General features: G+C 37.4%; 56 protein-coding genes (1 of these 56 running past the window's edge). 42 read left to right on the forward strand and 14 right to left on the reverse strand.

All coding sequences use genetic code 11. The annotated features are described in order from the left end of the window. The first annotated feature begins 334 nt into the window (after positions 1–334). The 4 genes from ACN6NE_RS20505 to ACN6NE_RS20520 all read left to right on the forward strand — a co-directional run bounded on the left by ACN6NE_RS20505 (position 335) and on the right by ACN6NE_RS20520 (position 4732). The gene (locus tag ACN6NE_RS20505) at positions 335–604 is read left to right on the forward strand and encodes a WGxxGxxG family protein (protein ID WP_034651735.1); all 270 of its coding nucleotides are present in this window, start codon (positions 335–337) and stop codon (positions 602–604) included. A gap of 297 nt (positions 605–901) precedes the next feature. Then, on the forward strand, positions 902–1414 hold the full coding sequence (locus ACN6NE_RS20510) for a DUF3231 family protein (protein ID WP_474326955.1): 513 nt from the start codon (positions 902–904) through the stop codon (positions 1412–1414). Positions 1415–2605: 1191 nt separating this feature from the next. After that, positions 2606–4291: a NucA/NucB deoxyribonuclease domain-containing protein gene (locus ACN6NE_RS20515; protein ID WP_129708122.1), complete on the forward strand. Its 1686-nt coding sequence runs from the start codon at positions 2606–2608 to the stop codon at positions 4289–4291. A 294-nt stretch (positions 4292–4585) separates the two neighbouring features. After that, positions 4586–4732, forward strand: a complete 147-nt coding sequence (locus ACN6NE_RS20520) for a hypothetical protein (protein WP_474326957.1) — start codon at positions 4586–4588, stop codon at positions 4730–4732. A 248-nt stretch (positions 4733–4980) separates the two neighbouring features. Here the strand turns inward: ACN6NE_RS20520 and ACN6NE_RS20525 are convergent, their stop codons facing one another. Both ACN6NE_RS20525 and ACN6NE_RS20530 read right to left on the reverse strand, forming a co-directional pair. Beyond that, the gene (locus tag ACN6NE_RS20525) at positions 4981–5520 is read right to left on the reverse strand and encodes a DUF1697 domain-containing protein (protein WP_474327728.1); all 540 of its coding nucleotides are present in this window, start codon (positions 5518–5520) and stop codon (positions 4981–4983) included. A gap of 40 nt (positions 5521–5560) precedes the next feature. Further along, positions 5561–6079: a DinB family protein gene (locus tag ACN6NE_RS20530; RefSeq protein WP_474326959.1), complete on the reverse strand. Its 519-nt coding sequence runs from the start codon at positions 6077–6079 to the stop codon at positions 5561–5563. Positions 6080–6276: 197 nt separating this feature from the next. On the opposite strand from ACN6NE_RS20530, the gene ACN6NE_RS20535 reads away from it, so the two are divergent. Continuing rightward, complete coding sequence (locus tag ACN6NE_RS20535; RefSeq protein WP_165351725.1) at positions 6277–6417, forward strand: hypothetical protein; 141 nt, start codon at positions 6277–6279, stop codon at positions 6415–6417. Positions 6418–6527: 110 nt separating this feature from the next. Here the strand turns inward: ACN6NE_RS20535 and ACN6NE_RS20540 are convergent, their stop codons facing one another. After that, positions 6528–6932 carry a GNAT family N-acetyltransferase gene (locus ACN6NE_RS20540; protein ID WP_129708128.1) on the reverse strand — a complete coding sequence of 135 codons (405 nt, stop codon included), beginning with the start codon at positions 6930–6932 and terminating at the stop codon, positions 6528–6530. Positions 6933–7371: 439 nt separating this feature from the next. On the opposite strand from ACN6NE_RS20540, the gene ACN6NE_RS20545 reads away from it, so the two are divergent. From ACN6NE_RS20545 to ppsA, 3 genes are all read left to right on the forward strand, one after another. After that, a complete protein-coding gene (locus ACN6NE_RS20545; RefSeq protein WP_474326962.1) occupies positions 7372–7596 on the forward strand; it encodes a hypothetical protein in 225 nt (74 codons plus the stop codon). 249 nt (positions 7597–7845) lie between these two features. Further along, the gene (locus tag ACN6NE_RS20550) at positions 7846–8229 is read left to right on the forward strand and encodes a hypothetical protein (protein ID WP_474326964.1); all 384 of its coding nucleotides are present in this window, start codon (positions 7846–7848) and stop codon (positions 8227–8229) included. A 346-nt stretch (positions 8230–8575) separates the two neighbouring features. Beyond that, positions 8576–11182: a phosphoenolpyruvate synthase gene (gene ppsA, locus ACN6NE_RS20555; protein WP_129708177.1), complete on the forward strand. Its 2607-nt coding sequence runs from the start codon at positions 8576–8578 to the stop codon at positions 11180–11182. Between the two features lie 161 nt (positions 11183–11343). Here ppsA and ACN6NE_RS20560 read toward each other — a convergent pair whose 3' ends face one another. Further along, a complete protein-coding gene (locus tag ACN6NE_RS20560; RefSeq protein ID WP_129708180.1) occupies positions 11344–12090 on the reverse strand; it encodes a gamma-glutamyl-gamma-aminobutyrate hydrolase family protein in 747 nt (248 codons plus the stop codon). Positions 12091–12380: 290 nt separating this feature from the next. Here ACN6NE_RS20560 and ACN6NE_RS20565 point away from each other — a divergent pair, with 290 nt between their 5' ends. The 10 genes from ACN6NE_RS20565 (at position 12381) to ACN6NE_RS20610 (ending at position 22974) form a co-directional block, all read left to right on the forward strand. Beyond that, entirely contained in the window at positions 12381–13919 is a 1539-nt protein-coding gene (locus ACN6NE_RS20565; protein ID WP_129708183.1) for an ABC transporter substrate-binding protein, read from the forward strand. A gap of 59 nt (positions 13920–13978) precedes the next feature. Further along, positions 13979–14932, forward strand: a complete 954-nt coding sequence (locus ACN6NE_RS20570; protein ID WP_129708186.1) for an ABC transporter permease — start codon at positions 13979–13981, stop codon at positions 14930–14932. Between the two features lie 9 nt (positions 14933–14941). Then, complete coding sequence (locus ACN6NE_RS20575) at positions 14942–15850, forward strand: ABC transporter permease (protein WP_129708189.1); 909 nt, start codon at positions 14942–14944, stop codon at positions 15848–15850. Next, on the forward strand, positions 15847–16845 hold the full coding sequence (locus ACN6NE_RS20580) for an ABC transporter ATP-binding protein (RefSeq protein ID WP_129708192.1): 999 nt from the start codon (positions 15847–15849) through the stop codon (positions 16843–16845). The genes ACN6NE_RS20575 and ACN6NE_RS20580 overlap by 4 nt, the downstream gene beginning before the upstream one ends. After that, on the forward strand, positions 16838–17827 hold the full coding sequence (locus tag ACN6NE_RS20585; protein WP_129708195.1) for an ABC transporter ATP-binding protein: 990 nt from the start codon (positions 16838–16840) through the stop codon (positions 17825–17827). The genes ACN6NE_RS20580 and ACN6NE_RS20585 overlap by 8 nt, the downstream gene beginning before the upstream one ends. A 259-nt stretch (positions 17828–18086) precedes the next feature. After that, complete coding sequence (gene ybaK, locus ACN6NE_RS20590; protein WP_474326968.1) at positions 18087–18569, forward strand: Cys-tRNA(Pro) deacylase; 483 nt, start codon at positions 18087–18089, stop codon at positions 18567–18569. A gap of 178 nt (positions 18570–18747) precedes the next feature. Next, positions 18748–19032, forward strand: coding sequence for a DUF5316 family protein (locus tag ACN6NE_RS20595; protein ID WP_129708201.1), 285 nt, complete (start codon positions 18748–18750; stop codon positions 19030–19032). An 88-nt stretch (positions 19033–19120) separates the two neighbouring features. Then, on the forward strand, positions 19121–19531 hold the full coding sequence (locus tag ACN6NE_RS20600; RefSeq protein ID WP_129708204.1) for a GNAT family N-acetyltransferase: 411 nt from the start codon (positions 19121–19123) through the stop codon (positions 19529–19531). Between the two features lie 577 nt (positions 19532–20108). Next, positions 20109–21446, forward strand: a complete 1338-nt coding sequence (locus tag ACN6NE_RS20605) for an MFS transporter (RefSeq protein ID WP_129708207.1) — start codon at positions 20109–20111, stop codon at positions 21444–21446. Between the two features lie 559 nt (positions 21447–22005). After that, the gene (locus tag ACN6NE_RS20610) at positions 22006–22974 is read left to right on the forward strand and encodes an extracellular catalytic domain type 1 short-chain-length polyhydroxyalkanoate depolymerase (protein ID WP_474326971.1); all 969 of its coding nucleotides are present in this window, start codon (positions 22006–22008) and stop codon (positions 22972–22974) included. Between the two features lie 135 nt (positions 22975–23109). Here the strand turns inward: ACN6NE_RS20610 and ACN6NE_RS20615 are convergent, their stop codons facing one another. Both ACN6NE_RS20615 and ACN6NE_RS20620 read right to left on the reverse strand, forming a co-directional pair. Next, positions 23110–23265, reverse strand: coding sequence for an aspartyl-phosphate phosphatase Spo0E family protein (locus ACN6NE_RS20615; protein WP_016763750.1), 156 nt, complete (start codon positions 23263–23265; stop codon positions 23110–23112). Positions 23266–24109: 844 nt separating this feature from the next. Beyond that, positions 24110–24250, reverse strand: coding sequence for a hypothetical protein (locus tag ACN6NE_RS20620; RefSeq protein WP_474326974.1), 141 nt, complete (start codon positions 24248–24250; stop codon positions 24110–24112). A 520-nt stretch (positions 24251–24770) separates the two neighbouring features. Here ACN6NE_RS20620 and ACN6NE_RS20625 point away from each other — a divergent pair. Further along, positions 24771–26222 (forward strand): NADP-dependent glyceraldehyde-3-phosphate dehydrogenase, encoded by a 1452-nt coding sequence (locus ACN6NE_RS20625; RefSeq protein ID WP_129708213.1) that lies wholly within the window; start codon positions 24771–24773, stop codon positions 26220–26222. 104 nt (positions 26223–26326) lie between these two features. On the opposite strand, the gene ACN6NE_RS20630 is transcribed toward ACN6NE_RS20625, so the two are convergent. Further along, the gene (locus ACN6NE_RS20630; RefSeq protein WP_129708216.1) at positions 26327–26623 is read right to left on the reverse strand and encodes a hypothetical protein; all 297 of its coding nucleotides are present in this window, start codon (positions 26621–26623) and stop codon (positions 26327–26329) included. A 497-nt stretch (positions 26624–27120) separates the two neighbouring features. Here ACN6NE_RS20630 and ACN6NE_RS20635 point away from each other — a divergent pair, with 497 nt between their 5' ends. Then, positions 27121–27630, forward strand: coding sequence for a hypothetical protein (locus ACN6NE_RS20635; RefSeq protein ID WP_129708219.1), 510 nt, complete (start codon positions 27121–27123; stop codon positions 27628–27630). A gap of 60 nt (positions 27631–27690) precedes the next feature. Continuing rightward, positions 27691–28359 (forward strand): fructose-6-phosphate aldolase, encoded by a 669-nt coding sequence (gene fsa, locus ACN6NE_RS20640; RefSeq protein WP_013082751.1) that lies wholly within the window; start codon positions 27691–27693, stop codon positions 28357–28359. Positions 28360–28422: 63 nt separating this feature from the next. Here fsa and ACN6NE_RS20645 read toward each other — a convergent pair whose 3' ends face one another. Next, complete coding sequence (locus tag ACN6NE_RS20645; RefSeq protein WP_474326977.1) at positions 28423–29316, reverse strand: sigma-70 family RNA polymerase sigma factor; 894 nt, start codon at positions 29314–29316, stop codon at positions 28423–28425. 301 nt (positions 29317–29617) lie between these two features. Here ACN6NE_RS20645 and ACN6NE_RS20650 point away from each other — a divergent pair, with 301 nt between their 5' ends. Both ACN6NE_RS20650 and ACN6NE_RS20655 read left to right on the forward strand, forming a co-directional pair. Beyond that, positions 29618–30142, forward strand: a complete 525-nt coding sequence (locus ACN6NE_RS20650) for a DinB family protein (protein WP_129708225.1) — start codon at positions 29618–29620, stop codon at positions 30140–30142. A gap of 189 nt (positions 30143–30331) precedes the next feature. Further along, complete coding sequence (locus ACN6NE_RS20655) at positions 30332–31387, forward strand: aldose epimerase family protein (RefSeq protein ID WP_129708228.1); 1056 nt, start codon at positions 30332–30334, stop codon at positions 31385–31387. Between the two features lie 62 nt (positions 31388–31449). Here ACN6NE_RS20655 and ACN6NE_RS20660 read toward each other — a convergent pair whose 3' ends face one another. Together ACN6NE_RS20660 and ACN6NE_RS20665 are read right to left on the reverse strand one after the other, a co-directional pair. After that, positions 31450–31575 carry a hypothetical protein gene (locus ACN6NE_RS20660; RefSeq protein WP_013056562.1) on the reverse strand — a complete coding sequence of 42 codons (126 nt, stop codon included), beginning with the start codon at positions 31573–31575 and terminating at the stop codon, positions 31450–31452. 65 nt (positions 31576–31640) lie between these two features. Next, positions 31641–32063: a CBS domain-containing protein gene (locus ACN6NE_RS20665; RefSeq protein WP_474326980.1), complete on the reverse strand. Its 423-nt coding sequence runs from the start codon at positions 32061–32063 to the stop codon at positions 31641–31643. A 216-nt stretch (positions 32064–32279) separates the two neighbouring features. Here ACN6NE_RS20665 and ACN6NE_RS20670 point away from each other — a divergent pair, with 216 nt between their 5' ends. Beyond that, the gene (locus ACN6NE_RS20670; protein ID WP_129708234.1) at positions 32280–32744 is read left to right on the forward strand and encodes a hypothetical protein; all 465 of its coding nucleotides are present in this window, start codon (positions 32280–32282) and stop codon (positions 32742–32744) included. Positions 32745–32932: 188 nt separating this feature from the next. Here the strand turns inward: ACN6NE_RS20670 and ACN6NE_RS20675 are convergent, their stop codons facing one another. Next, the gene (locus tag ACN6NE_RS20675) at positions 32933–34165 is read right to left on the reverse strand and encodes a cytochrome P450 (protein ID WP_129708237.1); all 1233 of its coding nucleotides are present in this window, start codon (positions 34163–34165) and stop codon (positions 32933–32935) included. 267 nt (positions 34166–34432) lie between these two features. Between ACN6NE_RS20675 and ACN6NE_RS20680 the strand changes: the two genes are divergently transcribed. Together ACN6NE_RS20680 and ACN6NE_RS20685 are read left to right on the forward strand one after the other, a co-directional pair. Continuing rightward, complete coding sequence (locus ACN6NE_RS20680) at positions 34433–34681, forward strand: TetR/AcrR family transcriptional regulator (protein ID WP_474326983.1); 249 nt, start codon at positions 34433–34435, stop codon at positions 34679–34681. Between the two features lie 12 nt (positions 34682–34693). After that, complete coding sequence (locus tag ACN6NE_RS20685) at positions 34694–35329, forward strand: TetR/AcrR family transcriptional regulator (RefSeq protein WP_474326984.1); 636 nt, start codon at positions 34694–34696, stop codon at positions 35327–35329. A 264-nt stretch (positions 35330–35593) separates the two neighbouring features. Here ACN6NE_RS20685 and xylR read toward each other — a convergent pair whose 3' ends face one another. Beyond that, on the reverse strand, positions 35594–36751 hold the full coding sequence (xylR, locus tag ACN6NE_RS20690) for a transcriptional repressor XylR (RefSeq protein WP_240702687.1): 1158 nt from the start codon (positions 36749–36751) through the stop codon (positions 35594–35596). Positions 36752–36985: 234 nt separating this feature from the next. Between xylR and xylA the strand changes: the two genes are divergently transcribed. The 9 genes from xylA to ACN6NE_RS20735 all read left to right on the forward strand — a co-directional run bounded on the left by xylA (position 36986) and on the right by ACN6NE_RS20735 (position 48022). Continuing rightward, complete coding sequence (gene xylA, locus ACN6NE_RS20695; protein ID WP_129708247.1) at positions 36986–38323, forward strand: xylose isomerase; 1338 nt, start codon at positions 36986–36988, stop codon at positions 38321–38323. A gap of 58 nt (positions 38324–38381) precedes the next feature. After that, entirely contained in the window at positions 38382–39884 is a 1503-nt protein-coding gene (gene xylB / locus ACN6NE_RS20700) for a xylulokinase (protein ID WP_474326986.1), read from the forward strand. A 297-nt stretch (positions 39885–40181) separates the two neighbouring features. Further along, on the forward strand, positions 40182–41603 hold the full coding sequence (gene xylE / locus ACN6NE_RS20705; RefSeq protein ID WP_474326988.1) for a D-xylose transporter XylE: 1422 nt from the start codon (positions 40182–40184) through the stop codon (positions 41601–41603). Between the two features lie 737 nt (positions 41604–42340). Next, positions 42341–43279: a cytochrome c oxidase subunit II gene (locus ACN6NE_RS20710; RefSeq protein ID WP_474327730.1), complete on the forward strand. Its 939-nt coding sequence runs from the start codon at positions 42341–42343 to the stop codon at positions 43277–43279. A gap of 1 nt (position 43280) precedes the next feature. Beyond that, positions 43281–45248: a cytochrome aa3 quinol oxidase subunit I gene (qoxB, locus tag ACN6NE_RS20715; RefSeq protein WP_129708256.1), complete on the forward strand. Its 1968-nt coding sequence runs from the start codon at positions 43281–43283 to the stop codon at positions 45246–45248. Between the two features lies 1 nt (position 45249). Beyond that, positions 45250–45849 carry a cytochrome o ubiquinol oxidase subunit III gene (gene cyoC, locus ACN6NE_RS20720; protein WP_129708259.1) on the forward strand — a complete coding sequence of 200 codons (600 nt, stop codon included), beginning with the start codon at positions 45250–45252 and terminating at the stop codon, positions 45847–45849. After that, a complete protein-coding gene (cyoD, locus tag ACN6NE_RS20725; RefSeq protein WP_474326990.1) occupies positions 45850–46146 on the forward strand; it encodes a cytochrome o ubiquinol oxidase subunit IV in 297 nt (98 codons plus the stop codon). 148 nt (positions 46147–46294) lie between these two features. Further along, the gene (locus ACN6NE_RS20730) at positions 46295–46789 is read left to right on the forward strand and encodes a universal stress protein (RefSeq protein WP_205654947.1); all 495 of its coding nucleotides are present in this window, start codon (positions 46295–46297) and stop codon (positions 46787–46789) included. Between the two features lie 348 nt (positions 46790–47137). Further along, positions 47138–48022: an SDR family oxidoreductase gene (locus ACN6NE_RS20735; RefSeq protein WP_129708266.1), complete on the forward strand. Its 885-nt coding sequence runs from the start codon at positions 47138–47140 to the stop codon at positions 48020–48022. A gap of 45 nt (positions 48023–48067) precedes the next feature. Here ACN6NE_RS20735 and ACN6NE_RS20740 read toward each other — a convergent pair whose 3' ends face one another. After that, complete coding sequence (locus tag ACN6NE_RS20740; RefSeq protein ID WP_129708269.1) at positions 48068–48970, reverse strand: COX15/CtaA family protein; 903 nt, start codon at positions 48968–48970, stop codon at positions 48068–48070. A 392-nt stretch (positions 48971–49362) separates the two neighbouring features. Here ACN6NE_RS20740 and ACN6NE_RS20745 point away from each other — a divergent pair, with 392 nt between their 5' ends. The 4 genes from ACN6NE_RS20745 (at position 49363) to ACN6NE_RS20760 (ending at position 53010) form a co-directional block, all read left to right on the forward strand. Further along, positions 49363–50799, forward strand: coding sequence for an NAD(P)-binding domain-containing protein (locus ACN6NE_RS20745; protein WP_129708272.1), 1437 nt, complete (start codon positions 49363–49365; stop codon positions 50797–50799). A 35-nt stretch (positions 50800–50834) separates the two neighbouring features. After that, complete coding sequence (locus ACN6NE_RS20750; RefSeq protein WP_013056580.1) at positions 50835–51161, forward strand: Na-translocating system protein MpsC family protein; 327 nt, start codon at positions 50835–50837, stop codon at positions 51159–51161. A gap of 185 nt (positions 51162–51346) precedes the next feature. Next, positions 51347–51595, forward strand: coding sequence for a ferredoxin (locus tag ACN6NE_RS20755; protein ID WP_129708275.1), 249 nt, complete (start codon positions 51347–51349; stop codon positions 51593–51595). Between the two features lie 38 nt (positions 51596–51633). Next, positions 51634–53010, forward strand: a complete 1377-nt coding sequence (locus ACN6NE_RS20760; protein ID WP_474326995.1) for an NCS2 family permease — start codon at positions 51634–51636, stop codon at positions 53008–53010. Between the two features lie 80 nt (positions 53011–53090). On the opposite strand, the gene ACN6NE_RS20765 is transcribed toward ACN6NE_RS20760, so the two are convergent. After that, entirely contained in the window at positions 53091–54425 is a 1335-nt protein-coding gene (locus ACN6NE_RS20765; protein WP_129709669.1) for an ArsB/NhaD family transporter, read from the reverse strand. A 472-nt stretch (positions 54426–54897) separates the two neighbouring features. Here ACN6NE_RS20765 and ACN6NE_RS20770 point away from each other — a divergent pair, with 472 nt between their 5' ends. The 3 genes in view from ACN6NE_RS20770 to ACN6NE_RS20780 are tightly spaced (at most 24 nt apart) and all read left to right on the forward strand, a layout consistent with a single transcriptional unit that may run on beyond the window. After that, on the forward strand, positions 54898–55890 hold the full coding sequence (locus ACN6NE_RS20770) for a thiamine pyrophosphate-dependent dehydrogenase E1 component subunit alpha (RefSeq protein ID WP_474326997.1): 993 nt from the start codon (positions 54898–54900) through the stop codon (positions 55888–55890). Between the two features lie 18 nt (positions 55891–55908). Next, positions 55909–56943 (forward strand): alpha-ketoacid dehydrogenase subunit beta, encoded by a 1035-nt coding sequence (locus ACN6NE_RS20775; protein ID WP_474326999.1) that lies wholly within the window; start codon positions 55909–55911, stop codon positions 56941–56943. 24 nt (positions 56944–56967) lie between these two features. Next, on the forward strand, positions 56968–57671 hold the 5' portion of the coding sequence (locus ACN6NE_RS20780) for a dihydrolipoamide acetyltransferase family protein (protein WP_129708285.1). It continues 526 nt past the right edge of the window; only the first 704 of its 1230 coding nucleotides appear in the window; it begins with the start codon at positions 56968–56970; its stop codon lies beyond the right edge, outside the window.

A 57671-nucleotide genomic window follows, 5' to 3' on the forward strand; every position in this document is an offset into this window, starting at 1 on the left:
TCCCTATATGAGTTGCGCTTATTTAGGTACAAATCAATAGCCTTCAACTTATCTTCAAATGTATGTCTAGACATACAAGCACCCCAATCATTAGAGTTTCTTTGTCTAACAATTGGGGTGCAGTTCACAAAAGGTAGTTTTTTCTGTTACGTAATTGGGTTTCATGAGTGATGCCTCATTGCATCTTGAGTAGTTTACTTAAAATATGAAATTTTACTCATTACTGTACTCTTGTAGCATGAAATTTTTAGATACAGTCTATAAGCTTTATGTCATTAAAGAATAGGATTTCGTGATGCGGGGACTTTATTTAATAAAGAAAGGAGGGAATACAATGAAAAAGAAATGTTCTGTTTTATTATGTACGTTAGCTTTAGCTATGATGACTTTTGGCTTACCTGTTAATGCTGAAAATAATAACGTAGATAGAGCAAATTATAATGATGACTTAAATTATAATAATGACGTAAACACTCGAAATGTCACTACAGCAACTGATACGGATGATAATAATGATTCACCTTGGGAATTGCTTGGATTATTAGGACTAGTTGGTCTTTTTGGTCTTAAAAGAAGAGATGATCGTGAAGAAAAAGTTCGTTAATATCTATTTTGTATGAGTAGAGATAATTAGCTGTGATGAGAGCCACAATTTATAATCTCTCCAACGATCCCAAAAAAACTACCTATAGGGTAGTTTTTTTGGTTTAATAACAAGGGTATAGTGGACGATGCTCTTTTAAACATCTTGGTTAGTTTGCTTAAAATATGGAATTATATTCTTTGATAAATTAATTTTTTGATAGAAGTAGAAGAATAATAAAACAAGATTTGGAGACGTTAAACATGTGCATAGCAAGAAAGGTGGCACACTATCCTGAATTTTGTAAGGAGGATAACAATGGGTATTTTAAGTGGAAATCCTACAGGTGAACCGATGCATTATGGTGAGGTATTTGGAACGTGGTCGTATGTTTCTACCTCAAAAGGGTTAGTGTCTGGCTATCAAACATTTCTAAATCATGTAGGAGACAAGGATCTACATAAGTTGGTACAAGAGACAATCGAACAGTGCCAGCAAGAAATGAAAAGCATCGAAACATTGTTAAAAGAAAATGGAGTAGGCTTACCGCCAACCCCACCTGAACGACCTGAAGCTTGTTTAGATGATATCCCAGTGGGTGCACGTGTTCAAGATCCAGAAGTAGCTGCAGCAATTTCATTGGATATAGCTGCTGGTCTAGTTGCTTGTAGTCAACTAATTGGCCAATCTATTCGTGAGGATATTGCAGCCATGTTTGCACAAATTCACATGCAAAAAGTAGCTCTTGGTGGAAAGTTCTTAAGACTTAATAAAGAAAAAGGTTGGTTAATTCCACCTCCTCTTCATAAATCTAAAAAAACTGATTGTTAATGATTAGCTTTCTATAGAAATAAACAAGGTGTCTCTTAGCAAATAGAGACACCTTGTTTATTTCCGATAATACGTTTTATGGTGCGACAAGAAGTCGCTTTTATATAGTGTGGCTTACGCCACTGGTTTAGACGCAAAAACTATCCCCGTCCAAAACTGCGGGCCTGGTAACTGGCTCGTGGGTTGCATGCGGAAATGCGGAAACAGAGAGTTAGTACACGACTCGGAACACTGCTAGGGGAAGATGAGTATGGTGAACATTAGTGAAGGTTTGTAAGCTTCGTAAGTGTTAGCTCAGGATAGTGGACAGCTTTGCCTGGGTATTGGCAAGAGGAAAAGCAGATTCATAAAGCTGCTGTGACGCGTCCCGTATCTTGCCCGGAGTAAAGAACCCACCTAACCTCGTCGTATCTATAAGATGCGGAACTTGGTAAGCCCTTTGTCATCTGTTTAAACAGTAGGATGACTGCAAAGTCAAACGATGCGGCAGAGGGTAAAGAATATGAGAGAAAGCAAATGCCATTACCTCGAAAGAGAACAGGAAAGCAGGAAACTGTATAACTGAATGGATACTATCGTCCTTACGGACAAGCCCATGATAGGCCCGAAAGGGAGCTGACTTCTCATTGGTCTCTCGTAGGAACATAAGGTTGTGGCTATCTTCTGACGAAAGAAACGTACTGTTATGTATACCTCCAATTGGAGCGTCGGCGTACGTTTTACTTACCGATATGGTGTGTGATGAGGATACGACAGCAAATGGACCTGCAATGGGAGGCTTGAGCCGTATGAGTTGAAAGGCTCACGTACGGTTCTTAGGGGAGTCAGGGGCAGTGATGCCCCTCGCTTACCCGACTTAAGTAAATCGTAAATTATTTTATAAAAATCCATAGTTTAACTATTTACACTTAGTGACGACAAATGGCACCCGATCGTGGAGGATCTTTATAAATAAAAGGATTCTTTATATGACCCATTTTTCCTAGCACGCTAATCAATATGGGAATTATTGTAGGTTTTTGGTTTCATTTTCCTTAGAGTATATTGTGGGAAAATTTTTTTTGTAGTATTCTATCATCGATTTGGATGCCATCGAAGTAATGAATCTAGTTTATTGTCTGCAAGAAAAATTCCTCTATATGTTTCTAAGACAACATTTTATTCCAAATCAAAAAATAAGGGAGGGATAGGATGTCCAGATTTTATAGACGTATCGTTTTATCTGTACTTTTTTTGTTTTTTGTCACAGGAATGATTTCACCGGCACAAGCGCAATCTGATTCAAATGGCGGAGGTTATTGGCTCCCAAACAACAAGGAGAAGATTGAACAGGCAACTAAACTTATGAAGCAAGGCAAGTCAGTTGAAGAGCTTGGGATCAAGCAAGATCAGATCCAGAAAAAAGAAGGCATCCAGACATTAGATAAATTGATGGAAGAAGACCAGCAAAGTGACACAACATACAGAGCAAACATGGCTCCTCCGATCAAGACGGCAGCCGGATGGACACCCCCTGACTTCGACTATGATCATATCCTGACTACAGAAGAATGCCAGGGAAGTCCAGACAGCAGTTCAGAAACAGGGTATATTAAAAACCGGTATTCCTTCTGTTGGTCCCACGTCGCAACATATCAAGTCCCAGTAAAATGCATTGGTGGATTCTGTTTTTACGAAGGCGTTCAATTTCAATTCACTGAAATAGGTTATGGCTCCAACCAAAGCCGGAAAATGAGGGTCTATTATACACTTGATGATATCCTCGTAACCCATCCATCCTTGAATGGAGCCAAGTTGAAAATTGATATGGTATGTGAATCCAAGGTGAATGCAGGTGACTGTAAAGAAGATCCTGATTTTCCGCCGACGGAACGAACAATCGCTCAATGGAAAAACACGAACTTCAGTACAGAAATTTTCACATCAGAAGCACCCCCACCAACTGACACAAACCCTGACCAGTTAGGGTACATGGAATTTTGGCCAAAACTTACCCTTACACATGCACCAAGGAAATTCAAAAAGAGCATTGATGGTATTAAACAGACCGTTCGTTACGATTCTGCAAAATATATGTTTGCCTTCCCTAATCAATATTTCTGGCAAGGAGCCGTATTCAGTAAAGCCACACCAATCTTCAATGTTCCAGTCACGAAGCCTGAATTTTCGATGTTAGCCGAAGCTGGACAGCATTGGAAGTTTGCGATGGATCATCCAGATCAGACGAAGCCTCAAATGGTTGGAAAGAAAATACCGGGGGCTGTGGGAGACAGCACACTGACACGAATGTATCCGAAACGTCATCAGGATGAATATAATCGCAATAGGAACAAGACAAGAAGGACTTGTGACAGGGAATTCGGAGATGAGGATCGGACCGGCAAGCAGTGTGACGAATATCCGTTTGCTTCCACCTGGGAAGGTTCGGCGACCAATGGATCGGATAATTTTTCAGTAAAAATGATTTCAAGCGAATCGAACGGCGCTGCAGGGACATGGCTCGGTGCCTGGTACGCCTATGATAGGATTTTGGATGGGGATACTTTCAATGTGCAGGTCGAAGCCCCTGAGAAAATAGCGACGATCCGATCCGAAGGCCAGCCTCAGGACGGACAGGATAACCGATCAAGTGATAACTTCACGATCGGAAATATCCCTTCTTACGCGACCAAGTTACAATGGAAAATCGTCGATGGTCCTACTAATGCGAAATTCGATGTAATGAAAGACATCAGCTTCGGCATTGACGAAACGATCTTTAATGACCTTACAGACGGATCCGAAACAGAAATCAAAACAAGCGAAGATTTCTACGTCGCCAGACCGGAAAACACCGATGGAGAAAGCTTCACTGTCGAGGTCTATGCCATCCCATAACAATAACTTAGAGATAGAAGACATGATTTATCGCTACTGTATGGAAAGTCGTTAATGAACATAGCAAATTTTGTTCAGGATGCATCAAATGTTCTGATGAAAAACGGGTGAATGGAAATCCCACCCGAAGCTGTAGATACAGAAAATATAGCTTCAAAATAAAATTTCATTTGAATATATGTTTTAAGACGTAAAAGAAAGGGTAAAGTAATTTAGTTTTATTCCAGACGAACTTTTTTTAAAAAAATGATTAATATGTTGAACAAATTATAATAATGAATCTGGAGGGAAGGTATGTCAATTAATAAAGAAGTTTTCTATCTCGGTAAACGATTTAAGATTATTCATATTTATAGTTCTGGTTATTGTGAGCTTAGAAAAGTTAACAATCCTTTTAAAATAGAACTAGCTTTATTAAATGATATCCTACTAATAGGATGATAATCACTGCATATTCTTATTTAACTAATCAGGATGACTACCTTTGATTTTTGTTGTTAAATAAACATATTAATCATTTTTTGATATAACAGAAGCCAAGTTCTTTATACATAAAGAACTTGGCTTCTTATAAACTCCATTATGTTAAGTAGAAAAATTGCCTATTTTTCCGCAAGATACATAATAAATAACTAACAGCCTCTTCGTATTAGTTGAACAACGAAATTATATAGATTTTTTCAAACTACTTATTGTATTTCATTTAACATAGTTCCGAGCTTGTTAATGGTTTTCCAATTGCGAGATGTTCCTGGAACACCTACCTTCTGAAGTTGAGCAGAAATCTTAGAATGCCGAATACTTTGTTGCAAATATAAATAAATCTCTCTGCCCCTTATGCAACATTGCTCCATCTCGTTTTTATAGTCGAGTAAATGATTTATGCATTCCTTAGAAGGTTCTTTAGCTAACAACGATATATGTACACTCTCCCCTTCCGATAACGAGTTAACTGGATAAGGGCAATTGTTAATAATTTGTTCCCATTCTGAAGCTGTTCTTAAGATAATAATGACAGAAAAACCGAAAGCACTTCTAATCTCTTGCTCCATTTGTTCTTCTAATTGTTCTGCATTTCTTTCAGAATGAAATATTACATTTCCACTTTGAATATAGGTTTTGACTTTATCTAATCCCATGTTTGTTAATACGTTCTTTAATTCTTGCATCTTTATTAATTTGTGTCCACCTACGTTAATGCCCCGTAATAAAGCAATATAAATAGTTATTTTTGGCACCTCTTTTGTTTTATTTCATTACTTTAACATCTTAATTGTTTCTTAATTCTCTAAGTAGTTGGAAAATTTGACCTCTATGATGAGATTCATGTTCAATCAAATGGTAAACAACCCACTCAGGTGTAACGTCGTAATGTTCAAGTACCCTTGGTTTACGCCAGTCTGTTAAGTCCATTGAACGAAAGTGGGAAAGAAATGCTTCTCGTACCTTATGAAGGCGGTAAAAATGCTCTTCTAAGCTTTGTCCCTCAATGTGGGCTAAAGAGCCATCTTCAGAACGAGCTACTAATGAAAACAAAGAACGTATTTCGGGATCCCATTCGGTAACAAGGACCTCTTCATATAACCAATCTGCCTCGATCAATGCAATATGATACAATAGTGTACTAATCGTTTGTCTTTCATCAATTTTTGTATCGAGCATACGCTGGCTGATTCCATTTAATTGTGTTAGAAGCGTACGGCGAACATCTTCTAAACACCACACCCATCGGCCAATTTCTTCTTTATATTCTGGTAATGAAAATACCATTAAAGCTCTTTTTTTCAACGGAATCCCCCTCCTCTTAAATATAATGAATATTAGGTTGGATAGTAAGCTTGGCTATCATTGTACATGTCGTAGGCGGAGCCAGTACAAGATGAAAATAGCTTATCATATAAAATATTTTGTTAATTTGTATGTGTAAGAGATTGCTAGTTGGGCAATAATGAAAAATAGGAACTTGCATAAAGGAGGCCAAACTATTGAGCGAATATAAACAGGTTTTCTCTACGTTTATTAATGAAGAAAGATTTGATTTACATTCATACCTTACTTATTTATTTATCAATGAATGTCAGGAAGATGTAGTAGATCAGTTAGAACAGGAACATGTAAATCAATAAATTTATAAATAAGAAAAAGTGAAAGGGTAAATAATAATGAATGCAAAAATCGTGTAGGTGACTTTATCTTTCTGAACAGAAGGAATAGGTCGCCTATTGGTGTTAAGCGTTTATCGTTTTATATTGCTTGTCATTCCAATTGAAAATTTCTTAAATCCAAAAGATTCATAATATGATTCTAAATTTTCTACACACAAAAGTTGAGGTATAACTCGATTTTGTTCACAATGTTGAATTATTCGATTTAACATTTCTTTGCCGATACCCTTGGATTGATAATTCGGCAGCACACCGACTCCACAAATAATTCCAGTAACCACACCATCTGATATAACCCGCCCCATACCCACCATTTTTCTTTCATCGAAAGCATAAATTGCATACCAGCTTTGATTGCACATTTGTTTCAATTCATGGACTGTTAATTTGAGTGAATTCCATCCTAAAGAATCATATAAGTTTTGTAATTGCGAAAAATCCTCAGGGGGTTCTAATGTATATTGAATAGTTCCCATTTAAGCACCTCCTAATTTGTTATATTTTTGCAGATTAATATCGACATATTTTTTTAATTCTTCTTAGTTCATTCATCATTGTAAGTCTAAAAACCTTCTGATCTTCAAAAATCTGGTCCTAAAATGAAAATGAGCGCTTATTCTTGTTCTAGGATAGCGACCGATTGTTTAAGAACCCTCTTTATAATACTTGTGGAATAAGCCCAATATGTTTATCCTCTGCGTAGACAAGTAAAAAGAGGATTTTTAGCAGATTCATTTTATGTAACAGAAGTCTTGGAAGCTGGGGATTGGTACATTGTTCAACAATATCATCCCACGGATGGATACTATTATGAAGTAACTATAGCGTTGTTAAGCTTAACCATAGTAAGTCTTATTATTTACTTAGTTAAAGAAGGATGGAGATATTTAAAACAAAGCGTCAGAATTAAAAAAAATGCATGGTAAGAGTAATCAATTTTCACTAACATATAATGAAACTAAAAAAGAACCCTTTGCTGATAGAGGGGGACTGACCCCTTCAAAAGAAGCTGTCTTTTATTTCTGTGGATCGATTCCGTTTATGGAAGCTATTCTTAAAGCATTACGTAGATGGGATATACCAAACGAACGTATTCATTACGAGGTATTTAGCCCTGTAGCCATTTTAGGAGAAAAATAAAGAAGTAATTGTTACCGGTAAACAGAAAATGTTCGATTAAAACACACGTCCTGTTTAAATAAATATGCTGTAAAAAAGCACTCATAAGCGTGCTTTTTTACTTTGCCTTAAGGAATGATTCTACAAACGATCATGATACATATAAGTATTTCTACACTCTCTGCGTACAAAAAACTGGAAAAAATTCTCTTCGGTAATTTATAATAATAGAAAACTATGTCGAATCCTAAATATTGGAGAGATTACTATATGAGAAGAATACTTCCTTTTATAATTTTTACCGTTTATTGCATTCCATACGTTTATTTATCTATGCGAAAAGATTTTGAGGATGATTCAAAGGTAAACTATATAATCATGGCCATAGTTACAGTAGCACTGTCTTATCTAAGTGGGCTTATTAGAGCGGATTTATCACTTATTTTAGGAAATATAATTTCTTTTAGTACTTCATATTTTTATAACGCATTAAGGCTTCCTGATTCTAAATGGGAGAAATATTTTTCGCCCTTTAATTCTGTCGAACAAGTAGTACTGATAAGCCTTGCGGCGCTTGTGCTGCAGGTAATTATTTATACACTTGCTAGAAAACGAGCGAAGAGATACATTCGTAATACTATGGTTTCGGAATAGTTCAAAAAAAGAGAGTTAGTCATCTAATGAGCTAGACTCTTCAGGTGACCAAATGAAAGAAGGGTTAAAATGAGGAGAGTTGCTGAAATTTTATCCTCTAAAAAGAAAGTGCTAAATGAGGAAGATCAACAAATACTTCAAACGTGTACTTACCTGCTTTAAAAAGGATACGAATCAATTAGATAAGTTAGTTATACAACTTTTAAATATGTAACCGCAAACAAAAAGGTATGTATTTCTCTTCCTACTTTAATTATATCACATAAAAAAACGTCGATATAGACTGTTTATTCTCATTTACTGCTGGTAAAATCAATAAAACATTACCGGTTAGGAGAGATGTTGAATGAACTCTTTAGTTCTTAGCTTTCAAGAAATAAAAGATACACAGCTTTCACTTGTTGGAGGAAAAGCCTTAAATTTAGGGGCGTTATCAAAAATTCAAGGAATACAAGTACCGGACGGATTTTGTGTGACAGCGGTCGGGTATCAAAAAGCCCTTGAACAAAATGAAACGTTTCAAGCGTTACTGAACCAGCTGACGATGTTAAAAGCTGATGACCGAGATCAAATTGGTGAAATTAGCGAAAAAATTCGCCAAATCATTCTGGAAATAAAAATTCCTTCTGACGTTGTAAAAGCAGTTATTCATTCTCTCTCTCAGTTTGGAGAAGAGCATGCTTATGCAGTTCGTTCAAGTGCGACTGCTGAAGATTTGCCATATGCTTCTTTTGCTGGTCAGCATGACACCCATTTAAACATCATAGGCAAAGAAGCAATCCTTGAGCACATTCGCAAATGCTGGGCTTCTCTGTTTACAAATCGCGCGGTAACCTACCGTATTAAAAATGGATTTGACCATAGTCAAGTGCACGTATCGGTTATTGTTCAACGAATGGTTTTTCCGCAGGCTTCAGGTATTTTATTTACCGCTGACCCAATTACTTCTAACCGAAAGCTGTTATCAATCGATGCGGGATTTGGGCTTGGAGAAGCGCTGGTGTCAGGTTTGGTCTCTGCCGATTGCTATAAAGTAAAAGAAGGAGAAATCGTCGATAAAAAAATAGCAGCTAAAAAGGTAGCTATCTACGGATTAAAAGAAGGCGGAACAGAAACGAAGGAAGTTCATTCTGATCTGCAAAAAACGCAAGCGCTCACTGACTTTCAAATTTTACAGCTAGAACGCGTTGGAAGACAGCTTGAAGCTTATTTTGATTGTCCTCAAGATATCGAGTGGTGCTTGGCTCATGATACATTTTATATTGTCCAAAGTCGTCCAATTACTACTTTATATCCAATTCCTGAAGCACATGATCAGGAAAATCGCGTTTATGTATCTGTTGGACATCAACAAATGATGACCGATGCCATGAAACCACTGGGATTGTCTTTTTTTCTGTTAACGACTAATGCACCGATGCGTACAGCCGGTGGAAGGCTGTTTGTTGATGTCACGAATATGCTAGCTTTACCTGACAGCAGAAAAATGATGTTAGGTGCCATGGGACAACATGATCCGCTCATGAAGGACGCACTTACAAGCATAATAGAGCGAGGAGACTTTATAAAACCTTTACCAAATGATCAAAGTTCCGGTAAAAGCAATAAAAGCGTGCCGCCTACGAAGCCTAAGGCACAAATCGAAAACGACTCGACGATCGTTTCTGACTTGATCAAGAAGAATCAAGCATCAATAGAAGATCTAAAGCAAACCATCCAAAAGAAATCAGGGTCGGAATTAGTCAACTTTATTTCAGAAGATATCGGGACATTAAAGAAGATTTTATTTGACCCACAAAGTTCAGCTGTGTTTATGGCCGCTATGGATGCTTCATCATGGATCAATGAAAAAATGGAGACGTGGCTAGGTGAAAAAAACGCAGCAGACGCGCTTTCTCAATCTGTACCAAACAATATTACTTCAGAAATGGGTCTGGCGCTATTGGATGTCGCAGATGTGATTCGTCCTTATCCTGAAGTCATTCATTATTTACAGCACGTAAAAGATGATAACTTTTTGGAGAAACTGGTTAAGTTGGAAGGCGGACAGGAAACTCAAGACGCTATCTATGATTATCTCAGCGAATACGGGATGCGATGTCCCGGCGAAATCGATATTACGAAAACTCGCTGGAGCGAAAAGCCGTCTGCACTTATCCCTGTGATTCTTGGTAATATTAAAAACTTTGAGGCTAACGCTAGCAAGCAAAAATTTGAAAAAGGCCTGCAGGAAGCCTTGAAAAAAGAGCAAGAGCTATTAAACCGCTTGAAGCAATTGCCGGATGGTGAACAAAAAGCAAAAGAAACAAAAGAAAAGATTAATCTCATCCGAAATTTTATCGGTTATCGTGAATATCCCAAATACGGCATGATTAATCGCTATTTTGTTTATAAGCAGGCTCTGCTGAAAGAAGCCGCTCAGCTTGTAAAAGCCGGTGTTATTTCTGAAACAGAAGATATATACTATCTGACGTTTGACGAACTTCAAGAAGTCGTGCGCACACATAAAGTGAATGATCAAATCATCACCAAGCGAAAAGAAGAATACCAATTATACACAAAGCTAACACCTCCGCGTGTAATCACGTCTCATGGCGAAATTGTTACAGGTGCGTACAAACGAGAAAATCTTCCGTCCCAAGCAATTGTAGGTTTACCGGTTTCTTCAGGAGTGATTGAAGGGCGAGCGCGCGTCATTTTAAACATGGAAAATGCTAATCTATCAGATGGAGATATATTAGTCACTTCCTTTACTGACCCTAGCTGGACCCCGTTATTTGTAGGAATAAAGGGGCTTGTTACGGAAGTTGGCGGACTGATGACTCATGGAGCAGTCATTGCACGTGAATACGGATTGCCAGCGGTTGTCGGAGTAGAGAATGCTACTCGGCTGATAAAAGACGGACAGCGAATTCGCGTACATGGAACAGAAGGGTATATTGAAATATTGTAAAAGCTAAAGATGCTTGCGCTGTTTTTCTTCTTTTTACCTAATTAATAGATGAAAATTTGTCTAGATGTCTAGATTCCTATGCGCATCTTCAGTTAATACAAAAAGGCAGGCCATTATAACGGCCTGCCTTTTTTATATTGGTGAACTAGTAACTTTGAACGTCAAATGCTGACTTTTTTCGTGGCTGTTTGCTGCACATGTTCCATAAACAGTTTAAACAAGTTTAGCATTGAAGTATGTTCTTTTGCCATCATTTCTGGATGCCACTGTACCCCCACTACAAATTGCTCTCCTTGTTTTTCAATGGCTTCAATAACTCCATCTTTCGCCCATGCGGAAACTTCAAAACCAGGCGCTACGTCTTTAATTGCTTGATGGTGAAATGAATTAATAAGAGCTTGATTACCGTAAAGGTCATGTAGGCGTGTTCCGTCTTTAATCATGATGGAATGAGAAGGGTCGCTTGTATTGTTGTATTGATCATGTTTGATAAATGACTCTTTAATGTCTGACATGTCTTGATAAAGAGTGCCGCCGTAAGCAACGTTTAAAATTTGTAAGCCGCGACAAATCGCTAACACGGGCTTTCCTTGGTCGATCACATGCTTTAACAATAGCTGTTCAGACTGATCTCGTGCTAAAAAAGGGGAACCCGTTTTGGTTGTCGGTTCTTCTCCGTATAAAAGGGGATTAACGTCTTGTCCACCTGACAAAATCAACCCGTCTATACTTTCTGCCTGCGCTTTAATCATTTCTTCGTCTTTTAGCACTGGCAAGATAAAAGGAACTCCGCCGCTGAGCGCTGTTGATTCGATATAGTCGTTATTCACATACGCTCGCTTATAGCCTGGAAAGCGTCCTCCTTGATCCACAATAATGCTTCCTGATATACCAATTAAAAATCCCACTGTTGTTTTCTCCTTTTTGTTAAATTACCATTTCTTGAGATGTTCTTTCTTTTTTACTGCGTTGATAAAGTGTGTTCAATCGCTTGCTTTATAAGAAATAAATGGTTCTTTTATTCAACTATTATACATATATACCATATTTATTTAATAGAAAATGGTATAATAGCCTCTGTATGTTAAAAATACTAATTGCCAAAGGTAGAAGGTAGTGCTACAATTGTTCACATTCCTACTATTCTTCTTATTATAGTCGGATTAAAATTTTATACAAGGAAATAGGAGTGATTTTAGTGAAAAGGACTTATTTACTTTTCATCTCTCTTTTAACCATTGTCCTCATGGTAGCAGGGTGCAGTGGTAACGCAAGTGAAAATTCTTCAAGTGAAAAAGAAGGAAAAGAAGGCGGAACGCTAAACGTCGCGTCTCAAAGTGAGCCAGCAACGCTAGATGCTCAAATCACTGGGGACTCAGATGTGAAAGACGCAACGCGCAGTATCTATGAAGGGTTAATGATTTTAGACGACAAAGGAAATCCTAAGCCTGACTTAGCGTCTAAAGTAGATATTAGCGATGATAAAAAAACATACACGTTCCATTTAAGAAAAGGGGTTAAATTTCATAACGGTAAAGAAATGACTGCAGATGACGTTGTCGCTTCTATTAACCGCTGGATTAAGCTATCATCCCTTGGGAAAACAAACTTCTCTGGTGCTGAAATGACAAAAACCAATGATGATATGGTGGAGCTTCATTTACCATCACCAAATGTTAACACGCTATCTTTATTAGCTGATCCAATCCCCGCAGCAGCTATTTTACCAAAAGAAGTGGTTGACAATGCATCTGATGAAGGGATCAAAGACTACATAGGAACAGGTCCATATAAAGTAAAAGAATGGAAGAAAAATCAATATCTTTTATTAGAGAAATTTAAAGATTATTCTTCGAAAGGCCGCGAAGTTAAGAAAACTCCTCACGTCGATGAAATTAAGATTAGTTTCGTAAGCGATGAGTCAACTAGGATTTCTGGTATTACAACCGGACAATTTGACGTTGCGCTATCTGTATCAAGCGATAATGCCAAACAAGTTGAAGGCAGTCAAAATGCAAAAGTAGAAACATCACCAGGCGGATTTATGGGACTTTTCTACAACGCAGATAAAGGCGTCTTCAAAGATATCAATGCACGAAAAGCAGTTAACGCAGCTCTTAACTCAAAAGACATTTTAGACAGTTCTTACGGAAGCTCAGATTATTACAAGCTTTCTTCATCCATTGTGAACAAAGAGTATCCAAACTACTACAGTACAGCTGGAAAAGAAGAATACAACCAGCATGACAAGAAAAAAGCAAAAGAATATTTGAAGAAATCTGGTTATAACGGGGAAGAAATTCGTTTAATGGCGTCTCGTGATTACCAAGATCAATACAATACAGCTGTTGTCGTTCAACAAGAGTTAAAAGACATTGGTATGAATGTAAAATTAGAAGTATACGACTGGGCGACATTCAGCGATAAAATGAGTGATACAAGCCAATGGGACATCTATCCTGTTGACTGGAACGCTCGTTCTACCATCTTCCAAGGATTCTGGACTACAAAAGGTACATCAGTTGAAAAATCAATGGACTACTTAAATAAAATTAAAGCTGCTCCTTCTGTTAAAGAAGCTCGCGGTGACATTGATGCAATTCAACAATACGTATGGGACGAGCTTCCGTTTACGCTTATTGGTCATAAAGTGAACATCAATGCCGTTTCTAACAATGCAAAAGGCTATGAGTATAATTTAGGTCCAATTTTCTACAATATGAGTTTAACAAAATAATATCTTATTATTCTAATAAACAGAGAGCTTATGCTCTCTGTTTTAGAAAGGAGTTTACGATGGGAGCTTATACACTTAAGAGACTTTTTGCACTAATTCCTGTTTTATTCATTGTATCTATTGTTGTGTTTTTAATTACGCGCTTAACGCCTGGGAGTCCTGCAGCGATCATTTTAGGACAAGGCGCAAGTCCAGAACAAATTGCAGCGCTGAGCAAGGAAATGGGATTGGATGAGCCCGTGGTCAATCAATACTTTATCTGGCTATCTAACATTTTTCACGGAGATTTTGGCTATTCCTACTTTTTAAATAAATCTGTGCTCGGGGCAATTTGGGATAACGTAGGTCCTACGGTTTCTCTAGCTATACTCGCGCAAATTTTTGGCGTGGCGTTTGCTTTACTATTTGGTATATATGCGGCTAAACACAAAGGAACGATTCGTGATGAAAGCATTATGGGAGCCAGCCTTTTAGGTATTTCCATTCCTAGCTTTCTTCTCGGTTCATTCCTTATTTTGCTTTTTGCGGTACAGCTTCGAATTTTTCCTGTTTCAGGATACGTTCCGTTAAATGCTGGATTATTTGAGTATTTAAAGTACTTAGTTTTACCAACGATTACGCTTGGAGCGATTCAAGCTGCATTAATTACGCGTATGACGCGTTCATCTTTACTCGATACCATTTCTGAGAACTTTGTTAAAACGGCAAAAGCAAAAGGATTAAATGAACGCACAATTATGCTTAAGCATACGCTGCGCGTGAGTTTTTTACCGATTTTAACAGTTATCGGAGAATCATTTGCGGGGCTTGTGACCGGAGCGGCGGTAACAGAATCATTATTTAACATCCCGGGGTTAGGTCAGCTGATTGTTTCATCAATTGAACGCCGTGATTACGCGCTTATTCAAGGAGCCGTACTTTTAATTACGGTTGCTTATGTGGTCATCAATTTAGTTGTTGATTTGCTGTATGCCGTGATCGATCCGCGTGTACGCAATTCTTATCATGATTAAAGGAGGGTGATGAATGTGAACGCACAACAAAATACAGAGACCATTTCAGTAACTGCAAAGAAAAAAAGAAACCCAGCGGCAGCGCGCTTTTTCTCAAATCGTTTGCTAGTAAGAGGAGCGATACTTATTTTATTATCTATTTTGATTGCTGTTTTTGCTCCGCTCATTTCTCCTTTTGGCAGCTTACAAATCGACCCTGCAAATCGATTAGCACCGCCGTCAAGCACGCACTGGTTTGGAACGGATAACTTTGGACGAGATGTATTTAGCCGGACAATGTACGGCGTCAGAATATCATTAATGATTGGAGCCGCAGTAACGATTATTGCTACTGTACTTGGTTTAATCGTTGGACTTTTATCTTCTTATTATAAAATTCTTGATTATATTTTAATGAGAATTTGTGACGGCTTGTTTGCTTTTCCATCTATTTTACTGGCAATTGCTATTATGTCTGCTTTAGGACCTAAAACAAGCAACGTTATTATCGCACTGAGCCTTGTATTTATTCCTTCGATTGCGAGAATTGTTCGTTCAGCTGCGCTTGTTGTAAAAGAAAAAACGTTTATTGAAGCGCTAAAAGCTCAAGGAGCAAGCTCACTTCGAATCATTTGTTTTCATATGGCGCCAAACGTCTTATCGCCTTTAATCGTTCAAGTAACATACGTGTTTGCCGTAACGATTTTAACTGAGGCTTCGCTAAGCTTTTTAGGAGCCGGGATTCCTGCGCCGACACCAAGCTTAGGAAATATGCTGTATGACGGAAAGCTTGCGATTTACAACGCGTGGTGGATGACCTTGTTTCCGGGTGTATTCATCATTTTAATTGTACTTGGCCTTAATTTATTTGGTGACGGTCTGCGCGACTGGTTAAATCCGAAAAACGTAATGCTGAAGAAAAGGAGGAAAAAACGTTGAGTAACGCCCTTTTAAAATTAGAAGACTTACAAGTAACTTTTACAACGTATAGCGGAGAAGTAACGGCTGTTGACAATGTATCTCTTCAATTAAATAAAGGAGAAGTATTAGGCATTGTCGGTGAATCTGGATCAGGAAAAAGCGTAACGTCCGAATCTATTCTTCAGCTATTAGATGAAGACCTAACAAGCTACGATGGCAAGATTTTGTTTGAAGGAAAAAACTTATTAGACATGTCTTCAAAGCAAATTCAAAAGCTAAGAGGAAACGAAATCTCAATGATTTTCCAAGATCCAATGTCGTCATTAAATCCCGTTATGCCAATTGGAAAACAAATTGCTGAAGTGATTCGTCTGCATCAGAAAGTCTCCAAAAAAGAAGCGCAAAAGAAAGTCGTAGAGCTTTTGAGACTAACGGGCATTCCGTCTCCAGAACAGCGAGCAAAAGAGTATCCGCATGAAATTTCCGGCGGAATGAGGCAGCGCATTATGATTGCGATGGCTTTAGCGTGTGAACCAAAGCTTCTTATTGCCGATGAGCCAACAACGGCTTTAGACGTAACCATTCAAGCGCAAATCCTTGACCTTATGATGGATTTAAAAGATAAGCTCAACATGGGCGTGCTTTTCATCACCCATGATTTAGGCGTTGTAGCTAATATTTGTACAAAAGTAGCCGTGATGTATTTAGGACAAGTGATGGAAGAAACGGACGTTAAAACGCTGTTTTCAAAACCACTTCATCCTTATACAATGGGCTTAATTAAGTCGGTTCCTCACTTAGACAGCGACAGAACACAAGAGCTTTCGTCCATTCCAGGAACGGTTCCGCCGCTTTCAAACGTGCCAGACGGCTGTCGTTTTGCACCAAGATGCCCATTTGCAACGGAAAAATGCCATAAAGAAGTACCTGTTTTAGAGCATGCCGATGATACGCATCGCATTCGATGCTGGCACTATGAAAAAATTCAAGAAGGAGAGGTTGCGTATGTATAGTGAAGCAAAACAGCAAAGCACCAAGCCCTTGCTTGAAGTTCGCAACCTACAAAAATACTATCCGGTTCGTTCTGCTTTAGGGAAAGCAAAAGGCCAAATTAAAGCAGTTCAAGATGTATCCTTTGATATCTATGAAGGTGAAACGTATGGATTAGTAGGAGAATCCGGCTGCGGGAAAAGCACAGCAGGGCGTACGCTTTTAAAATTAGTAGAACCAACGGGCGGAGAAGCACAGTTTAATGGAGAAAGTATTTTCGAATCCAAAGCCTCACGCTTACGAACAATTCGTAAAGATTTGCAAATGATTTTCCAAGATCCGCATACTTCCCTTAATCCAAGGAAAAAGATTGGTGCTTCTATTCAAGAAACATTAACGATTCATAATGTAGGGGCAAAAAGCGAACGAAAGCAGCTTGTCATTGAGTTATTAAAAAAGCTTGGGTTTAATGAAGAAGATTACAACCGCTATCCGCACGAATTTTCAGGCGGTCAGCGCCAGCGCATAGGCATTGCGCGTTCATTGATTTTAAACCCAAAGCTTATTATTTGTGACGAACCGGTTTCAGCACTGGACGTATCCATTCAAGCACAAATCTTAAACTTACTGCGCAGTTTGCAAAGAGAAATGAAGCTGTCATATCTCTTTATCTCCCACGATTTAAGCGTCGTAAGACATATTGCAGACCGCGTTGGCGTGATGTATTTAGGAAGATTAGTAGAAGAAGGCCCCACAGATGAGATTTTTTCAAATCCTCGTCATCCTTACACAAAACTTCTTTTATCATCTGTCCCGGCAATTCACGAACATGAAAAACGCGAAAAAATTGAGGTTAAAGGTGAAATTCCTTCTCCTCTTAATCCACCTTCAGGCTGTGCTTTTCATAAAAGATGCCCGTTCGCATTTGACCGCTGCATGAAAGAAACACCCGAAGATACAGTGATTGACAGCAAGCATAAAGTAAAATGTCATCTTTATAATTAATTTGAGAAGCTGTAGAGATATAGAAAACATACGTAGTCATGCAGCAACACAATTGAATAAATAGAAATGAAAAAGTCACTAGTGCCTCTAGTGGCTTTTTTTCTGTGAAAACAGAGGGTTCAATAGGTTGAGAAAAGTCATTATTCAGCATATTAGATTCATTTTTATATAAAAGATATGAATAACCCTTACTAACCTACCTATCCTAATATATGGAGATATAAAAACAAAACGTGTTATGATAGTGTCGGTGATAATTATGGGTAAAAAAGCAGATAAAACGAATGTCATGCGAATTTTAGATCAGAAAAAAATTGAGTACAATTATTATTCTTATGAAACTAAAAATCTGAGTGGGGTACAGGTAGCTACTTCGCTCGGAGAGGATCTTGCTAAAGTCTTCAAGACACTGGTGACCGTAGGGAAATCAAAAGAACATTACGTCTTCATAGTACCTGTTGAAAAGGAGCTTGACTTAAAGAAAGCGGCAAAAGCAGCTGGTGAAAAGTCCTTAGAAATGATTCCTCAAAAAGAACTCTTGCCTCTTACAGGATATGTTCACGGCGGGTGTTCTCCTATCGGAATGAAAAAGCAGTTCACAACCTTCATTGACTCTACAGCAGAAGACTGCGAAACGATTTACTTTTCAGGCGGGCGTGCAGGTCACCAGATACAGTTAACATTAAGTGACTTATCAAAAGTAATTCGTATACGTCCGGCAGATATCACAAAAGATAGTTAAAATGTAGTTCCCTTGAGCGAAACGCTTTTACACATAAGCGTTTCGCTTTTTTTAAATGGCCTTAATTGCTGTCTTTTTACCTGTTGGGATAACAGAAATAAAAGTAAAAATATAGAAAAAATGATATTATATAGTTAATGTGTGGAAACTTTATAAAAAGGCTAGGAGGAAAGCAAAAATGATTAAATCAATTATTGGAGGGTTCATCTTATCTTTTATTCTTTTATTAGGATGTACAATAGCAAACGTAAATTCAGAAACAGTATTTTTTGCAGTTTTCATTCTATTAGTAGGGCTAGCCATCATTATATCTGGAGTAGCTGTAAGCGGTAATCGAATGAGAGCTAATCTGGCCACGGAATCAAAAACAGACAAAAAGTGGAGAATTACAAATTCTATAAACCTTGTGTTAGCTGCTGCTCCAGTTCTCGGGGTATTTCTTCTCATTCATTATTTTATATAGTTATTCTCTCTCATGTAAGGACAAGCAACAACATCCCCAAGAAACAAACTAATTATTAATAAGGTAATAGGGGGAAAAAGGCGCTAGTATGAAAGAAATCACTTCACCTGCGGTCAGTCCGGCCATAAAAAAACTTTTATCTTATGCAACTTTAGAAGAGAAGGTTGATGAAGAATATAAAAAATACGTTTGTTTGCCAAGTCGGAAATTGTACAGTATGGAAGTAAACGAAGAAGCCGTTAGTTGTATAGGAGTTGAATTTCTTAACTCCAAAGAAGCTGTTATAAAACATATAGCTGTTTTACCGAGAGAAAGAGGTAGAGGAATAGGAAGCAGCATGATTAATTTTCTTTGTAAGAAACATGATATACATTCTGTTTTTGCTGAGACAGATAAAGAGGCAGTAAACTTCTATTCTAAGTTTGGTTTCCAAACAACAAGCTTAGGTGAAAAATATCTCGGGATAGAACGCTTTTGGTGTGAATTTAAAGTCAAATGAGCCAAATTAAGGTCGCCGATGTAACAAAATTATAGAGCATCTATGACTGTATATATAATAGAGGATAAGATTAAAATTCGATAATTATCTTAAATTTAGGTTAGAGCTTAGTACAAGTTATGTTTATTCTACATATTATGTAAATGTAAGCAGCTTACACTCACAAGTTGAAAAGAGTATTTTCTTAATCATGTTCTCACTTAAAGAACATGGCTTTTTTTCTGTTTGTCATATAAATTAGAAAGCCGAACTTTGTAAAATTTTTGTATAAATAATTAGAAAATATTATATTTTCTAATAAATCAATAGTACAATATATAAATAGAAGGGAGGATTAACACTACATATGTAATAGACAGCAGCCGCTTTTAAAAACTTTTATTTTGTTACTATAAATGATATTGAAATGGATTATTCAACCTTTTTTAAGCGCTATCATTATATAAGTAATTGGTTGAACAGGTTTTATAGAAAGCAATACAATCTAGCTGTTTAAAAAGATTTGCTGGTAAATTACTTGCTACTTTATATTACAGGAGAACTGACATTAAACACTCAAAGAAAAGAGGGATCAATCATGGCTCATACCAGTGAAGCTGCAAACAACAGGCGTATTACAAGTAATATTTTCAAAGGATCTGTTGGGAATTTAATTGAATGGTACGATTGGTACGTTTACTCTGCTTTTGCCGTCTATTTTTCATCGCAATTCTTCCCGGAAGGTGATTCAACAAGTCAGCTGCTTAACACAGCTGCAATCTTTGCCGTCGGTTTCTTGATGCGTCCAATTGGTAGTTTATTAATGGGGCGCTACGCGGATCGATACGGTCGCCGGGCTGCACTTACCTTGTCTATTACAATTATGGCGAGCGGTTCTTTTATTATCGCTTGTACTCCTAACTATGGCACCATAGGATTATTATCTCCTATTATTCTAGTACTAGCGCGTTTGCTGCAAGGAATCTCCTTAGGAGGAGAATACGGAACGTCTGCAACTTACCTTTCTGAAATGGCAAGCAGCGGGCGAAGAGGGTTTTATTCAAGCTTTCAGTATGTGACGCTTGTTGCTGGTCAGCTGGTGGCATTAGGTGTTCAAATTATTCTGCAAAACGTTCTTAGTGAAGCAGATATGATTTCATGGGGCTGGCGTATTCCCTTTGTTATTGGAGCCATCGGAGCGCTAAGCGTTTTATGGCTGCGCCGTACAATGGATGAGTCAGAGCAATTTTCTAAAATGGACTCTGAAAGCCGTGAAAACGCCGGAACTATTAAAGCACTTATGAAGCATCCTAAAGCAGTGTTGACCGTTATTGGCTTAACATTAGGAGGAACGGTCGCCTTTTATACGTATACGACGTATTTGCAAAAATTTATGGTAAACAGTGTAGGGCTAGATAAAGGAGTCGTAAGCTGGATTAACTTCTGTGCGCTGCTTGTATTTGTTGTTATTCAGCCAATAGCAGGTATGCTATCTGATAAAATTGGACGCAGACCTCTGTTAATGAGCTTTGGTATTTTAGGAACATTACTGACTGTACCGCTGTTTCTTTTTATGAAACAAGCTCATAATCCAGTCATGGCTTTTTTATTAATGACAATCGGACTTATCATTGTAACAGGTTATACATCTATTAACGCTATTGTAAAAGCGGAGCTTTTCCCGACAGAAATTCGAGCTCTTGGTGTAGGGTTACCGTACGGACTTACAGTTGCCATATTTGGAGGTACTGCAGAATTTATCGCACTATGGCTAAAAAGTATCGGCCATGAATCACTTTTCTTTTTCTATGTAGCAGGATGTATTGCCATCAGCTTTCTTGTTTATTGGCGTATGGGAGAGTCCTCTAAAGATTCATACATAGAATCTGAGCTCAAGACAGATGACAAAGTACCGCCTAATAACATCAGTCTTTAATTTTAGTTAAAGAAATAATCGTTTGATAACATAAAAAAGGACTGGCTTTTTATAGCCAGTCCTTTTTTATTCTCTTAAAAGACACTTGTTTTGTAGTCGGTTCAGAATATGGAAAGATAGGATCTTTCAAGCTAAATTCACGCGTGCCTTCTTCGATAAGACCAACTGTTTTATCGCTATCGTAAAGGGCTAGCCTTATTAACCTATCCGTGCTGCACAACTTTTTTCTGTAGTAGGATTTTTGTCTATTATTTGGTGGTAATAAGGGCTTGAATGATCTCATTCCAGTAACGTTTAAAACCAGGCTTTATTTTCGCCATTTTGAACACTCCCTTTAAAATTTTCCCGATTGGATAGTCGTTATATTAAGTTTAATAAAATTACCTAAAGTTGTTATCCAACGCAAAGCGTAACTTACTGTATGAATTTGTACGACTAAAGCATGAAAGAAGAAATAATTAAAGGCATATAAAAAGTTCAGCTTCATAATAAAAGGATTATTTTGTGGTATAACGAAATAAAGAGTATATACATCAGAAATAGAGAGAGGGTAAACTCCGTGAATACTTTATGTTCCTTTTTTACAAATCCAGTTTTAACTGCTTCTACGTTTTTACTAGAATTACAGAGCGTGTTCTTTCAACCTATTTGGAAAGAGTATAATTATGATGATTATTTTACCTACAAGGTGTATGTTCCAAGTACATATACTGGATTAAGTAAAGTACCATTAATCGTTATGCTTCATGGATGTCAACAAGACGCAGATGATTTTGCTGCAGGCATGGAGATGAATAAGCTAGCGGAAGAAAAAGGCTTTATTGTTCTCTATCCTCAAATGAATTATTTTGCTAATTCCAACGGGTGCTGGAATTGGTTTTATGAGTATAACCAGTTTCGCGGTAATGGAGAGCCAGACATAATAAAAGATATGATTGATCACATAATCGCTAAATATGCGATTGATTCTACTAATATATACCTTGCTGGTATGTCAGCTGGAGGCTTTATGGCAAATGTGATGGCTATTGCTTATCCTGATGTATTTAAAGCGGTAGGCATTCACTCAGCAGGCAGTAATGCGTATGCTGTAGACCTTATCACAGCTGGAGAAGTCATGCTATACGGCTCGTTAAATCCTGAACTTGACGGTGATGAAGCTTATAAAAAAATGGGACCTTATGCACGGCCTGTTCCCATCATTACGTTTCATGGTCAATCAGATACAACAGTCAATCCAATTAATGCGTCTACATTAATTCAACAGTGGATTTATACATATAAGAATTGCGGTATAAACCTACATGAAAATGCTGCTTTTTATACGTCACAAGACAACGGAAATCATTATAGCTACATAATGTCTGACTACATAGATGCAGAAAATAAAATCTGGATGAAAAAAATTATGGTAGAGGATATGTGGCATGCATGGTCAGGAGGAAATGACAATGGATCAGATACTGATTCAAAAGGTCCAAATGCTTCAAAAATGATGTGGGACTTTTTTGAAGCACAGAATGATTAAATAGAGTTTGAACGAGCGATCAAAATGTACTACTAAATAACATCAGCCTTCATTTTTTTGAAACAAATAATTGTCTACCAACAGCAAAAAAGGATCTTATCGAAAGATCCTTTTTCTGTTATCAACGAACATTTTTTAACAAGTAGCTTCAAACCGATTTAACAATACATCTAGATCCTGACTGATTTTAATCGTATTACTACTTGTGAACCCTTCTTCTAGGGCAATCATCATCATCATTTTTCGTATAAATTCTATCTTTATCAGCAGTAGTCTACATTTGAAACACATTAAGTTTCCTCCACTTGCCATGTCATTTTAAAGGCTTAAATTGTTGAATTATTTATGTAAAAATGGTTCCAATCTAAAAATAGAACCTAAAAAATATAGTAACAAATAGATAGTGTCGAAGTCTGTCGTATTTTGAATTCAGATATTTTCATTTAAAAAGAATTAGCTCTTAAACGTTTTGTTGGAAGCTGTGCTCCGTCTTAATTATGATTGTTCCACCGGTTGTGAATAACTCACATAGCAACAGAGCTTATACTGTTTTTGTGATATAGGCATAATCCGATTACATTTAGGCATGTTAACATAAGAAAGGAGAATTTACTAATATACCCAATTTCATCAGAATTCTTCAATTGTTTCTTCCGTGGATTTCCCTTGTTTTTATACCGAAAAAATCAATTAGAACCTATTTTCCCGCTTCTCTTTTTGCCTCATCTTTAGTAATTGGAATGTGCTCATTGGCTATTCCTTACAAGTGGTGGAGTGTAAAAGGAGGGTGGAAAGGAAAAATTTTAAACGATAGCAGTTTTATTTTTGGCCCCTTTTTGATAGAGACACTGTGGATCTTTCATTTTACGTTTGGCAGCTTTAAGAGATTTTTTTTCGTTAATTTACTTATGTATTCACTATTTGCTTTTCCGCTAAGTTACTTGTATCAAAAACTGGACTTATTTACGTTAGTTAACTTTAAGCCAAAACATATCTTTTTTTCTTTTATTAGTTTCTGCTTAACTATTTATGGCTATCAGGCACTGACAAATAAAGATAAATGATAGGTGAGGGCCGTTTCTAACCGCTATAGACTTTGTAAAAAGCGCAACAAAAAAGCGTCTGTTAAGACGCTTTATATATAATACATATACTGCTCTTCTTTATTGACATTTGTTGTTTCATGGATTATTTCTTCCGGGATATTGGACGTCCCGTTAGTAAAAAGCATAAACAAAGCAATAATTGATGCCACAAAACCTAAAGTAACAATCACAATAAATCCCTCCCTTTAGAATATATATTCTACTTTTATCTTCATTTTCCTATATTTATTATATACCCTTATTTTATTTTCTCAACACATAGAACAAAAAGAGTAGTGCAGCTCCTCAATATCTCCCTCAAAATAAATATAATCAAGGGAGCTTAAAACTCCCATTTTCCCTAAAAAAGTAGGAAGTCATAAATTTTTTTCGTATAGGGGATATAAATCATTAAAATTATTAATCGTTGAGATAACTTTTTTGTATTGTACGAATGAAAGAAATTTATATATATTAAAAATACAAAATATTCATTAAATTATATGATGCTTTGGTTTTGAGTCGAAAAGAGAAAAGCTACTGCTTTAAAGGCAACAAGTTTAAGGAAGTTACAAGCGATATTAAAAAGTTATAGAAATGGATACAGCTAGAATTCTTTTTTGCTCAGATATTCACAGAGTTTTCATTCGTAAAAAGACTGAAAATTTTGATAATAAATTTCACTTTTACTTTTATTAAGGGGGACTTTTTATGACAACAACGGTATTAAATGTATCAACTTATTCTTTTTATCTTAACGGTGAGTGGAAAGAAAGCAAATCAGGGCAGACAATCGACATTGTTTCTCCATACCGTCATGACGTGATTGGGAAAGTGCAGGCTATCACAAAAGAAGAGGTCGATGAAGCAGTACATGCCGCGCAGAAAGCTCAGAAAGGGTGGGCAGAAATTTCTCTGCAAGAACGTGCAAAATATTTATACAAATGGGCGGATGAGCTGGTGAAAATGCAGAGTGAAATTGCCGAAATTATCATGAAGGAAGTTGGAAAAAGCTTAAAAGATGCAAGAAATGAAGTAGTGCGCACAGCTGATTTCATTCGCTATACAGTTGAAGAAGCCCTTCATATGAACGGAGAAAGCATGAAGGGAGATAGTTTTCCTGGCGGTTCTAAGTCTAAAGTTGCCATTGTTGAACGCGTGCCTTTAGGTGTTGTACTCGCAATTCCTCCTTTTAATTATCCGGTAAATTTAGCAGCTGCTAAACTGGCGCCTGCGCTTATTTCAGGAAATGCAGTTATCTTCAAACCCGCAACGCAAGGAGCGATCAGCGGTATTAAGATGATTGAAGCTCTTCATCAAGCAGGTATTCCACAAGGTCTTGTAAATGTCGTAACGGGTCGCGGATCTGTTATTGGGGATTATTTGGTTGAACATAAAGGCATTAACATGATTTCATTTACCGGAGGAACAAATACGGGTACTCAATTAGCTAAAAAGGCAGGCATGATTCCTCTTGTATTAGAACTTGGAGGAAAAGACCCGGGTATTGTATGTGAAGATGCAGATTTACAAGAAGCAGCAAAACATATTATAAGCGGAGCATTTTCTTATTCCGGCCAGCGCTGTACAGCTATTAAACGTGTACTTGTGCATGAAAAAGTGGCAAACGAGCTCGTAAATATTTTAAAAGAAGAAGTACATAAACTATCAGTCGGTTCTCCTGAAGATGGATGTACGATCGTTCCATTAATTGATAGCAAAGCAGCGGACTTTATTCAGATTTTAATTGCAGATGCACTAGGAAAAGGTGCAACAGTTGTGACTGGAAACAAGCGTGAAGGCAACCTTATTTATCCTACTCTTTTAGATGACGTAAATGATACTATGCGCGTAGCATGGGAAGAACCATTTGGCCCTGTATTACCAATTATTCGCGTCGCTTCTGATCAAGAAGCCGTTGATATAGCAAACGAATCAGAATTTGGCTTACAAGCAAGTGTTTTTACAAAAGATATTAATAAAGCCTTCTCAATTGCAAATAAAATGGAAGTCGGTTCCGTTCAAATCAATGGCCGCACAGAACGTGGTCCCGATCATTTTCCTTTTATCGGTGTAAAAGGATCCGGTATGGGCGCTCAAGGCATTCGTAAAAGTATTGAATCCATGACTCGTGAAAAAGTAACCGTACTAAATCTTCAATAATTGAATTCCAAGACCTCTCCTAGTCGAATCAGTAGAGGATAGAGGATCTCATGAAAAAGCCTGTGCTTCTTGAAGCACAGGCTTTTAAACATCTTATTTAGCTATCACTTGACTCCATCTTTATAGTTCTTATCCCAGTTTTTATCACCTTTGTGCTCGATGTCCTCAACGGTTTTTTCAAGCTCTGACATGATGAGGGTTTTTACTTGATAAATGGTATCAAAAAAAGCTTTCTCTTCATCTGGGTTAGGCTTTATTTTAGCGGCTGCCGAAATCCCAACATATCTGCGGTGTTCAGTTGTTAATTTATCAAGCGCATCAAAAATATGAGAAGTGAGAACAGCAACCTCCTTATGATTATCAGGCAGCTTTTCTTTTAATGTTTCAATTCTCTTATCCATGTTAACATCCCCTTATTCATAACGTGTTGTATTTATGTAACTTTCCCACAAATAAAAACGAATAACCTAAAACGGCGAAAATTAATGAGAATTAGTACGTGAAACAAAATTATACTACAGGATATCATGTTAAAGTGAAAAAATGGTGAAACGAGTGGGTATATTTTTGCAGAGAGGGTATGTAATAAAAGTCGGTTTTTTTGGAAAAGGTAATTACCTTAAGATACATTGAAGCACGCAATTAACATAAAAGTTCATCTATTTTTAATAGATAATGACCTTTTATGACTACTTTTTACGATTTTATGACTTTTTTTGAATGAATTTGATTGTTTTTGATGTTTTTTCGAATAATCTGATATATAATGAAAGCGTAAACAGTAAAACATGTCGGTTGGTTAAGAAAAACATCCACAAAAACTGGATTCGTTATTACATAAAATCAGACCTCTGTTTTTTTATAAAAATAAATAGAATGTGAGAAAAGGAGAATGAGGATGGACGTATTGGATGCAAAAGTAGTGAATACAAAGTACGGTTTAGAAACATATCTGGATGTATCAGAAAGCGTAGAAATAAAAGAAATTCATATGCCGAGTTCAGAGAACCAATCTCATAAAATTAAATTTGGAATCAAGTATTTTCTTTTAAGAGAAGGAAAGTATTACGATAGCCAAAAAGGTTATTTTTGGCTTTGTATGAATCACGATTTTAGCAGCCTTATGCTGAGTGAAACGGAAACAGAGAGTTTGTTTGCAGTTAAAAGTGAAGAAGAAAGAGAAGCAACAAAAACGCTGTTAGCAGAATGGTTTATCCAAACGAATGCGTACAAAGAAGTCATCAACGAATGTATCCATCAGATTAAAACGGAGAATATTCGTACAGAAGAAGACATTGAAGACCGAGTGGACGCCATACAATTTTTAGAAAAATTAAAGGTATTAACTGCAAAAGAGATTGAAAACGCTTCTATAGAAAACCTATATGCCCTGCAGCAAATTGGCTAGGCTATAGTTCGCGTACGTTGAAATATAGATTTATGTACAATAATAAGGAGGAATAGTGAGATGAAATTTTTTATTGATACAGCAAACCTTGAGGATATTAAGAAAGCATACAAAGTAGGTGTTCTAGCTGGTGTGACAACCAATCCATCTTTAGTAGCAAAAGAAGGCGTAAGGTTTGAAGACCGCATCGAAGAAATTCTTCAAATGGTACCGGAAGTTGAATCCGTTTCTGCAGAGGTAACGCCTGACGCACTTTCTGCTGAAGACATGATTGCTCAAGCTGAAGAACTGATTAAAATTAACGACGGAGATAAAAACATTACGATTAAGCTGCCTATGACATTAGCTGGCTTGGAAGCGACGCGCTACCTTGCAAAGAAAGGCGTAAAAACAAATGTAACCTTGATCTTTACAGTAAACCAAGCGCTTTTAGCAGCTCGTGCTGGAGCGACGTATGTTTCTCCATTTTTAGGACGTCTTGATGATATTTCAGAAGACGGAGTACAGCTAGTATCTAAAATTGCTGAGTTATTCCGCGTTCAAAACATCGACTCTCAAATTATTGCAGCATCTGTAAGACACCCGGATCATGTAACGCGTGTAGCACTTGCAGGAGCTCATATTGCCACAATTCCATACGCTGTTATTGAGCAATTAGCAAAACATCCGTTAACTGACCAAGGAATGGAAAAATTTGCAGCAGATTGGGAAAAAGCAGTTAAAGCTTAACAAAAAGTCATATCAATAAAAAAAGCTTGGGGTAAGCATAGCTTATTCCAAGCTTTTTATCGTTTAACTAGCTAGTTTCTTTTTACGTAAACGCTCTAAGCGTCGCTGCACGCTATTTCTCGAGCGCCCGAGCAGCTGCCCAATTTCTCGCTGATTGAGCTTTTCCTGATAAAACATGCGCCACAATCTGGCATCTTCTTCTGCTGTCCACTTTTTATGCTCGTATTTAGGGCGCTTTACATAGTCTAGTTTTCTCTGTGCATCTACCCACGCTGGTTCTGGAATAAGCGTATTTTTAGGTATTTTAAAAAAGTTAAGGCACGATTTATTTTGTTCAGCCCACTTCCAAAAAGATTGAATGTCAATTCCCATAAATGTTCTGGTCTTGGCGATGATCATTTTATACGGTAGATTCTCTTTATGAATCCACTTGTAAATTGTATGAACATCTACTTCAAGGCAGGCTGCTAGTTCACACGCTGTAATGTGTCCTACGTGCGCTTTGGCTCCATACACTTCTAAACGGCTCAACCTCGATTCTAGCGCTTGCACACTTCGCTGTAATTTAGCTGATATGTGTGAAAGAGGTTTTACCCCGTAATACCTTAGCAAATATTCGTCTTCTTGCAGCGTCCATCTTCGCATCGCCGTTTTTCGTGTTAGTCCCAAAACTTTTATGCGCGTAGCAATAGAAGAAGGACTTCTGCCTAAAGAGTGTGCCATTTCACGGTTATTCATGATATCAATGTTCTCCTGCAAAAAAGCATCTTGTTCAAGCGTCCATTTTTTACGTAAAGCTGTATCCGAAGCACGAAGATTTAATCGAGTAAGTCGTTTATTAACCGATTCCTTGCTTCTATGTAAATGCTCACCCATCTTTTGAAGCGTCATAGCGCCATAGCGTTGAATAAGAAATCTATCTTCTTCTTTTGTCCATCGCTTTTGATTTTTACTCACTGTTGTCTCACTCCAATTCACACGAAAAGCTCAAGATGAAAAAGTTGCTAGCAATCTATTTTACGAATGAGCAGTGCCTATTCAGACTTATACTCACTGCGTTTTAGCCTATATATATTTTATCATATTTTTAGAGGAAAACCAAACATGTGTTCCTGTTTTATTTTAGTCATCATAAAAGGAATTAGAAAAATAGTTGGCTCCTTTAATAGGAGCGAATTATGGTAAAATTGACTATAACCTCTAAAGGATTTACATAACTGACAGCTCAGCATCATTACGTTGAGAAAGGGGAATTGATATGAATTTTAATTTAAAAGAAGCGATTGAAATACTTGAGCATACGCCACAAACGCTTGAAAAACTTTTGTCTGGTCTATCTGCAGGGTGGCTGCAATGCAATGAAGGAGAAGGAACGTGGAATACCTCCGAAGTCATAGAACATTTAATAGAAGCAGAAAAAAATAATTGGATACCAAGGCTAGAATTTATCCTTCAAAAAGGAAAAGAGGGAGCTTTTCCTCCGTTTGACCGCTATGCCCATTTAAATAAGGAATCTGCTAGTTCTATTGAAGAGAAGCTTCTTGAATTCAAAAAGATAAGAATACAGAATTTACATCAACTAAAGCTTCTAGTTAAGCATGAAAAACATCTGGAAGTGAGAGGAGAACACCCAGCGTTTGGGGCAGTAAAAGTCAGAGAGTTGCTCTCGACTTGGGTTACTCACGATTTGACCCATATTGCGCAAATTGTTCGAGTAATGGCAGAACGATATAGAGAAGATGTAGGACCTTGGGAAGAATACTTAGGAATACTGAAGAAATAGCAATAACAAACAGTAGCCAGCCTTTATCCTTCAAGCTTGAATTAAGAAATGTACACGATTACAATAAAATGAGAATAATGAAGATTCAGGAAGGATTGCAGAGGGAACTATAACAACATATCCGATGTTTATAACATGTAGGGTCCGTTAAGCAATTTACGAATAAAAAGAGGATTGGACTGATTAAAAGTGAAAGTAAACTCAGAGAAATTTGGAGAACTAAACAATCAAGCTGTACATGCTTATACCTTACTAAATGATGAAGGGCTTAAAATTACCTGTCTTGACTATGGATGTGTGATATCAAATATTGAAATGAGGGATTCTGAAGGGAAGAGTGAAAGTGTTGTATTGGGATTTGATTCAATAGAAGAATATCAGAAATATTCGCCTTATTTCGGAGCTGTGGTCGGACGCGTAGCAGGACGTATAGGAGGAGCCTCGTTTCAGCTTAATAATGAAACCTATCGTCTTGAAAAAAATGAAGGAAACAACCATTTGCATGGTGGGGCAGAAGGGTTTAGTCATAAAATATGGAATGCTAAAACAATTGAGGCGAATGATCATGTAGGTGTTGAATTTACATATTTAAGTAAAGACGGAGAAGAAGGGTATCCCGGTAATCTTGAAGTGAAAGTTACATATACATTAACGAATAAAAATGAATTTCATATTTCTTACGAAGGAACAACGGATCAAGAGACCCTTATCAACTTAACTAATCATACGTATTTTAATTTAAGCGGAAACCTAAAAGAAACGGTCTTAGATCATGTTTTAAAGCTGAAAAGTAACGAATTCTTAGAGCTGAATGATGAACTTTTACCTACTGGAGAAGCTATCAATGTTACAGATACTCCGTTTGATTTCAGAGAAGGACATAGTCTCAAGGAAGGGGTGGAATCCACTCATCCGCAAAATATATTAGTTGGTAAAGGATACGATCATCCATTTCTTTTAGAAGGAGAAACTGAAAAGCAGATGTCATTATTTGACCCTGCAAGCGGCCGCAAAATAGAAGTCAAAACGAATCAGCCTTCAGTTGTTCTCTATACTGGAAATCATCTAGACGAAGAATTCGAAATTAGAGGGGTTCACTCAGAGAAATACCTCGGTGTTTGCCTAGAAACACAAGGTTTACCGGACGCTATTCATCATAAGCATTTTCCTTCTTGTGTATTAAAGCCCGGTGAAAAGTATGAAGCATATACTCACTATACATTTATAACTGATCGCAGCCTATAACAAAACGGGATGATAAAAAGGATTACAAACAAGCCTCTGCCGATTGTAATCCTTTTTTATTGTTACTTTTTCTTTTGGCTTTTTGCACGATTAGCGTCAAGCTCAGCCGCATATTCCTCTTGAGACTTTCCTTGCTTTTGGCTCTCAGACTGAATCTTTTTAAATTTGTTATCGTTTAAATTTGGCATATTAGCACCTCCTTGCAGACAGGGTTATTTTGTACAAGCATTAAGGATCTATATGCTGAAAAGTTTTAATGAACTTGGTTAGAAATTTCGCTTAATGCTGCACCGGCTTCGTCAACATACACGTTTACTGTTGCAAGGTCACCAATTGCGCAGATTCCAACCATATTATTGTTTTCCACTACAATAATACGGCGAATTTGATGATCAGCCATCATACGTGCACACTCATGGATATCCGTATCCGGAGAACAAGTAATTACATCTTTAGTCATACAATCATGGCAATGAACAGCGTTGCAATCTTTTCCATCCGCCACGCAATTTAACACGATATCACGGTCTGTGATCATTCCCATTACTCGATTTTCTTGACACACCGGCACAGAGCCACAATTAATATCACGCATTAATTTTGCAGCTGCTGTTACTGGGTCGTGTGGTGCACAAGCTTTCACATCTTTAGTCATAATTTCACGTACTGTAGTCATTTTTAATTCCTCCTTTTAAACATTCACCTCCGTATTTTCTCCATGCACATGCAGAATATGAGAATCAATAATTTCCTGAAAGCAAAAAATCTTGTAATAAAAGGCGAATAAAAGAACTAACGCAGTGTAATAAACACATAAAAAAGAGCCTATTACACAAACTAAAGAGAATATGATTTAGCTTACATTTTCGTAACGGCAGGAGTTGGGTACATAATGAAAGGAAAGTTAGTGCTTTTGGCAGTACTTTTATTGCCTTGGCTATCTATAGTAAAAGTTGATAAATTTGTCTTTAAAAAATACCTACCTGTTTTGACGTTTAGTTCATTAGTTATTGCTTTTATCAGTGAGTTATCTAAAAGCTTTACATGGTGGAAAGTGAGGAAACCTCTTTTCCCTAAACTTTCAAGCGATATTTCTTTTATCTTTGGACCATTTTTTATAGCTAATTTTTGGGTATTTAAGCTGACCTATGGGAATTTCAAAAAATATTTGCTGATTAACGTTCTATTTGATTATCTATTTGCTTATCCTTTGACCAGTCTGGCAGAAAAACTAAAAGTATACAAAATGGTCAACATGACGCGTTTTCAACTTTTTGTGATCTCGATTGCGACTGCTCTTATTAATTATTTGTATCAGTATTTTATAGAAGATGTATTAAGGCAGAGAAGGCAATAGGTGACCAGCTTATCGACATTTAAATTTCGTCTGCTGTCAACTTTAAATCATATTGAAGGTCTCTCGAATTTGGTACATAAATATTTAAACGAGATAATAACAGCCTAGTAAATAATGGAATAAAAAAGAAACGTGACGGAGGAGATCAATCTCTTTCACGTTTCTCTGCTTTGTCATGTCGATAACTTTTATCTGTACACCGTCATCGGCAAATATGTTAAAGATTGACCGGTAGCTGAAGCTGTTAAATTCGGTTCTAATTCAAAATCTTCGAATGGTTCGATATGAGAAAATGTCTCTAAAAATGCTTCTAATATGATTGTCATTTCAAGTCGGGCAAGAGGGGCGCCCAAACAAAAATGAGGTCCGTTTCCGAATGTTAAGTGCTTTTTATTAGTTGGACGATGAATGTCTACAGAAAAAGGGTTTTTAAACCTATTTTCATCCATATTACATGCACTCATCCACGCAATAACGACATCTCCTTTTTTTAGCTTAACGCCTAATAAATCGTTATCTTGTTTAACCGTCCGATCTCGTCTGGAGATGTGAAAGCGATATCGAAGCATTTCTTCTACTGCTTTTGGAGCTAATTCTCTATTGTTTCTCAGCTCGCTGTATAACGACTCGTCGTCATATAAAAAAGAATAAAACATATTTGCAATGGCATGGCTGGTAGTTTCAACTCCTGCACCTAAAAGCAGCATGGTAGCGTGCACAATTTCTTCATCTGTGAATGTTTCACCATCAACTTCCGCTTGAATTAAGTCTGAGATAATATCATCAGAAAGGTTGGAGCGCTTTTCAACGACAATAGGGTAGAGGTATTGAAAATATTCAGCTCCTGCACGTTGTTTTTCTTGTTCAATCTCTTCTAATCTTTCTTGGTCATAAGGCTGAAAAAGAATATCTACCCATTTTTTGAACTGATATCGGTCTTTTACCGGTACGCCGAATAGATCTGCTATAACTAAACTAGGAAAAGGAGAAGATAAATCGTCGACAATATTAATAGTTGAATTCTTTTGTATTGCTTCTACAAGATCTGCTGCAATTTGTTTGATTCGCGGCTCCCAGTTTTTTAAACTGCGGGGAGTAAAAGCTGCAGCAAGCAAAGATCGAGCTTTCCGGTGATCAGGAGGATCTAAGTTTGTGAGATTAGTAATTGGAGATGTGCTTTTTTTCTTACTGTTATCTCCAACAAAAATAGTGGTTCTTTGTCCGTCGCTTGAAAAAAATTCATAGTTGCTCAAGACTTGTTTAACATGGTCGTATTGGAATACATTCCATGTGTTTGTTTCTTCATGAAAATAAACAGGGTGGTTGTTCAACATTTCTTTATACCATTGGATAGGGAAAAACTCTTCTGCACGTGATTGGAATTTTGGAATGTCTGTAACGGGAATGACTTCTTTGTTCATATGATCTTATTCCTCCTTCAGAATAGGTATAAATTTGGAATCTACTAACTACATATCGCTCAGTAGTCGTTACTTGCTAGATAAATAATTACTTTGTTGAATTAACCTATACTATTAGTACATTTTTATACCATATGTATAAAAATGTACTAATAGTATATAATTATTTTTACTTGTTTATCAAGGAAAAAGGATGAAATTCACTTAGGAAAAGGCAGATAAGTTATACTAAATAAAAAGGAAATTGTAAACAGAGGAGTAGCAGCAATGAATCAAAAACAGCTCGATATTTTAGGGCATACGCACCAGCTTTTTATGGAAAAAGGATACGTAGACACTTCGGTACAAGATATATTAGAAAGAAGCGGTATTTCAAAAGGAACATTTTATAAATATTTTTCATCTAAAAGCGAACTGCTTCTCTCATTACTTTCGTCTTTGCAAGAATCACTTATTCTACAAAGAGAAAAAGTAGCCATTGAATATAAGGGAGATCATCAGAAGGTATTTGAATAACAGATAATTTTTATGCTGAACTTTGCAGAGCAAAACAAAATTCCTGAAATGATTGAAAGTACACTCGTTTTAAATGAGGTCAAAACATTTCAATATATAGAGGAATTAAAAGCAGCGACTTTCAACTGGATATATGAACGCTTTCAAGAGATTTTCCCGTCTAAGACTTCTCCTTATTTATTTGATGGAGCTGTGCTGCTAGAAGGAATGCTTAACAATATGTTTAAAATGAATAAAGCACTAAACTATCCATTACCTATTGAACAAATTGTCCGGTATTGTATGAAGCGTACAGAGGAAACCATAATCAAAGTAGCAGAACAAAAAGAACAATTGTTTAATCCTTCCATTTACTCCGTGTTATTTAACGAGAAATCGGAAAGTCATTTTTCGACTGAGCTTACGCGCGTAACTGCAAAGTTAAAACGAGTGATTGAAAATAAACTAACAGATGAAGAGGAACAAAAGAAGAGTCTAGAATTTGTGACGTTTATATCTGATGAATTACTGCAAAATGACACGGAGCCTCGCACATTTATTATTCAGAGCTCTCTTTTATCGCTAGAGAAAATCAAAGCTCTGGCACAAAGCAAAGAGCTAGGGGAATATAAGGAAGTTATAACTACTCTGACAAGACATGCTTCATAATTTAAAAAGCAGGTAAACTAACCCAAAAGCCAAGACTCTCCGTAGTTTGGAAAAGAGCAGGTTGCCAATAACATATAAACAGCCAGTTGCCGTTATGATAGGTGACTGGCTGCATAGGATGAAAAAGGTGGTGAAGACAGACATAACACTCTTATTAGAAGAGGGTAATTCTTTCCCTTTTATAGAAAATCAATTAATCGAAAATAGCTGCTTAATTCTTAAGATCAAACGTGGTATAGTTTGCTAACCTTTGCGTTCACTTAACTAACTTATAGGGGTAACACTTAAAAAAGAATCAATAACGATAGAAACCGCTCCTAAAGCAGGTGCATTTTTTCCTAACGAAGAAGGCAATAGTTCACATTTATTGTCTAAATGAGAATGGACTCTAGAAGAAACTTCGTTTTTAATCGTATTTAAAACAATGGGATGAGATTCAATTATATGATTTCTCAAAATAACAGCTTCTACATCAAATGTATTAAGAATATTGGTTAATCCAATTCCGATATAAAAGCCAAAGTTTTGAAGTGCATTTAACATTTCTACATCATTTTTATTCGCGCGTTCCACAATCTCTTTTCGAGAAATGTTCTTTTCTTCTTTAGAGAGCGAAGCCAGTAACGCTTTTTCTGAGGCATATAATTCCCAACAGCCTCGATTTCCACAGCTACATTTGGGGCCATTAAAATCTATCGTCATATGACCCATTTCCCCAGAAAAACCCTGAACACCTTTATACAATTCGTTGTTAATAACAAGTCCAGTTCCAATTCCGACATTAATACTGATGTAAACGATGTTTTCGTAGTTTTTTGTCATACCAAATACTTTTTCACCGTATGCTCCTGCATTAGCTTCATTTTCAACAAAAACCGGAACATTAAACTCACTCTCAATTAAAAACTGCAAATCTTTGATATTCCAATTTAAGTTAGGCATAAAAATAATTTGCTGATGACGATCTACAAGGCCTGGAACACAAATTCCTATTCCGACTAGACCATAAGGGGACTCAGGCATATGGGTTACAAAATCATGAATAAGTGCAAATAAAATCTCTTTTACTTCACTAGCGGAAGAATTAGACAGGTCAGAAGTCTTCTCGAGAATAATATTTCCTTCTAAGTCGGTTAGAATTCCGTTAAGATAGTCGACTCCTATATCAATACCAATCGAGTAGCCTGCATTCTTATTAAAAACAAGCATTACAGGTCTTCTGCCGCCTCTAGATTGCCCTGCCCCAATTTCAAAAATAAAATCTTTTTCAAGCAGTGTATTTACTTGAGAGGAGACAGTAGACTTGTTTAATCCTGTAATCTCAGAGAGAGTTGCCCTGGAGATAGGAGAGTTCTTTAAAATTTCATCTAATATTAATTTTTGATTCATTTTTTTTACTAAAGCTTGATCTGCAATTTGAATAATAACCACTCCTTTGTTTATCTATCGAACTAAGTTGGTGTTTTATAAAGCTTGAATTAGATATTTAAAAGTATCATATCTAATATTATAACTAAATTTTCTAAAAAAAACATTGAAATAAACATTTATTTTGTATATGATGAAATAAAGTTAGTTTATTGGATAAACAAACTAACTAAATTAAAATAGTTAATGAATAAACTTGTTCACTTAAATCAAAGGGGGAAATGACAAATGGTCCAAACTAGTACTAATAAAATTAATTATTTTGAAAGCGTAAACAAAGTTTTATACGAAGGTAAAGATTCTAAAAATCCTTTAGCTTTTAAATACTATAACCCTGAAGAAGTAGTAGGCGGTAAAACGATGAAAGATCAGCTGCGTTTTTCTGTTGCTTACTGGCACACGTTTACAGCAGATGGTGCGGATCCTTTTGGTGCAGCTACTATGCAAAGATCTTGGGATAGATATGATGGAATGGATTTAGCAAAAGCGAGAGTTGAGGCAGCTTTTCAACTTTTTGAAACATTAAATGTTCCATTCTTCGCATTTCATGATCGAGACATTGCTCCTGAGGGCAGTACGTTGCAAGAAACAAATAAAAACCTTGATGTTATCGTCACTATGATTAAAGAATACATGCAAACAAGTAACGTAAAGTTATTATGGAACACAGCAAATATGTTTACAAATCCCCGGTTCGTTCATGGTGCAGCTACTTCTTGTAATGCAGATGTATTTGCTTATGCGGCGGCTCAAGTAAAAAAGGGGCTTGAAACAGCAAAAGAACTAGGCGCAGAAAATTATGTATTCTGGGGCGGCCGTGAGGGATATGAAACACTGCTTAACACAAATTTACAGTTAGAGTTAGATAACTTAGCCAGATTTATGCATATGGCTGTAGATTACGCAACTGAAATTGGATATACGGGGCAGTTTTTAATTGAACCTAAACCTAAAGAGCCTACGACACATCAATATGATACCGATGCAGCAACAACTATTTCATTTTTAAGACAATACGGATTAGATAAATACTTCAAACTTAATCTAGAAGCTAACCACGCAACGTTAGCTGGACATACATTTGAACACGAATTACGAGTAGCTAGAGTACAAGGCTTATTAGGATCAGTGGATGCAAACCAAGGTGACCCTCTTTTAGGCTGGGATACAGATGAATTCCCAACGGATTTATATTCTACAACGCTAGCAATGTATGAAATTCTGCAAAATGGAGGGCTGGGCAGCGGAGGATTAAACTTTGATGCTAAAGTACGCAGAGGTTCTTTTGAACAAGACGATTTACTCTATGCTCATGTGGCAGGAATGGATGCGTTTGCTCGAGGATTGAAAGTAGCACATAAATTAGTAGAAGATCGTGTTTTCGAAAATGTTATCAACGAGCGCTACAGCAGCTTTAAAGAGGGAATTGGGCTTGAGATTGTGGAAGGAAAAGCTAACTTCCATACACTGGAGCAGTACGCGTTCAAAAATCCGAATATTATGAATAAATCAGGAAGACAAGAACGATTAAAGGCTATTTTAAATCAATATATTCTGGAAGTTTAAAGGACAAACGAGAGTAGAAACAATTTCTACTCTCGTTTATAAACGCGGAGGTATCAAGATGAAATATGTAATTGGAATTGATCTAGGAACAAGCGCTGTAAAAACGGTTTTAGTTGATACAAAAGGCGAGATTTGCGCTGTGATTTCTAAAAATTATCCTCTCCTTCATGAAAAAACAGGGTATAGCGAACAGAATCCAGAAGAATGGGTTCAGCAGACGGCTAGTGCTTTAAATGAGTTAATTGCTAACGCTAATATAAAACCCGAAGATATAGAAGGTATTAGTTATTCTGGACAGATGCATGGTCTTGTGCTGCTGGATGAAAACTATAACCTATTACGTAACGCCATTTTGTGGAATGACACAAGAACAACAGAACAATGTCATCATCTCTATAAAGTGATTGGAGAAAAACGTCTTTTAGAAATAACAAAAAACCAGGCTTTAGAAGGATTTACTCTTCCTAAATTATTGTGGGTAAAAGAGTATGAACCGGAGATATTTGAAAAAACAGCTGTATTTATGCTGCCCAAAGACTATTTGCGTTTTAAAATGACCGGCTTTATTCATAGTGAATATTCAGATGCTGCTGGTACATTATTATTAAACATCAGCAAGAAAAAATGGGATGGTGAGCTTTGCCAATTAGTAGGAGTCAATATTAACCTTTGTCCGCCATTAGTCGAATCTAGTGAATGCATAGGCAATATTAGTGAATCGTTCTCTCAGAAAACGGGATTAGCTACTTCAACAAAAGTATTTGCAGGTGGAGCTGATAATGCTTGCGGAGCAGTTGGCGCCGGCATTTTATCGCCAGGGGAAACACTATGTAGCATTGGGACATCGGGTGTTGTTCTTTCTTATGAGGAACGAAGCGATAGAGACTTTAATGGAAAAGTCCATTATTTTAATCATGGAAAAGAAAATGCCTTTTATACGATGGGCGTTACGCTATCTGCGGGTCACAGTTTAAGCTGGTTTAAGGAAAATTTCGCAGAAAACGACACGTTTGAAGAATTGTTGGCTGACCTAAAAAATGTACCAATCGGCTCAAACGGCCTTTTATTTACCCCTTACTTAGTTGGGGAGCGTACACCGCATGCAGATGCTACGATTCGGGGAAGTTTTATAGGAATGGACGCTTCTCATAAAAAGAGAGACTTTACGCGAGCAGTTATTGAAGGTATTACGTTTTCATTAAGTGAATCAATTGAAATCTTTCGAGAAAGCGGAAAGGAAATTACGTCTATTGTATCAATTGGGGGAGGAGCAAAAAATGATCATTGGCTTCAAATTCAAGCAGACGTTTTTAATGCAAAAATCGTAAAGTTGTCTACTGAACAAGGCCCAGCGTTAGGAGCAGCCATGCTAGCAGCTTATGGCTGTGGCTGGTATAACTCATTGGAAGAGTGTGCAAACGTATTTATTACGTCTTCGAAAACATATTATCCTAACGCAGAACATGTACAAGTCTATAAACGGCTTTATGAATTATATAAAGAAGTATATCCTCAAACACAAGACTTAAGTAAAAAGCTAGGCGAATTTAAAAGGAAATAATAGGTTGAAAAATATGCAACCTTGCTTTAAAAAGGAGCTTCATATAAAAGTAGCTTGTATCAATTGATTATGGTTGTATATCGATATACCTGACACAAAAGGAAGTATAGAAAATGCTGTAGTAAGATTTGATTCAATAGAAAAATACGTACATTAGAGGGGAGGATAAGAGCAGTTAATCGAATGGACGAAGAAAATTTCTTTTGTGTTCCAAGAATTTGAAAACGCATTCAAATAAGTGCGAACTCAGTTAGAAATAGAACTTCTACTGTTACTCTTAACTGCTTTTAACAACGCATGAAACAAAATCGAAACTCATTATATATTTTTTCTATTACCTTAGTTGCCGCTATCGGGGGGTTACTGTTTGGATATGATACAGCTGTAATATCTGGAGCTGAAGAATCATTAAAGGTGTATCTTATTGACAGCTTAGGATTAGGATCTTTAGCACACGGTGTTACTGTATCAAGTGCTTTGATAGGGTGTATTATTGGAGGATTGATATCTGGTTATTTTGCGACAAAACTAGGGCGCAAACAATCACTTATACTAGCAGCTATTCTTTTTATAGTCTCAGCGTTAGGAGCTTCTTATCCCGAGTTTTTATTTTTTACAAAAGGGGAACCGACACTCTCTTTGTTACTAGCTTTTAACTTCTACCGCATTATAGGTGGGATTGGTGTTGGGTTAGCATCAGCCATTTGTCCAATCTATATAGGAGAAATTGCACCGGCAGATATTCGCGGCAGATTGGTATCATTCAATCAATTTATGATTATTTTTGGAATGTTAGTCGTTTACTTCGTGAATTGGGGTATTGCAAATGGGGAAACCTCAGAATGGATTAATGATGTAGGGTGGAGATACATGTTTGCTTCAGGAGCTATTCCAGCTTTAGTCTTTGCAGCACTCTTGTTTTTAGTTCCTGAAACGCCTCGCTACTTAGTTATACAGAATCAAGATCAAAAAGCTTTAGCCATACTAACTAAAATTAATGGATCTTCAGAAGCGAAATCAATTTTAGACGATATTAAACAAACAATTTCTACCAATGTTTCATCTGAAAAATTATTAGCATATGGAAAATTAGTTATTGTTGTAGGTATACTGCTTTCTGTATTTCAACAGTTTGTAGGAATCAATGTAGCTCTATACTATGCTCCGCGTATTTTTGAAAGCATGGGAGCAGCTAAAGGGTCTTCTATGCTGCAAACCATTATTATGGGATTAGTAAACGTTATTTTTACAGTAATTGCAATTTTGACGGTTGATCGTTTGGGAAGAAAACCTTTATTAATAACAGGGTCTATCGGAATGGCCATTGGAATGTTCGGTGTAGCAAGCATGGCTTTTTCAAACATCATTGGTATAGGGACGCTTGTATTTATCATTATTTATACAGCTTCCTTTATGATGTCATGGGGACCAATTTGTTGGGTGCTCATTTCAGAGATTTTTCCTAATAAAATTAGAGGTCGTGCTGTAGCTATTGCTGTAGCTGCTCAGTGGGCGGCTAACTATTTTATTTCCTCTACGTATCCTGTGATGATGGAATATAGCGGAGGATTAACATATGGTTTCTACGGTTTAATGAGTGTACTTTCTGCTTTATTCGTTTGGAAATTTGTTCCTGAAACAAAAGGTAGAACTCTTGAACAAATGGAAAATATGTGGAGAAAAAAACAAGAGGCTTCAAAGAGTAAGAAGGCCATATAACCATTGAACTTTTGCTTAGAGGAAAGGTGAATATAAAAACTTTCAAAAACACCTAAACTATCTTTAGGTGTTTTTAATATGTAACCTTTATGAAGAAAGTGGATAGCTTTTTTAAAGGATATTGCTATAGTGATAAGCCTCTTTAAAAATAGAAATATAGTTTTTTTATGAGGAGTGTTTCATCGTAAATATAAATAACGGCGCAACGAATTTACAAAAAATCTGGGGGGCATCCGCTATATACGGAATATCCTAAAGAGTTAGAGTATGATCATGCTTCGTGGGTTTCTGCGTATCAAAATCAGAAAATGATTGATTGGATATTTCAGCAGGTGAAGCAAACAAATCAGTAAAAAATAAAGCTCAATACTTCATTACTCCTAAAAAGCTCTTCCAGTTAATAAGAACTGGAAGAGCTTTTTGCTTTTATAAGAATCTACCCGCTAGGAGCAAGGTATTTCACACCATATTTAACCAAATATGTGACGAAATTATGGTGAAGCCATTTAAACTAGATAAAAATCGCTTCAAGTGTGATAAATATCACACCTTTTAATGATACAACATGATAATTTTTTAGGAGTAAGCAATATGTCATGACAAAATTCAATATGTTAGGAGGTTTTTAGCCTTTTGATCTGTTGAGATGCATCTATAATATGAACGTTTATATATCATTATTATGTACAGAGATTTAGAGGAAGGGAGCCTGAGCTTAGGTGAGAAAGCAAAAATCAATGCATATTGGCAAGTTAATCATTCTCTCCGTTTTCATTACAATTTTTTTAGCAGGCTGTGATAGTCGTTATTTGATTTTAAACCCACAGGGGGCGGTGGCTCAAAAAGAATACCAGTTAATTATTTTTTCCATATTTTTATGCGCAATTGTCGTTATTCCTGTTTTAGGCCTGCTTGTGTATATTGTTTTACGCTACCGTGATAAGCCTGGAAACAAGGCTCCGTATCGGCCAGACTGGGACGATAGTAAGCGTCTGGAATTTATTTGGTGGGGCATCCCCATTATTATTATCGGTATTTTAGGTTTTGCTACGGCCAAGACGACGTATGACTTAGTGGATCCGCCGAAAAAAGATGTAAAGCCGCTAACGATTGAAGTAACGTCTCTTGATTGGAAATGGTTGTTTCAATATCCGGATCAAGATATTGCGACAGTCAACTATGTCGAAATTCCAAAAGATGTGCCCGTTCAATTCGTTCTAACGTCAGATGCACCTATGAATTCTTTTTGGGTACCGGAGCTGGGAGGACAATTATATACCATGCCGGGAATGGCAATGGGGCTTTGGCTGCAAGCTGATCACAAGGGAGAATATTTTGGTTCAGGTGCTAATTTTACGGGTGAAGGGTTCGCTCATATGAATTTTAAAGTTAAATCTACATCGACAAAAGAGTTTAATCAATGGGTAAAGCAAGTGAAAGAAACATCACCAGCTTTAACAAAAGCTGATTATAGCAACCTTGCCAAACAAGGTCTTTCCTTGGAAAAATCGTATTCTACTATTCCTAAAGGCTTATTCCAAGAAATTGTCATTAAAAACGGTGGTCAATATTATAGTCAGCATCACCATATGAAAAATGAAGACATGAAGACCATGAATGTGGCTTCCGATGAACAAGCACATACACAGCACGAGCACCAGGAAGGAGGAAACTAAGTTGTTAGACAGATTAAAAGATTTTTTATCTCATTTTTTTGTGACAGGAGAGCCGATGATTTACGGAGCCGATGTCGCTATTTTATTAACACTAGCCGGTATTATTTTTGTTCTTACGTATCTTAAAAAATGGAAGTGGCTATGGCGTGAATGGCTTACAACGGTGGATCATAAAAAAATTGGCATCATGTATATGCTTTCTTCATTATTAATGCTGTTTCGAGGCGGAGTAGATGCATTATTAATGCGTATTCAACTAGCATTCCCTCAGTGGCATTTTCTAGATTCTAATCATTACAACGAAATTTTCACTACGCACGGAACTATTATGATTCTATTTATGGCAATGCCGCTTATGTTTGCGTTCTTTAACATTGTTGTACCGCTTCAAATTGGAGCAAGAGATGTCGCCTATCCTTTTTTGAATGCGGTAAGCTTTTGGCTGTTCTTCTTTGGCGCTATGCTTTTTAATTTGTCGTTTGTAATCGGCGGTTCACCAGATGCAGGATGGTTGAGCTACCCACCGCTTTCTGGCATACAGTTCAGTCCTGGACCAGGTCAAGATTTTTATATTTGGGGCATTCAAATATCAGGTATCGGCAGCTTGGCTTCTGGAATTAATTTTATTATGACTATTTTAAAAATGCGTGCGCCTGGCATGAAACTTATGCATATGCCGCTATTCACGTGGTCCGTGCTAGCAAGCTGTATCATTATCATTTTCGCGTTTCCTGTATTAACCGTAACGCTTGCTTTATTGTTTATTGACCGCTTCTTTGACGGACACTTATTTACTATGACCGGCGGAGGAAATCCGATGATGTACATTAACTTAATTTGGATGTGGGGACATCCTGAAGTGTATATCGTTGTACTTCCTGCATTCGGCATTTTTTCTGAAATCGTTGCAACGTTTTCTCAAAAGAAGATATTTGGCTATAAGTCTATGGTTTTTTCAATGATGATTATTAGCGTTCTATCGTATTTCACATGGGTGCATCATTTCTTTACAATGGGTGCAGGTGCTAATGTGAATGTGTTTTTTGCTATTACGACGATGGCTATCGGAATTCCAACGGGTGTTAAAGTGTTCAACTGGTTATTTACGATGTTCCGCGGCCGTATTCAAATGACGCAGCCCATGCTATGGACAGTTGCTTTTATCCCCTGCTTTGTTGTGGGAGGAGCAACGGGTGTTATGCTTTCAGCAGCTCCCGCAGACTATCAGTATCATAATAGCTACTTTTTAGTTGCTCACTTTCACCAAGTGTTAATCGGTGGCGTTGTATTCGGTTTTTTTGCAGGTTTGTACTATTGGTGGCCAAAAATGTTTGGATTTAAACTAAATGACCGTCTTGGTAAATGGGCGTTTTGGACGTGGAATATTGGTTTTTATGTTTGCTTCATGCCTCAATACGCATTAGGGTTTATGGGAATGACGCGCCGTATTTATACGTACGACTTTGACATGGGATGGGGACCGCTGAACGTTATCTCTACAGTCGGAGCTTTCTTTATGGGCATAGGGTTTATCTTTCAAGCATGGCAGATTCTTCATGGCATTAAGTACGGAGAACGAGATGTAACAGGGGATCCTTGGAATGGACGTACATTAGAATGGTCCATCCCTTCACCGCCGCCGCACTACAATTTTGCAGTGATTCCAACAGTAACGGGGCAAGATGCGTGGTGGACAATAAAAGAAGAAAGAAAAAAGAAAAAAGCGAAAGAAACAGCTGCTTTTTCTCCAATTCATATGCCTAAGAATTCAGGTATTCCATTTATCATGTCGGTTTTCTGGTTCATTGCTGGTTTTGGCTTAACGTTCCACTGGGTGTGGATGGCGATATTCGGTTTGACAGGAGTCGGAGCTTGTTTACTAGCTCGTTCTTTTCAATACAACTCGGACTATTATATTCCGGTGGATGAAATTCGACATACAGAAGATTCAGTAGGGAGGGTTGGCTGACATGGCTTATGCGACAGCGCACCACGAAGAACATCATGATGAACATGATGAAGGAATCAAAGTTATGGGTTTTTGGCTTTTCCTTGTAACGGACTGCATCTTATTTGGAGCATTATTTGCTACGTATGCCGTTCTTGTTAATCATACTGCGGGAGGCCTTACAGGAAAGGAATTTTTTGAAGTTCCAGGATTTGTTTCTGAAACGTTTATCTTATTAACGAGCAGCTTTACGAGCGGATTAGCTGTGCTGAGCATGCATAAGGGAAAAATAAAGCCTTTAATTGGCTGGCTAATCGTAACTCTGCTTTTAGGTATGTGCTTTGTTGGCCTTGAAATTCATGAATTTCAAACAATGGTTCATGAAGGAGCAACCATTTCCACCAGCGCATTTTTTACAGCTTTCTATACGCTAGTTAGTACGCACGGGCTGCACGTTTCTGTCGGCATCATTTGGATGATTTCAATTACAATCCAATTAAAACGATACGGAATTACCTCTGTAACAAAGTCAAAAGTGACGATTATCAGCTTATACTGGCATTTTCTTGATGCTGTCTGGATCTTCCTTTACACGGTTGTGTATTTAATGGGGGTGATGTAGATGGAGAACCATGGGTCGTTAAAAGCTTATACAATAGGATTTATTTTCTCGATTATTTTAACCGTTATTCCTCTGATGCTGGTATTAAACCATGTATTTGCTAAAAATATATTATCAGCTAGTATTCTAGGAATGGCCGTGCTTCAATTTTTCATTCAACTGTTTTTCTTCATGCATATTAAAGACGGAGAGAAGCCCCGTTATAATGTGATGGCTTTAATACTTGGAATCGTTTTTGTTATTACGATTGTAGCAGGATCGATTTGGATAATGACTTTTAACTCTCAAGTTCAATAAAAATAGAGCCGTGCACTACACACGGCTCTATTTTTTATTAATTTCTCTCCCTTGTGATAAAAATCACATACTTTCGTTTTCGCAAGAAGTAAAATAAAAGTGTAGCAAAGAAAGTTCTTTATAAACGAAAGACAAAGGAGAGATTATGATGAATATGGCTTATCGTAACATCCTCGTAGCAGTAGACGGTTCTGTAGAAGCGGAGTGGGCATTCAAAAAAGCTGTTAACAGTGCGAAAAAAAATAACGCTCATTTGATAGTTTGTCACGTTATCGATATACAGGCGCTAAGTCCATCACCTTATGCATTCTATACGGATACGCGCTTTCAAGATGCAGAGAAATTTGCTGAAGAACTTTTAACCAACTATAGCAACCTAGCTATTAAGGCTGGAGTAACGAAAGTCGAGACATTAATTGAACACGGCTCCCCTAAAACAAAAATATCTAAAAAAATTGCACCCGAAAAGCACGTTGATTTAATTGTCTGCGGGGCAACCGGGTTAAACGCCGTAGAGCGCATCTTAATCGGAAGTGTATCTCAGCATATTTTACGCTATGCCAAATGTGATGTGTTAATCGTTCGCACTCCTAAAGAGGCTGAAGAAGAATCAAAGCCTTTACAAGTGGAACTAACAGAGTAGCAGGACAGAAGAGAAAGAAAGCTTATTGTTCACAGCAAAATACAAAGCTCTCACCATTTATTTAAAGAGGGGGGATAAACGTATTTTAGTTGAAAGAAAATCCGAACGAGGAATTGAGATTCTTAATAGAGAATTCGACTCGTTCGGATTTTTTTATTGTGATGGTGGACGTAGATTTCATGTATGCAGTTGTTTCTAGCTGTTGATTGAAGGGGAAGGGTAATGAAAGAAAAGTGAGGATAATAGAGGACATCAAACATGTTTACTAAAGAAGCAGACGGGAAGAACAAGTATATAGAAAAATTTCCCTTAGCTGGTTAAGGATTCATTCATAAAGGAGTGACGAATATGTCAAAACTAAACAATCCATTAACTCAATATTTCCATGAAGACTATCCAAAACAGTATCAAGAACCGCCTGGTGTACAAAAAGAAATGAATGTCATTCCAGACTGCGGGGAGAATAGTTACATAGGTGCAGGTAAATTAAAAGGCAGAAAAGCTCTTGTGACGGGTGGAGATTCAGGTATTGGTCGGGCAGCAGCGATCGCTTACGCAAGAGAAGGGGCAGACGTTGCGCTTAATTACTTGCCACAAGAGCAAGCAGATGCAGAAGAAGTACAAAAGCTTATTGAAGCAGAAGGAAGAAAAGCCGTGCTCATACCTGGTGATGTAGGCGAAGAATCTTTTTGCAAAGAGCTAGTAGAAGAAGCTTATAAAGAATTAGATGGTTTAGACGTTCTAGCGCTCGTAGCTGGCAAACAGCAGGCAGTAGAAGATCTTGCTGATTTAGAAACGGACCAACTGCGCAAAACCTTTGAAGTAAATGTATTCTCTTTATATTGGACCGTAAAAGCAGCGCTGCCTTATTTACCGGCAGGTGCTTCTATTATTACAACAAGTTCTGTACAAGGCTATAGCCCAAGTCCTAATTTATTAGACTATGCAGCTACAAAGTTTGCCATTAACGGATTCACTCGCGGACTAGCCAAGCAATTAGCTCCAAAAGGTATTCGCGTCAACTCCGTTGCTCCAGGACCTATCTGGACGCCGCTGCAAATTTCTGGAGGGCAGCCAAGCGACGCTATTCCAGGCTTTGGACAAGATACACCTTTGCAGCGTGCTGGTCAGCCGGTAGAGTTAGCAAATGTATACGTATTTTTAGCTTCAACGGATGCAAGCTACGTAACAGCTCAAGTTTACGGGATTACAGGCGGAATAGAACTAGCTTAACTCAAAAAAACACGTGCAGTTATGAACTGCACGTGTTTTTTGGTTTTATCGTCTTTTACCTTTTAAAGTCTGTACACAAATGTAGCTAAGCGTAGCGAATAACGCTGTAATAAATGCCGAGTGAGACAGCGTAGCAAAGACATTTAAACGAGACATGACAACAAAGATACCGCTGAATATTTGAGCAATGGTTAAAGCAACCGCAATGATGGACGCGTAGTAAATATCACGGCGGGTTTCTTTATACTGTTTGATGGCAGATACCATAATCCAAATGATAAGAACAAACAGCACAAGAGCAGCAAATCGGTGGGCAAAATGAATACCTATTGTTCCTGAAAGTTTTGGAATAAGCGTATTGCCATAACAAGCAGGAAAGCTTGTACATGCTAAGCTTGCACCTTTGTGACGCACATATGCACCTAAATAAATATCGCAATAGGTAAATATAAGCGTAAACCATGCGAGCCATTTAAATTTGCCTGTAACCGCTCCTTTAATAAAATGATCCGAACGGTCCTTTTGAATAACAAACATTGAAAGTAAAAATACGCCGGTAAACGCAATAAGCGAAAGACCGAAATGAAGCGCTAGCGCTTCAGCTGACTGAGGCCAGATTACTGCAGAAGCCCCGAGTAATGACTCGATAACGATAAATGCAATACTCATAATCGCTAAAATTTTCACTTCACGGTTTCTGCGATAACGAATCCAAGCCCAAATAGAAAATGCTAAAACAAGAAGACCTGCAAATGCGGTAATCAAACGATGCGTATATTCAATCATTGTTGCTACTGCGTATTCGGGTATTAACTGCCCGTTACACAGTGGCCATTCGTTTCCGCATCCTAATCCAGATCCTGTGGTTGTTACAAGGCTGCCGGCAATCATCAAAATAAACATGACAATCGTTGTAAATATAGCTGTTATTTTAAATAAATTTCTCATACGTTGACTCCCTTTGCTGAGTTACTAATTATGACTATAGATTTGATGAATACGATAGTCAAGTAGTAGAGCTTAATTAACAAATAACTGTCACAAACTTACACACGCTCTCTTTAAAATTGATGTCAGAAAAGCTTTCTTCCTTAAACTTTGTAATGGTTTTTTCCTTTTAAACGATGTAAATATGGTTCCATACAATAAGATATAAAAAAATTATATTAGTGATTTTATACAATTTGCAAAAAAAACTTTAGAGAGAATGGAGATACAATCATATTCCAAAAGTGATAATATAAATATAAATCAAATGATGTTATAAAACCTATCATTTTGTGTTAGGTATAAAATAAACTTTTTATCACGGAGAAACTTTATTGAAAGGAGAGATAACGATGAGCTTAGAAGCTTTAAATAAAAGAGTAGAAACCGATCTTTCTTACCTTTCCTTCAGGAAACCAACAGAGGTACAGCCAATTATCCCTAAGAGCGGACACGTATACGATGTAATCATTATTGGAGGAGGTCAAAGCGGTTTAGGAACGGCCTTTGGCTTGCTGCGAGAACGCGTGTCGAATATTCTTGTTATTGATGAAAACCGTTCGGGTTTAGAAGGTCCGTGGGAAACGTATGCGCGAATGATTACGCTAAGAACGCCCAAAAACTTAACGTCTATCGATTTAGGTATGCCTTCACTTACGTTTCAAGCGTGGTGGGAAGCACAATTCGGCTCAGAAGGCTGGGAAGCTCTTGACAAAATCCCAAGAGGAGACTGGATGAATTATTTGCGCTGGTACCGGAACATTCTTAACCTTCCTGTGGCAAATGAAATAAAATTAACGTTAATTGAGCCTGCAGAAACAGGTATCCATCGCTTGCATATTGAAGGGAATGGAGCCGTGTGTCCTACACTGATGGCACGTAAAGTTATACTAGCTACAGGAATTCAAGGAGGAGGGGAATGGCATGTTCCACCTATGATTTCTGAAAAATTGCCGCCTCATCTTTATTCTCACACTTCACAAACCATTGATTTTACTACGTTGAAGAACAAAAAAGTAGCTGTTTTAGGAGGAGGAGCTTCCGCGTTTGATAACGCCAACTATGCGCTTTCCAAAGGAGTTGCTGAAGCTCATGTATTTGTTCGACGAAAAGAACTTCCCCGTATTAATCCAATCAGACAAATGGAAGCTTCAGGAATGATTGAACGTTTCCATGCTCTGTCAGATGCTGAAAAATATGAGGTGATGGCTCATTTTTTCGAATACAATCAGCCGCCTACGAATGATACATTTGGACGCGCTTCCTCATGGCCAGGTTTTCATTTGCACGTACATGCCCCATGGCTCGATGTCGAGGAAAAACACGACAAAGCAGTTGTAACCACTCCTCAGGGAACGTTTACGTTTGACTATTTAATTATTAGCACCGGGCTTCTAACAGATCCGGCTCTGCGTCCAGAATTGCGACTTGTTGAAAAACACATCGCCCGCTGGAAGGATCATTACAAAGCACCGCATGAAATCGCCAACCCGGTATTGGATGCCCATCCTTACCTCAGTAACGGCTTTGCTTTTTTAAATCGCGATAGGGAAGGTCAAAAAATGGTATATGGCCTTTTTGCTTTTAATTATTCCGCTTTAATTAGCTGTGGAATTTCTGCATCCGCTCTTTCAGGGCTAAAATATGCCATACCAAAGCTCGTATCAGAGGTCGCCAATCAGCTTTTTATTGATAACCGCCATGAGAATTTAACCAATTTCTTTGACTATAATGAGCCTGAATTTATCGGCAGCTGGTCAAAGGACGATAGTCAAGTAAAAACAATATAGCAAAACACATTTTAACAATGAAAAAGGTGAAGCATATGGAGCCGATCTCTAAAAAGAAGATAGCTACTTTGTATACTCAAATTAGCCAAGAGATTTTTAATGTAGGCGTGAATACTCAAAAAATAGATATTATTGATAATAAAATTCTTATTCTAGCTCAATCAAAAAGAATGCCGGCGCTAGAAGCTCTCAGTGAAGAATATAGAGAATTAGTGATGTCTCTTGATGCCGCTTTGTCGACTAAATATAAAAAAATGCTAAAGCAAAAAGTGGAGCTTTTATTTGATATCCAGGTCACTTCTTTATTTAGAGATTATGATCCTGTTACAGAGAATTCTTGTACGGTTATTTGCTTTAAATAACTTCTCTATATAAATTGCAAAACGTTCGATGAAATCGTTTGTTGTGCAAAACACGTAAAAGACGGATGCTTATCTTCTGTTTACAGAAGCAAAGAGCCGTGAAGATAGAAGGATTTCCTTCTGTTTTCACGGCTTTTTTTTTACGGCTTTTTTTATAGATATTTTTATAAAAAAGGAGAGAGAAAATGGCTACATATACACTTGTTGATAAGGAAACATGCATTGCTTGTGGAGCCTGCGGGGCAGCTGCTCCAGAAATTTTCGACTATGATGAAGAAGGGCTAGCAGAGGCTTTTGCTGATTATAACAAAGGTACAGACGCGATAAGGGAAGAGTTAGAAGAAGATTTAGCAGACGCACAGGAGGGGTGTCCAACAGAATCAATTAAGATAGCTTCTGAACCATTTTATAAACAGTCTGTAAAAACTAGTTAAAAGAAGATCAAATCGATACTTAAAGGAGTGAAAAGCAAGTGGCAATTAATGAAAAAATTGAAGCTCAGCATATGGAAGTAACAAAAAAATCAGCACCTAATCCTTCATGGTTAGATAAGCTGTTTAACTTAACCGAACGCAAAACAGATGTAAAAACAGAAATTCTTGCTGGAATTACTACTTTTGTGACAATGAGCTATATTATCTTTGTTAATCCGACGATTTTAGCAGATGCAGGCATTCCAAAAGAAGCGGCAATTGCGGCGACGATTTTTGCCACTGTCTTTGCAACTCTTTTGTTTGCATTGTGGGCGAACATGCCTATTGCAGTAGCACCCGGAATGGGGCTAAACGCTTTTTTTACGTATACAGTGGTATTGGGTGAAGGATTAACGTGGCAAACAGCTTTAGGAGCCGTATTTATTTCAGGCGTTGTGTTTTTTATTTTAACGATAACAGGCTTACGCAAGAAGATCATTGAAGGGATACCCGCTATTTTAAAAAGTGCTATTTCCGTTGGAATCGGTCTATTTATTGCATTTATCGGCTTTAAGCAAGCAGGAATTATTGTAAGCAACAAAGAAAATTTAGTTGCTCTTGGTCAACTTACAAAACCGGGTCCGTTACTTGCTTTATTAGGTTTTATCGCGGTAACTGTATTAACTGCTCGAAAAATTAAAGGAGCTGCCCTAATTACCATTTTGCTAGTATCAATTTCCGGGATGGTGCTGGGCATAGTAGAAGCACCAAAAAACATCAGCAGCGTGGTGTCGTTGTCAATGCCGAGCATGTCAGAAACTTTTTTACAAATGGATATTAAATCAGCTCTTCATTACGGTCTTTTCTCTATTATTTTTTCATTTACACTTGTGGAGCTATTTGATAATTTAGGATCGATGATTGGATTATCTAAAAAAGCTGGATTGATGGATGAAAAAGGAGAAATTAAAGGGTTAGATAAAGCGCTTATGGCGGATTCTCTTGCGACTGTAGCCAGTGCTGCTATGGGGTCTACCGCAATGAACGCGTATGTAGAAAATGCTGCGGGAATTGCAGAAGGAGGCAAAACAGGTCTTAAAGCACTGGTCGTTGCTATTTTGTTTTTGGTGAGTATCTTATTTACTCCATTAATTAGCATTATTCCTTCTTTTGCTACAGCGCCTATTTTAATTATGGTTGGAGCTCTCATGTTAACAGAAATAAAAAACATTCCTTTAGACGAGATAACAGATGCTGTGCCTGCTTTTTGTACCATTATTTTAATGCCGTTAACGTTTAGTATCGGCGAAGGCTTAGCGTTAGGGTTTTTATCTTATACATTCGTTAAATTGTTTGCTGGCAGGGCGAAGGAAATTCACTGGATTATGTATATTATTAGCACCGCTTTTATTATTAACTTCGTTTTGGCCGCTTGAGTTCATATAGCTACAGTAAAAAAGACTTCTCAACTGAGAAGTCTTTTTTACTGTTCATGTAGATTTCAATTTCTCTTCCCTTACAGAAATAAAAGGTAGCGAAGAAAGATATACAACGTTGAAATCAAAAGAGATACAAGCATAATTGGAGCTCCAATTTTCAAAAAATCCATAAACGAAAATTTATGTCCTTTTTTCACAGCCATACCAGCTACAATGACGTTGGCAGACGCTCCAATTAACGTACCGTTTCCTCCCAAACATGCTCCTAGAGCCAATGACCACCATAGTACATTGATTTGAGCAGAATCAGGACTCATTCCCATTCCGTGAGCCATATCTTGAATAAGTGGAATCATTGTAGCAACAAAAGGAATGTTGTCAATAACAGCTGAGGCAATTCCACTAATCCACAAAATGAGATAAGCTGACAGTGCGATGTTGCCGTCTGTAACGTTTAAAGCGCCAGCAGCCAGCTTTTTAATAATGCCTACATCGATTAATCCTCCGACAAGAACAAACAAACCTGCAAAGAAAATAATAGTTGTCCATTCAACAGAATCAAATGCGCTTTCTACTTCATCGTGAGTTTTTAATCCGATTACCAATAGCACAGCTGCACCTGTAATAGCTACCATAGCGGCATCGATATGCAAAACAGAATGCAGGGTAAAACCTAGAATCGTTAATACTAATACAGTTAACGATTTTTTCATTAAAACGGAATCTTGAATATAATCTTTTTCATTTAAACTCATTAACTCTTGCTTTTTACTATCTTCTACTTTTAACTTTTTACGATAGATAAGAACAAGAATCCCCAGCGTAACAACACCGATAATCAGTACTGCAGGAGTTAGATTTAATAAAAAAGCATTAAAATCAAGGTGAGGATTCGCTGCTCCAATCATGATATTGGGCGGGTCTCCTATTAAAGTTGCCGTTCCCCCAATATTTGAAAACAGCACTTCTGATATAAGAAACGGAAAAGGATTAATATTTAAAATAGTAGTGATGGAAAATGTAACCGGAACAATTAATAACACGGTTGTTACATTGTCTAAAAAAGCTGATCCGACGCCTGTTAAGATCGATAAAATAACTAGAATGCGAACAGGATCACCTTTAGCGATTTTAGCAGACTTGATGGCTGCGTATTGAAACACACCCGTTTTATTTGTAATGCCGACTAAAATCATCATACCCATAAGAAGGACAATAGTTTCCCACTGAATGTGTTCGGTAATAGCATTATTAAAATCAACAATGCCTAACAAAATCATTAGTATAGCACCTAAAAGAGCTGCTGAAGCGCGATTGATCTTTTCGGTCATAATCAGAAAATATGTAATGATAAATATAATAATGGCTGCGTATACATGAAAACTTGTAATGTGTTGAATTGCATTGTGCATAACAGTAACCTGGCGATATGTCATCTAGACATCACGAAGTGTAGATGACAAAAACTTTGGATGTTTTCCAGGTTTTCACCTCATCTTTCATCGTTTAATTTACATCCAACTTTACGGTAAAACTTCTTTAAAAACCGTTTTGCTTTAACGAACCTCCTTTAAAAGCTTTATTATTCTTCAAAATCAGATGATTCCTTCAGCATTATATCATATTTACATGAAAGCTTTCTTGTTAATTATTTGATGTGGTTTTCATCCTGTGCGCTTATTATGTGCCTAAATTCAGTTTACATAATTGATTCCTTTAAGATTGGACAAAGTTAGACAAAGTTGGAACAGTGTTCAACCTTGTCTAACTTTATGAGGCTAAATACAACCATAGATTGCTAGTATAAAGCGATTTTACTATTGGCACGGTACTTGCAAGATCAGTTAAGTGAAGGCTAGAAATCAAACGAGGAGGCTTACCATAATGAAAACTGCTCAAAATAAAACAGAAAAGCTTACGAAAGAAAAAGCCAGCTGGATGTATCAGAAAATGGTAGAAATTCGAAAGTTTGAAGATGAAGTACATCAAATTTTTGCAAAAGGGGTACTGCCTGGTTTTGTTCATCTGTATGCAGGTGAAGAAGCGGTAGCAGTTGGAATGTGCGCTCATCTTAATGACAGTGACAGTATTACGAGCACTCATCGGGGACACGGTCATTGTATTGCTAAAGGCGGCGATTTAGATGGCATGATGGCTGAACTTTTTGGAAAGGTAACGGGGTTAGGCAAAGGAAAAGGCGGATCTATGCATATAGCAGATTTAGATAAAGGAATTTTAGGAGCAAATGGAATTGTAGGAGGAGGCTTTCCGCTTGCATGCGGTTCGGCTTTAACCGCTAAGTATAAAAAGACAAAAAATGTAAGCGTTTGCTTTTTTGGAGACGGAGCGGGCAATGAAGGGACGTTTCATGAAGGAATTAACTTAGCAGCCATTTGGAAACTGCCGGTTGTTTTTGTTGCTGAAAATAATGGTTACGGGGAGGCAACTCCATTTTCTTATGCTTCGAGCTGCAGCGCGATTGCAGACCGTGCCGCATCTTATAACATTCCAGGGGTACGAGTGGATGGAAAAGACGTGATGGCAGTTTATGAAGCAGCTGCAGAAGCTATTCAACGAGCACGCAGAGGGGAAGGGCCAACGTTAATTGAATGTGTAACGTATCGAAATTACGGGCATTTTGAAGGCGATGCTCAAACGTATAAATCAGGCAATGAAAAGAAAGAACATCTCCAGGAAAAAGATGCTATTGCTCTTTTTGAAAACTACTTGCTTTCAGAACAAGTAGTAACAGAAAAAGAGCTTAGAGATATTGAAGGTAATGTAGAAACAGCAGTAAAACGCGCAGTTGAGCTAGCAGAAACAAGCGATTATCCTGATGCTTCGGAACTATTAACGGATGTTTATGTATCTTACTAATTAAAGGGGGAAAAGAAAATGACTAGAAAATTAAGTATGTCTGAAGCTATCAATGAAGCAATGAAACTGGCGATGCGAAAAGATGAGAATGTGATTCTGCTGGGAGAAGATGTAGCTGGCGGAGCGGAAATTGACCACCTGCAAGATGATGAGGCGTGGGGCGGGGTCCTTGGAGTGACAAAGGGACTTGTACAAGAATTTGGACGTGAAAGAATTCTTGATACGCCTATTTCAGAAGCAGCTTATATAGGAGCTGCAATGGGAGCTGCAGCTACAGGGTTAAGACCGGTTGCAGAATTAATGTTTAATGACTTTATTGGCTGCTGTTTAGATCAAGTGCTGAATCAAGGCGCGAAATTTAGATACATGTTTGGAGGAAAAGCTGAAGTGCCCGTCACGATTCGAACGACTCATGGAGCAGGGTTTAGGGCTGCAGCTCAGCATTCTCAGAGCTTGTATGCTTTGTTCACTAGTATTCCTGGCATTAAAGTAGTGGTGCCTTCTAACCCTTACGATGCAAAAGGATTATTGTTAGCGGCAATTGAAGACAATGATCCGGTTATCTTTTTTGAAGACAAAACATTGTACAACATGAAAGGTGAGGTTCCTGAAGGCTACTATACGATTCCGTTAGGAAAAGCGGACGTGAAACGCGAAGGAACAGATTTAACCATTGTAGCGATTGGAAAACAAGTAAATACTGCACTTACGGCAGCAGATCAACTGTCTCATAAGGGAATTAACGTAGAGGTAGTGGATCCGCGAAGTCTATCACCTTTTGATGAAGAGACCATTCTTTCTTCTGTGGAAAAAACGAATCGATTAATTGTTATTGACGAAGCCAATCCAAGATGCAGTATAGCAACAGATATTGCTGCGCTAGTTGCTGATAAAGGATTTGACATGCTTGATGCACCTATTAAACGAATTACAGCACCACATACACCTGTACCATTTTCACCTCCATTAGAAGATATTTATCTGCCAACACCGCAAAAAGTAATTGAAGTTGTATCGGAGTTACTAGGAGATAAATCGCTTTTAAGCGTGTAATTTTAAAAAAGGAGGAGGAAGCAAATGGCTGCAGAGGTTGTAATGCCAAAACTGGGTATGGCAATGAAAGAAGGAACCGTTTCGACGTGGAATAAAAAAGTTGGAGACTCCGTTTCAAAAGGAGATATGATTGCAAGCATTAATTCTGAAAAAATCGAAATGGAGATTGAAGCGCCGCAGGACGGTGTAATTCTTGATATCCTTGTACAAGAAGATATAGGAGTGCCTCCTGGAACGATTATCTGTTATGTTGGAAATCCAAACGAGAAGCTCACTGAGCAAAACAGTTCAGCAAATGAGCTGCAAGCGCCTAAAAACGAGGTAGCGGCTGCTATCTCTTTAGAAGAGCCGCCAGCAAACGCAGCTCCATCAAAAAAAAGAAAAGAAACTGTGCTTATTTCACCAATTGCACGGAAAATAGCAGAATCTAAAAATCTTAATGTTGAAACGATTAAAGGCACAGGACCAAAAGGAAGAATCACAAAAGCAGATGTGGAGAAAGTGCTGGCGGAAAGTGCTTCAGAAGCGAGTCCCCCACCGGCAGAAAGAGATAATCCCGCTATAAACAAAGAAACGCTTCCAGTAGCGGGCATGAGGAAAGTCATTGCAGGTCGAATGCATAATAGTTTATTAAACAGTGCCCAATTAACGATTAATATGAAAGCTGACGTGACGGATTTACTGTCTCTTCAGCGAGAAATCAAAGATGTGATCGAACAACGCTATAA

This window comes from Priestia sp. 53B2 (assembly GCF_056099005.1).

What these genes read in the sequence shown, in the direction of transcription:
- fsa (WP_013082751.1), top strand. Translation starts at nt 27,691, where the DNA reads ATGAAATTTTTTATTGATACAGCAAACCTTGAGGATATTAAGAAAGCA.
- ACN6NE_RS20600 (WP_129708204.1), top strand. Translation starts at nt 19,121, where the DNA reads ATGAAAGAAATCACTTCACCTGCGGTCAGTCCGGCCATAAAAAAACTT.
- xylB (WP_474326986.1), top strand. Translation starts at nt 38,382, where the DNA reads ATGAAATATGTAATTGGAATTGATCTAGGAACAAGCGCTGTAAAAACG.
- ACN6NE_RS20515 (WP_129708122.1), top strand. Translation starts at nt 2,606, where the DNA reads ATGTCCAGATTTTATAGACGTATCGTTTTATCTGTACTTTTTTTGTTT.
- ACN6NE_RS20650 (WP_129708225.1), top strand. Translation starts at nt 29,618, where the DNA reads ATGAATTTTAATTTAAAAGAAGCGATTGAAATACTTGAGCATACGCCA.
- ACN6NE_RS20575 (WP_129708189.1), top strand. Translation starts at nt 14,942, where the DNA reads ATGAATGTGAACGCACAACAAAATACAGAGACCATTTCAGTAACTGCA.
- ACN6NE_RS20680 (WP_474326983.1), top strand. Translation starts at nt 34,433, where the DNA reads ATGAATCAAAAACAGCTCGATATTTTAGGGCATACGCACCAGCTTTTT.
- ACN6NE_RS20740 (WP_129708269.1), bottom strand. Translation starts at nt 48,970, where the DNA reads ATGAGAAATTTATTTAAAATAACAGCTATATTTACAACGATTGTCATG.
- ACN6NE_RS20675 (WP_129708237.1), bottom strand. Translation starts at nt 34,165, where the DNA reads ATGAACAAAGAAGTCATTCCCGTTACAGACATTCCAAAATTCCAATCA.
- ACN6NE_RS20520 (WP_474326957.1), top strand. Translation starts at nt 4,586, where the DNA reads ATGTCAATTAATAAAGAAGTTTTCTATCTCGGTAAACGATTTAAGATT.
- ACN6NE_RS20625 (WP_129708213.1), top strand. Translation starts at nt 24,771, where the DNA reads ATGACAACAACGGTATTAAATGTATCAACTTATTCTTTTTATCTTAAC.
- ppsA (WP_129708177.1), top strand. Translation starts at nt 8,576, where the DNA reads ATGAACTCTTTAGTTCTTAGCTTTCAAGAAATAAAAGATACACAGCTT.
- ACN6NE_RS20745 (WP_129708272.1), top strand. Translation starts at nt 49,363, where the DNA reads ATGAGCTTAGAAGCTTTAAATAAAAGAGTAGAAACCGATCTTTCTTAC.
- ACN6NE_RS20735 (WP_129708266.1), top strand. Translation starts at nt 47,138, where the DNA reads ATGTCAAAACTAAACAATCCATTAACTCAATATTTCCATGAAGACTAT.
- ACN6NE_RS20545 (WP_474326962.1), top strand. Translation starts at nt 7,372, where the DNA reads ATGCATGGTAAGAGTAATCAATTTTCACTAACATATAATGAAACTAAA.
- ACN6NE_RS20630 (WP_129708216.1), bottom strand. Translation starts at nt 26,623, where the DNA reads ATGGATAAGAGAATTGAAACATTAAAAGAAAAGCTGCCTGATAATCAT.
- ACN6NE_RS20615 (WP_016763750.1), bottom strand. Translation starts at nt 23,265, where the DNA reads ATGTGTTTCAAATGTAGACTACTGCTGATAAAGATAGAATTTATACGA.
- ACN6NE_RS20775 (WP_474326999.1), top strand. Translation starts at nt 55,909, where the DNA reads ATGACTAGAAAATTAAGTATGTCTGAAGCTATCAATGAAGCAATGAAA.
- cyoD (WP_474326990.1), top strand. Translation starts at nt 45,850, where the DNA reads ATGGAGAACCATGGGTCGTTAAAAGCTTATACAATAGGATTTATTTTC.
- ACN6NE_RS20635 (WP_129708219.1), top strand. Translation starts at nt 27,121, where the DNA reads ATGGACGTATTGGATGCAAAAGTAGTGAATACAAAGTACGGTTTAGAA.
- ACN6NE_RS20660 (WP_013056562.1), bottom strand. Translation starts at nt 31,575, where the DNA reads ATGCCAAATTTAAACGATAACAAATTTAAAAAGATTCAGTCTGAGAGC.
- ACN6NE_RS20765 (WP_129709669.1), bottom strand. Translation starts at nt 54,425, where the DNA reads ATGCACAATGCAATTCAACACATTACAAGTTTTCATGTATACGCAGCC.
- xylE (WP_474326988.1), top strand. Translation starts at nt 40,182, where the DNA reads ATGAAACAAAATCGAAACTCATTATATATTTTTTCTATTACCTTAGTT.
- ACN6NE_RS20730 (WP_205654947.1), top strand. Translation starts at nt 46,295, where the DNA reads ATGAATATGGCTTATCGTAACATCCTCGTAGCAGTAGACGGTTCTGTA.
- ACN6NE_RS20540 (WP_129708128.1), bottom strand. Translation starts at nt 6,932, where the DNA reads ATGGGAACTATTCAATATACATTAGAACCCCCTGAGGATTTTTCGCAA.
- ACN6NE_RS20505 (WP_034651735.1), top strand. Translation starts at nt 335, where the DNA reads ATGAAAAAGAAATGTTCTGTTTTATTATGTACGTTAGCTTTAGCTATG.
- ACN6NE_RS20510 (WP_474326955.1), top strand. Translation starts at nt 902, where the DNA reads ATGGGTATTTTAAGTGGAAATCCTACAGGTGAACCGATGCATTATGGT.
- ACN6NE_RS20605 (WP_129708207.1), top strand. Translation starts at nt 20,109, where the DNA reads ATGGCTCATACCAGTGAAGCTGCAAACAACAGGCGTATTACAAGTAAT.
- xylA (WP_129708247.1), top strand. Translation starts at nt 36,986, where the DNA reads ATGGTCCAAACTAGTACTAATAAAATTAATTATTTTGAAAGCGTAAAC.
- ACN6NE_RS20665 (WP_474326980.1), bottom strand. Translation starts at nt 32,063, where the DNA reads ATGACTACAGTACGTGAAATTATGACTAAAGATGTGAAAGCTTGTGCA.
- ACN6NE_RS20710 (WP_474327730.1), top strand. Translation starts at nt 42,341, where the DNA reads ATGCATATTGGCAAGTTAATCATTCTCTCCGTTTTCATTACAATTTTT.
- ybaK (WP_474326968.1), top strand. Translation starts at nt 18,087, where the DNA reads ATGGGTAAAAAAGCAGATAAAACGAATGTCATGCGAATTTTAGATCAG.
- ACN6NE_RS20595 (WP_129708201.1), top strand. Translation starts at nt 18,748, where the DNA reads ATGATTAAATCAATTATTGGAGGGTTCATCTTATCTTTTATTCTTTTA.
- cyoC (WP_129708259.1), top strand. Translation starts at nt 45,250, where the DNA reads ATGGCTTATGCGACAGCGCACCACGAAGAACATCATGATGAACATGAT.
- ACN6NE_RS20670 (WP_129708234.1), top strand. Translation starts at nt 32,280, where the DNA reads ATGAAAGGAAAGTTAGTGCTTTTGGCAGTACTTTTATTGCCTTGGCTA.
- ACN6NE_RS20570 (WP_129708186.1), top strand. Translation starts at nt 13,979, where the DNA reads ATGGGAGCTTATACACTTAAGAGACTTTTTGCACTAATTCCTGTTTTA.
- ACN6NE_RS20585 (WP_129708195.1), top strand. Translation starts at nt 16,838, where the DNA reads ATGTATAGTGAAGCAAAACAGCAAAGCACCAAGCCCTTGCTTGAAGTT.
- ACN6NE_RS20755 (WP_129708275.1), top strand. Translation starts at nt 51,347, where the DNA reads ATGGCTACATATACACTTGTTGATAAGGAAACATGCATTGCTTGTGGA.
- ACN6NE_RS20770 (WP_474326997.1), top strand. Translation starts at nt 54,898, where the DNA reads ATGAAAACTGCTCAAAATAAAACAGAAAAGCTTACGAAAGAAAAAGCC.
- ACN6NE_RS20750 (WP_013056580.1), top strand. Translation starts at nt 50,835, where the DNA reads ATGGAGCCGATCTCTAAAAAGAAGATAGCTACTTTGTATACTCAAATT.
- ACN6NE_RS20685 (WP_474326984.1), top strand. Translation starts at nt 34,694, where the DNA reads ATGCTGAACTTTGCAGAGCAAAACAAAATTCCTGAAATGATTGAAAGT.
- ACN6NE_RS20550 (WP_474326964.1), top strand. Translation starts at nt 7,846, where the DNA reads ATGAGAAGAATACTTCCTTTTATAATTTTTACCGTTTATTGCATTCCA.